The organism is Pseudomonas putida (assembly GCF_028682175.1).
Lineage (GTDB): Bacteria > Pseudomonadota > Gammaproteobacteria > Pseudomonadales > Pseudomonadaceae > Aquipseudomonas > Aquipseudomonas putida_AD.
In genome coordinates, this window is sequence record NZ_JANHKS010000009.1 from 1 (window position 1) to 54,473 (window position 54,473).

Here is a 54,473-nt window from a genome sequence, read left to right on the forward strand (position 1 = left end):
GGGGCTACAAACTCTCCAGACACCCCGCCAGGTCATCAGCCAGCTTGTTCAACAGCTGCTCATAGCCTTGCGCAGTGGCAGGCGTATAACCGCCCAACCCATCCAGCTCGGCCAGCTTCACCGGCAAGCCCGCGCTCAGGGTGTCGGCCAGTTTCGGACGCAGGGGCGGCTCGCTGAACACGCAGGTCTTGCCGTACTCGGTCAGGCGCGCACGCATCGCAGCGACGTGTTGGGCACCGGGCTGGACTTCATGGCTGACCGCGAACACGCCCGCATGCTGGATGCCATAGGCCTCTTCGAAATAGTCGAAAGCCTCATGAAACACGAAGTATTTCTTGTCAGCGATGCCCGCAACACGCTGTTTGATTTTCGCGTCCAGCGCGTCCATCCGCTCATCGAACGCCTTGACGTTGCTCTCGTAGCGCGCAGCATTGGCCGGATCCGCCTGGCTCAGGTCAGCGGCCATTTTCGCGGCGATGACGCGAGCGTTGACGGTGGACAGCCACAAATGCGCATCGACGCTGCCAGGGCGGTGATCGTGGTCATGCTCGTCGTCATCCCCGTCATCGTGATGCTCGCTGCCGGCAACGAAATGACGCAAATGCATCCCCGGCAGGGTCTGCACGGCCACCGACGCCTTGGTGCGACCACTTAACACGCGAGGCAGGAAGGTTTCCATGTCAGGGCCGATCCAGTACAGCAGGTCGACCTCCTGAACCCGCCGTACGTCGGATGGGCGCAGTGCATAGTTATGCGGCGATGCACCCGGGGGCAGCAGCACTTCAGGCACCGCGACACCATCCTGTACGGCCGCTGCAATCAGCTGCAACGGCTTGATGCTGGTCAGCACCCGAACATCGGCCTGAGCCGTGGAAATTGCGGAAAAACCGGTGATGAACACGACAAAAATTAAAAAAATTCGGGACACGATGACCACTCATGGGGGCAGGAACGGGTAACATAATAACGTCTCTCTCAAAAGTCGTCGCCGCCCATGTCCAAAACTCCACTGGCCAGCCGCCCCCACGATCACTCCCATTGCGTGCACAGTGCACTCGCGCAAGCCGACGCCCTGTGCGCCGGAAAAGGCCTGCGCCTGACAGCGCTGCGCCGTCGCGTGCTGGAGCTGGTCTGGCAGAGCCACAAGCCGCTGGGCGCCTATGACATCCTCGCCGTCTTGAGCGAAGAGGACGGCCGCCGCGCCGCGCCACCCACGGTGTACCGCGCGCTGGACTTCCTGCTTGAACACGGCCTGGTTCACCGCATCGCGTCGTTGAACGCCTTCGCCGGCTGCAATCATCCCACTCACGCCCATCAGGGCCAGTTCCTGATCTGCCGCGAATGCCATGCCGCCATCGAGCTGCAACATGGCGCCATCAGCTCGGCCATTGTCAGCGCGGCCAACGAAGTCGGCTTTGCGGTGGAAACCCAGACCGTCGAAGTGGTCGGGGTATGCGCTGGCTGCAAGGCCGCCTGATGAGCGACGCACTGATTCGCCTGAACGCCGTCAGCGTGACCCGTTCGGGCCAAAGCGTGCTGGACAACATCCAGCTCAGCGTCCGTCCCGGCGAGATCGTCACCCTCATCGGCCCCAATGGCGCGGGCAAGACCACCCTGGTTCGTGCCGTCCTGGGTCTGCTCAAGCCCGATTCGGGCGAGGTGTGGCGCAAGCCGAAGCTGCGTGTGGGCTACATGCCACAGAAACTGCACGTGGACGCCACGCTGCCGCTTTCGGTACTGCGTTTTCTGCGCCTGGTGCCGGGCGTCGATCGGGAAACCGCGCTGGCTGCGCTGGTTGAAGTCGGGGCTGAAAAAGTCATCGACAGCCCGCTGCAAGGCATTTCCGGCGGCGAGATGCAGCGCGTCTTGCTGGCCCGCGCGCTGCTGCGTGAACCCGAACTGCTGGTGCTCGACGAGCCCGTGCAAGGGGTGGACGTCGCCGGGCAAGCCGAGCTGTACGCGCTGATTACCCAACTGCGCGACCGCCATCAGTGCGGCGTGCTGATGGTGTCCCATGACCTGCACCTGGTGATGAGCACCACCGATCAGGTGGTCTGCCTGAACCGTCATGTCTGCTGCTCCGGCCACCCCGAGCAGGTCAGCAACGACCCGGCCTTCGTCGAGCTGTTCGGTCAGAACGCGCCGAGCCTGGCGATCTATCACCACCACCACGATCACGCCCACGATCTGCATGGCGAAGTGTGCCAGCCGGCACCGGCGGCCGATCACGCCCACCCTCACAACCATACTCATGACCACGGGGACAGCTGCAAGCATGGCTGACTTTCTACTCTATGCCTTGCTCGCAGGCCTCGCGCTGGCCGTGGTGGCCGGCCCTCTGGGTTCGTTCGTGGTCTGGCGGCGCATGGCCTATTTCGGCGACACCCTGTCCCACGCGGCGCTGCTGGGCGTTGCCCTGGGCTTTCTGCTGGACATCAGCCCGACCATCGCCGTGACCGTCGGCTGCCTGTTGCTGGCGATCCTGCTGGTGACCCTGCAACAGCGCCAGCCGCTGGCTTCCGACACGCTGCTGGGGATCCTCGCGCCGAGCACGCTGTCGTTGGGCCTTGTGGTACTGAGCTTCATGCGCGATGTGCGCATCGACCTGATGGGTTACCTGTTCGGCGACCTGCTGGCGATCAGCCCGACCGATCTTTCCTGGATTCTGGGTGGCAGCGCCGCGGTGCTGGTATTGATCTGCGCGCTGTGGCGGCCATTGCTGGCGATCACCGTGCATGAAGAACTGGCGACCGTCGAAGGCTTGCCCGTGGCCACGCTGCGCATGACGCTGATGCTGCTGATCGCCGTGGTCATCGCAGTGGCGATGAAAATCGTGGGTGTGTTGCTGATCACGTCCCTGCTGATTATCCCGGCCGCTGCGGCACAACGTCACGCTCGCTCGCCTGAGCAAATGGCGCTAGGGGCGAGCGTCATCGGCATCCTGGCGGTGTGCGGCGGGCTGGCGCTTTCCTGGTTCAAGGACACCCCCGCAGGCCCGTCTATTGTGGTCTCTGCCGCAGCCCTGTTTCTGCTGAGCTTCGTTTTGCCCAAGCGGTAGAACCTTGTGCTGGAACAACAGTCATACTCGGCAATAATTGAATGGCGGCAATATGCAATGACCCACTGCAGGCCGCCGATGTCGATCAGTTATTTTCGGTGCAAGGCACTTTTGTGTAGACTTGCTCGTTTTTTGCGCAAATAGAGAATCGCAGGAATGAAGCCGTTCCCATCCCGTTATCTGCTGCTTGCTGCATTTTCCATCGTATTGACCGCCTGCCAGAGCAAGCCTGTCGAGCCGCCCGCAGCCGTTGCGGCGCCTGATGCCTACCAGCAGCTGGAGCAGAACATCGCCAGCAGTGAACTGGCCACCGCCGAAGACCAGCTCGCCGCGCTGCAAGCCAAGGACCCTGACGATCCTCGCCTGGAGCAACTTCAGCGCGAACTGGCCGAGGCCTACCTGAGCCGCAGCCAGATCGTTCTGCAAAAGGGTGATGTCAACGCTGCCGCCACCGCACTGAGCCGCGCCCGCGCGCTGATGCCCAAGGCACCGGCGCTGACCAGCGGCGTCAACGGCGCCATCGCCCACGCCCGCAAGGCCGAGCTGGACAAGGCCGAAGCCGAGCTGCGCGCCGCCGAGGCCAAGCGCACGGCCAAGATCATCGACCCGACCGTCGAGAGCACCACGATCAGGCTGAAGATCGACGATTCGAAACAGATGCGCCGCCAATTGAACGACATCGCCGCCGATATCACCGCGTTCAACTGCGAAGTGACGGTTCAGGTCCCGCGCACCGACGACTATCCGTGGCTGGCCACCTTGCTGACCAAGCGGGTGAGCAAGATCAATCCGGACTTCGAGCTGCAGATCCAGCGCGAGATTGAGAAGACCGAGCCTGCGCAGATCATCCTGAAGCCTGCGAAGCTTTGATTGTTTTTTGAGCAAAACAAAGGCGTTGCCCTCACAGGCAACGCCTTTTTTATTGCTCAAACATTGGCCCTGTAGGAGTGAGCTTGCTCGCGATTGCGGACACTCAGGCAACACCGCTTTGCCTGATCTGACGCCATCGCGAGCAAGCTCACTCCTACAGGTTTCTCATCGTCCGGCTCGGCGGATTATCACGCCGGAATCGCCTTGGCCTTCGGCTCCCGCGCCCACACCCGGTGCTGCTGGATGGCGTCGAAGAACGCCTTGAACGACTTCTCATCCGACACGGCCAGCAACCCCGCATCCGCCTCAAGACGCAGCAAGTCGATCAAATCCTGCGCATCTCCTGCATAGGCAATCGCCTTCAGGTGCTTATAGGCCTCCAGCACGAAGTGCAGTGCCACGCCATTGCCGCTCAATGCCTTCACCGACGCCCCGCCCGGGATGAACACCGCATCGAAGATGACCGACGGCATCCCTTCCATCGACGCATCCACCGCCAGGGTCTTGCCGCCTGCGGTCTTCACCGGTGCGGAGGTCGGGCCGAGAACCTTGGCGTGGGCCGACTGGGCTTCCAGAGCAGCCTTCATGGTCGCCACGGCCTTATCGTCCACGCCGTCGGCCACGAGAATGGCCACTTTGCGCGAGGCGATGTCGCCGGCCAGCAGATTGACCTGACTGAGCAGCGGCGACGTGTCCACCGTCGGTTTGCCGGTCTTCTGCGGTTTCACGGTCGCACCCTTGGGCGCAGGCAGGCCGAGGTTTTCCGCGACTCGCTTGGCCAGAGTCAGGTCGATGTTGGCCAGGATCTCGTTCACCTGGCGCGCGCGAATGTGTTCACGCTCAACCTTGCCCAGCTCGAAGCTGTAGGCAGCGATGATGTGTTCCTTTTCGTGCTCGCTCATGCTGTTGAAGAACAGCGTGGCCTGGGAGAAGTGATCGCCGAACGACGGGCTGCGCTCGCGTACCTTGTGCGCTTCGATGCGTTCCTGATACGTCTCGAAGCCGCCATCCTGCGGTGCTGCCGGGGTTTCCTTCGGCCAGCCGCCGTCAATGGAGTTGGGCTCGTAGGACGCGCGGCCCTTGTCGATGGTCATGCGGTGCTGGGCATCGCGCTGGCCACTGTGGTTCGGCGCAACCGGGCGGTTGATCGGGATCTCGTGAAAGTTCGGCCCGCCCAGTCGGCTGATCTGCGTATCGGTGTAGGAAAACAGCCGGCCCTGGAGCAGCGGGTCATTGGAGAAGTCGATGCCTGGCACGATATGGCCCGGGCAGAACGCTACCTGCTCGGTCTCGGCGAAATAGTTGTCAGGGTTACGGTTGAGCACCATCTTGCCCAGCGGCGTCACCGGCACCATCTCTTCGGGGATGATCTTGGTGGGGTCCAGCAGGTCGAAATCGAACTTGTGCTCGTCCTCTTCAGCGACGATCTGCACGCCCAGTTCCCACTCAGGGTAATCGCCGGACTCGATGGACTCCCACAGGTCACGACGGTGGTAGTCGGTGTCCTTGCCCGCCAGCTTCTGCGCTTCGTCCCACAGCAGCGAGCAGGTGCCGTACTTGGGCTTCCAGTGGAATTTCACGAACGAGGCCTTGCCCTCGGTATTGATCATGCGGAAGGTGTGAATGCCAAAGCCCTGCATGCTGCGCAGATTTTTCGGGATGGCCCGGTCGGACATGGCCCACAACACCATGTGCGCCGACTCCGGCACCAGCGAGACGAAATCCCAGAAGGTGTCGTGGGCCGAGCCGCCGGTAGGAATCTCGTTGTGAGGCTCGGGCTTCACGGCGTGGACGAAGTCAGGAAACTTGATCGCATCCTGGATGAAGAACACTGGCATGTTGTTGCCCACCAGGTCGTAGTTGCCTTCACCCGTGTAGAACTTCACGGCAAACCCGCGCACGTCGCGTACGGTATCGCCCGATCCGCGCGGCCCCTGCACCGTGGAAAACCGCACGAATACCGGGGTCTTCTTCCCCGGATCGCGCAGGAATTCAGCCTTGCTCAGCGCAGAATGGTTCTCGTAGGTCTGAAAGTAACCGTGAGCAGCCGTGCCGCGAGCGTGAACGATGCGTTCTGGAATACGTTCATGGTCAAAATGCGTGATCTTCTCGCGCATGATGAAGTCTTCAAGCAGCGACGGCCCGCGATTGCCGACCTTCAGCGAGTTCTGGTTATCCGAAACCTTCACCCCGTGGTTGGTGCGCAGGGCCTGACCAGTGGCGTCGGAGCGGAACTGTTCGAGGCTTTGCAGCTTCTCGTTGGTGTTGCCACGGTCCAGTGTGTCGGTACCTGCCAACTCGCTCTTCGGTGTATCGCTAACAGGGGTCGTTTTCTTGGTAGCCATCAGACAGAAACTCCTCGGTTCAGGCGGCTCTCACTCACCCCTGCGTAGGCAAGGGCGGTTCAAGCTCGGTAAGCAGGGATTTCCCTGACAAAGCACAGGGAGAAATCGCGGCGCTTACTTAATGACTGAGGAGAAAAATGGCCGTTCCGTGTTTTTTCCGACCTTTGGTCTAACGTTGCTTGGGCCATCAACACCGGTTGTTATGACCGTTGGGCAGGTCATCTGCCAAATAAATACTAAGAATGCTGGGCCCAAGCCCGGCCTGACAGGCTAAAATGCGCGCCCGGTTTATCCAGCCGAGGCGATAAATGGCCGAAATGGCATCGCCCCAGCAGTTCGCCCGCGCTCAAAGTGCCTTCAAGATTGCGAACTGAATTTCCAACGCGCCCCCACAAGGTTCGCTACGTGATCGAGTTTCATAACGTCCATAAAACCTATCGGGTTGCCGACAGGGAAATTCCCGCGCTGCATCCCACCAGCCTGCAGGTCCAAGCCGGCCAGGTGTTTGGCCTGATTGGCCACTCCGGCGCAGGCAAAAGCACCATGCTGCGTCTGATCAACCGTCTTGAAGCGCCAAGCGGCGGCAAGATCCTGGTCGATGGCGTGGATGTCACCGCCCTTGATGCGGATGGCTTGCGCGGCTTCCGGCGTCAGGTCGGGATGATCTTCCAGCACTTCAACCTGCTGTCGTCCAAGACCGTGGCCGACAACGTCGCCATGCCGCTGACCCTGGCCGGGGACATGTCCCGTGCGCAGATCGATCAGCGTGTGGCCGAGTTGCTGGCGCGGGTCGGGCTGTCCGACCACGCGAAGAAGTACCCGGCGCAGTTGTCCGGCGGCCAGAAACAGCGCGTCGGCATCGCCCGCGCCCTGGCGACCAAGCCCAAGATCCTGCTGTGCGACGAGGCCACCAGTGCCCTGGACCCGCAGACCACGGCGTCGGTGCTGCAGCTGCTGGCGGAGATCAACCGCGAGCTGAAACTGACCATCGTACTGATCACCCACGAGATGGACGTCATTCGTCGCGTCTGCGATCAGGTGGCGGTGATGGATGCCGGGGTGATCGTCGAGCAGGGCGCGGTGGCCGATGTGTTCCTGCACCCCAAGCACCCGACCACCCGCCGTTTCGTCCAGGAAGACGAGCAGGTCGACGAGAACGAGCAGAATTCGGACTTCGCCCACGTGCAGGGCCGCATCGTGCGTCTGACGTTCCAGGGCGAAGCGACCTACGCACCGCTGCTGGGTACCGTCGCCCGGGAAACCGGCGTGGACTACAGCATCCTGGCCGGTCGTATCGACCGCATCAAGGACACTCCCTACGGGCAACTGACGCTGGCCATCACTGGCGGCGACATGGAGGCCGCGTTCGCGCGCTTCACCGCCGCTGACGTTCACATGGAGATCCTGCGCTGATGGAAACCCTGCTCAATCTGTTTTCCAACGTCGACTGGTACGAAATCTGGGTCGCGACCGGCGACACGCTGATCATGCTTGGCGTATCCCTGGCGTTCACCGTGCTGCTGGGCCTGCCCCTGGGCGTGCTGATGTTCCTCACCTCGCCGCGCCAGTTGCTTGAAAACAAGCCGGTCTACGCCACTGTCGGTTTGATCGTAAACATGCTGCGGGCCTTGCCATTCATCATCCTGCTGATCGTGATGATGCCGCTGACCGAAGTCATCACCGGCACTTCGCTGGGTATTCTCGGCACCTTGCCGCCCTTGATCGCTGGCGCCACGCCGTTCTTCGCGCGCCTGGTGGAAACCGCGCTGCGTGAAGTGGATCGCGGCATCATCGAGGCCATTCAGGCGATGGGCGCCACCACCCGGCAGATCATCGTCAAGGCGCTGCTGCCCGAGGCGCGGCCGGGCATCCTGGCGGCGATCACCGTCACGGCCATTGCCCTGGTGTCGTTCACGGCCATGGCCGGTGCGGTCGGTGCGGGCGGGCTGGGTGACCTCGCGATTCGCTACGGCTACCAGCGCTTCCAGAACGATGTGATGTTCGTGACGGTCGTATTGCTGCTGGTGCTGGTGCAGATTCTGCAAACCGTGGGCGACAAGCTGGTCGCGCACTTTTCACACCGTTAATTGAATTGGCCGGTTTCAACTGGCAGATGCGTGTCACTGGGCACGCATTTCAAGGAGTAAGAGATATGAAGAAGCTGTTGGCCGTTTTCGCCGCCGTCACCGCGCTGTCCGCCCACGCCGATGAAACCTTGACCGTCGCGGCGACCGCCGTGCCCCACGCCGAGATCCTGGAGTTCGTCAAACCTGCGCTGGCCAAAGAGGGCGTGACCCTGAACGTGAAGGTCTTCAACGACTATGTGCAGCCGAACGTGCAGGTCGACCAGAAGCGCATGGACGCCAACTTCTTCCAGCACCAGCCGTACCTGGACGAGTTCAACAAGGGCAAGGGCACTCACCTGGTGAGCGTGGCCAAGGTTCACGTCGAACCGTTCGGCGCGTATTCGGACAAGATCAAGAACCTGGCCGACCTGCCCGACGGCGCCACCGTTGCCCTGCCCAATGACGCGACCAACGAAGGCCGTGCGTTCCTGCTGCTGGTCAAGGCCGGTCTGATCACCCTGAAGGATCCGACCAGCATCACCGCCAAGCCAAGCGATGTGCAGCAGAACCCTAAAGCGCTGAAATTCCGTGAGCTGGAAGCCGCGACCCTGCCGCGAGTGTTGACCCAGGTCGATCTGGCGCTGATCAACACCAACTACGCGCTGACCGCCAAGCTCGATCCGACCAAGGATGCGCTGATCATCGAAGGTCAGGAATCGCCGTACGCCAACATCCTGGTAACCCGCGAAGACAACAAGGACGCGCCGGCCATCCAGAAGCTGGTCGCAGCCTTGCACAGCCCCGAAACCCGCGAGTTCATCCAGACCAAATACAAAGGCGCCGTGGTTCCGGCGTTCTGATCCAGAGCTTTAAAGCCCACCCGTAGCAGTACGGCTTGCCGGCGGTAGCGATCTCAAGGACGCCCCCGCCGGCAAGCCGTGCTGCTACGGTTACGGGTAGGTCGCAAAACAAGTGATCGCCTCAAGCCTCGTAGCAGCCGGGCTTGCCCGCGGGAGCGATCTCAAGGCCGCCCCCATCCGCAAGCCGACCATTACCCTTATTTCCTCTCAACCAACCCCGGCAACTGCGCCACCAGCTTCTGGTTGTTCAGCGGCGCGCGGATGAAGCCGCGTTGGGTGCCGTCCGGGCCCAGCAGGGCGAGGTTGCCGCTGTGGTCCACCGTGTAGTTCGGCTTGCTGGTATCGGCCGGAATGAAAGGAATACTCACCGCGTTGGCCAGTTTCTGAATGCTGTCCACCGGCGCCGTCAGCCCCACGAACTGCTTGTCGAAGTAACCCAGGTAGGTTTTCAACTGCGCAGGCGTGTCCCGGTTGGGGTCAACGCTGACCAGCACGATGCGCAACTTGTCCACCGCCTCCTTGGGCAGCTCGCTCTTGATCTGGCGCAGTTGGGCCAGGGTGGTCGGGCAGATGTCCGGGCAGAAGGTGTAGCCGAAAAACAGCAGCGTCCACTTGTCTTTCAGGCTGTCCAGCGCCACCGGCTGGCCGTCCTGGTCGGTCATCTTCAGGTCCGGCACATTGCGCGCCTGGGGCAGCAGGATCACACCGGCGTCGATCAGCGCGGTCTGGTCGCCCTGGCCTTTGCCCGAGAGCACACGGTTGACGGTCAGGCCCAGCACCAGCGCCACGATGGCCACGAGAATGAAGACGGTCTTTTGGGTTCGGGTCATAAATTCAACAGTAAGTAGTGATCTACGAGCAGCGCGATGAACAGCCACAGCAAGTACCAGATCGAGTACTTGAAGGTGTTGATCGCAGCGTGCGGCTGGCTGCCACGGTACAACACCAGAGCCCAATGCAGAAAGCGAATCCCCAGCGCACTGGCGCAGATCAGGTACAGCAAGCCGCTCATCTTGATCACGTAGGGCATCAGGCTCACGGCGAGCATCACGCAGGTGTAGAGCACGATGTGCAACTTGGTGTAACGCTCGCCGTGGGTCACCGGCAACATCGGGATATCGGCCCGGGCATATTCCTCTTTGCGGTGGATGGCCAGCGCCCAGAAGTGCGGCGGGGTCCAGGCGAAGATGATGAGGGTCAGCAACAATGGCTCGGCGCTCAGATGCCCGGTGACCGCCACCCAGCCCAGCATCGGCGGCGCGGCACCGGCCAGGCCGCCGATGACGATGTTCTGCGGCGTCGCGCGCTTGAGAAAGCCGGTGTAGATCACCGCGTAGCCGAGCAACGAGGCCAGCGTCAGCCAGGCGGCGAGGGCATTGGTGAAGGTCAGCAGCAGCGCCTGCCCGCCAATGGCCAGCAGCGCGGCGAAGGTGAGGGCGGCCACGGGCGACACCCGGCCTTCGGCGATGGGCCGCTTGTGGGTGCGGGCCATCAAGGCGTCGATGCGCCGGTCCACCACATGATTGACCACCGCAGCGCCGCCGGCGCACAGGGTGATGCCCAGATTGCCGAACAACAGCACCGCCCACGGCACGCCCGCGCGGGTGGCGAGGAACATGCCCACCAGCGAGGTGATGAGCATCAGCACCAGGACCTTGGGCTTGGTCAGCTCCAGGTAATCGCGCCACAGCGCCTGGCGATGCCGAACGCCGGTGGTGGTTGTCATGAAATTCCTCCGTCTAACGAACTGTAGGAGCGCGCTTGCCCACGACCGCGGTGTGTCAGACCCATCTTTTGCGATTGACACACCGCCGTCGTCCGAATGCGGCCCAGACCAAGCGCGCTCCTACAGGGTTCGGTTACCGATGCGGGCCCAGATGCAGTAGCACATGAGCGTGTTGCCAGATGCTCGGCGCGTGTCTTCTGGCCACCACAAACACCGGCCGGACCCGGTAGTTGATGAGCGTCATGGTCAGCATCAACGCCGCGCCGCCTGCGTTGTGAGCCACCGCCACGTCCAGCGGCAAGTGAAACAGCACATTGCTGATGCCCAATGACACCTGCACCCCCAGCGCCAGCACCAACAACCCCGCCAGCCCCTTGAGCCCTGCGCGGTTAAGCTGCCAAGCCAGCGCCAGCAACGAAATCGTCACCAGCAAGGCGCCGATGCGATGGGTCAGATGAATCGCCGTGCGCGCCTCGCTGTCGAGTTTGCCGCCCAGATAATTGGGGCCGATGTGCTGGGTCAGGTGAAAGCCGTTGGCAAAATCGGCGTCCGGCCACCATTGGCCCTGGCAGGTCGGCAGGTCAATACAAGCCATAGCCGCGTAGTTGGAACTGACCCAGCCCCCCAACGCAATCTGCAAGGCGACCAAGCCGAGCCCGACCGCTGCCAGGCGCCGCAAACGCGGTTCGATCTGCGGCATCGGTGCAAACTTGCCGCTCAAACGCACAGTCAGCAGGAACAACAGGCTCAACGTCGTGATGCCGCCCAACAGATGCGCCGTGACCACCTGGGGCCAGAGCTTGAGCGTCACCGTCCACATGCCGAACGCCGCTTGCGCGAACACCACGCCCACCAGCGCCAGAGGCAATCCCACCGGCTGGCCGGCAATGTGCCGCCGATGCCAGGCCTGCACGCCGAGCATCATGATGGCCAGCGCCAGCCCGCCGGCAAAATAGCGGTGCACCATCTCGTTGCGACCCTTGTGCTCTATGACAGGCGCGTCCGGGTAGTGCAGTTCGGCGTGGGCCAGTTGCGCCTCGGTCTTGGGCACGCTGATGAAGCCATAGCAGCCGGGCCAGTCCGGGCAGCCTAGGCCCGCGTGGGTCAATCGGGTGTAGGCGCCCAGCAAAACCACCACCAGGGCGAGCAGGATTGCAAACAGTGCGAGACGAAATCCGGGCCTGGTCATCATGACCCCCTTAGCCGATGTTCGACAGTTTCAGCAGTTGGCGCAGGTCGTTGAGCAGATCCTTGCCATTGACCTCGGCGCCGTAGCGCAGCACGAGATTGCCGTGGGGATCGACGATCCACAGCTGCGGCAGGTCGACTCCGGGCGCGGTGCGCTGGTAACGCTTGATGTCCAATGGGTAGCGCTGCAACTGTGGGTACTCGCGGGCCAGCTTGGCGTCATAGGCCGGATCCAGCGGCTCGGTGGTGGTCAGTGCGTGGCTGGCACGCGTGGCATCGCGGCCCAGACCGATCTGAATCTGCCGCGCCAGGTACACCAGTTGCTGGCAATCGGCTTCGCAGGGCCCGGGCGCGGTCACCAGCAACTGCCACCGCGTCTCGTCGGACTGTACGCCAAGCTCGGTGCGGGTTTCGCCGGTGGCGATCAGGTCCCCGTGATAGTTACGGCTGTCCGGCACCCAGAATTTGAACTTGTACATACTGGTGGCCAGAATCATCGGGCCGATTGCCACCAACAACACCGCAATCAGTTGCAGGCGCCCGCGACGCCGGCTTTTCGCTGGCCGGCGCTCAGACGTGCTGGCTGGACTCATCGCTGTTCCCATGGGCGTTCTCCTTGTTTTTATTGTTCTTTGCGGGGCGGCGCGGGCTGAAACCCAGGAACAGGTAGAGCCCGACCAGCGCGGTGGACATCGCGAACCACTGCACCGCATACCCCAGATGTTTCTCGGGCCCCATGGCGACCACCGGCCAGTCGGTGCGGTAGGCGGCGGGACCGGCTTCCAGGCGCAGTTCGTGGGCGAAACCTTCACGGTTCATCTCAGGCCACACCTTGGCCGGATCGATGGCCGTGAGCAGTTTCGGCCAGCTCGCGCCTTGCGCATCGGGATGCAACTGGAAGGTCGCCCCCGGCGACACATACACCCAGGCATCCAGATTCATCGCCTCGGCAGGTGTTTCGAAAGCCGGCGGTGTGCGCCGGTCGGGCCACGGCAGCCAGCCACGATTGACCATCAGCCACAACCCGCTGGACTGGTCATGAAACGGCTGGATCAGCTCGACCCCGGCCTTGCCGTCGCGCACGCTGTTGTCCAGCAACAGGCTGTGCTGGGAATCGAAGCTGCCGCGCAGTTGCACCCGGCGGTATGCGGGGTCGGCGGTGGTTGGCAACAATTCGGCGGACATCGGCGGCGCGGCACGGCGTTCGGCGTAGGTATCGAGCAGGAGGCGCTTTTCCTCACCGCGCCCCAGTTGCCAGAAGCCAAGGGAAACCAGCACCGGCAGCACGACGAGCACCACCAGCGTGGGCGCAATGCCAGGCCGGAAGCGTCGCATCACGCGGCCCTCACTCGCATGCCCGCCACACCTATACTGGTTTGCATAACCTTCGCTCCCGGAGTGACCCGATGCTCAAAGTGGCCATAGTCGTGATGCTCATCGCCACCATCGTCAGCCTTTTCAGCGGGCTGTTCTTCCTGGTCAAGGACGACGCTTCATCGACCCGCCTGCTCAAGGCCCTGACCGTCCGTGTGCTCTGCGCCGCCATTACCCTGACGTTGATTGCCTATGGCTATTTCAGCGGGCAGCTGGTCTACCACACCCCTTGGTAATTCCCCCATCCCTGTAGGAGTGAGCTTGCTCGCGATCGCGGTGTATCAGGTTGCACATTCATAGCCGACATACCGCCATCGCGAGCAAGCTCACTCCTACAGGTCAGTGGTGGGTCACAAAACCCAGGGGTGGTCATAGGACGTACACAAATACGAACAACCCCACCCAAACCACATCCACGAAGTGCCAATACCAGCTCGCCGCCTCGAATCCGAACTGCTGCTCGGCGTTGAAATGCCCGCGCATGATCCGCATCAGCATCACGAGCAGAATGATGGTGCCGATGGTCACGTGGGCGCCGTGAAAGCCGGTGAGCATGAAGAAAGTCGCGCCATAGATGCCTGAACCCAGGGTCAGGCCCAGCTCGGTGTAGGCCTCGTGGTATTCGAACGCCTGCAGCGTCAGGAACGCGAGGCCCAGCAGGATGGTCAGCGCCAGCCACAGTTTCAGCGCCCCGCGATGGCCCTTCTTCAGCGCGTGGTGGGCGATGGTCACCGTGACGCTGGAACTGACCAGCAAGGCGGTGTTGATCAGCGGCAGATGCCACGGATCGATGACCTCCTTGGGCGGAGGAAAGAGTTTCGGGTCAGGCGTATGCAGCAGCGGCCAGACATTCTCGAAGCTCGGCCAGAGCATGTGGGCGATGCCCTTGGGACCGTCACCGGCCAGCGCTGGCAAGGTGATGTGGCGCACGTAGAACAATGCCCCGAAGAACGCCACGAAAAACATCACTTCCGAGAAGATGAACCAGCTCATGCCCCAGCGAAACGAGCGATCCATCTGCGCGCTGTACAAGCCCGCCCGGCCTTCCTTGATGACCGTGCCGAACCAGCCGAACATCATGTACGCGACCATCAGCGCGCCGACGCAGAAGATCAGGGCGCCGTGGGTGTCGCGGCCGGCCTTCAGGCCAATCAGCCAGGTGCCCAGGCCGTACATGGTGACGAACATGCCCAGCGTGGCGATGATCGGCCATTTGCTCTGTGCCGGAACGTAATAATGCTCATGGGATGCCATCTTCAGAATCTCCTCAGGCCCTGGGCCTAACCGCCATTGGCCGCCACGGGGCGGACCACGGGCGGCATGCGAGCGGTGATATCGAACAGCGTGTAAGCGAGCGTCAGGTGTTTCACATTCTTGGGCAGGTCGCGGTCGACGATGAAGCGCACCGGCATTTCGATGCGCTCGCCCGGTTGCAGCATTTGCTGGGTGAAGCAGAAGCATTCGGTCTTGTGGAAATACATCGCAGCGGTGCTCGGCGAAATGCTCGGGATCGCCTGGGCGGTCATCGCCTTGCTGGTCGGGTTCTGCGCCACGAACAGCATCTCGCTCACTGCACCCGGGTGCACCACGATTTCCTGAGCCTCGGGATAGAAGCCCCATGTCATGTCGGCATTGTTGGTGGCCAGAAACTGCACCCGCACCTGACGGCTGTCGTCCACCTGCTGGGTCTGGGAGTACTGGCCTCCCGTCTTGCCGTTGATGCCCAGCGCCTTGCACATCACGTCATAGATCGGCACCAGCGCAAAACCGAAGGCGAACATCAGCACCACCAGGATCAGCAGGCGGGTGACCAGTCGCCGGGCTGTGCGCTCGGTAGTGGCCATCTCAATGGTCTCTGTCACTGATGTCCGGCGGCGTCACGAAGGTGTGATACGGCGCAGGCGAGGGCACGGTCCACTCAAGGCCATCGGCCCCATCCCAGGGCTTGGCGGGCGCAGGCGGGCCGCCACGGATGGTCTTGATGACGATGAACAGGAAGAAGATCTGCGTGGCGCCAAAGGTGAACGCACCGATGGACGAGACCATGTTGAAGTCGGCGAATTGCAGGTTGTAGTCAGGCACGCGACGCGGCATGCCTGCCAGCCCCACGAAGTGCATCGGGAAGAAGGCCATGTTCATGCCGATGAAGGACAGCCAGAAATGCAGCTTGCCCAGGGTTTCGTCGTACATGTGGCCGGTCCATTTCGGCAGCCAGTAGTAGGCCGACGCGAAGATGCCAAAGATCGCACCCGGCACCAGCACGTAGTGGAAATGCGCGACCACGAAGTAGGTGTCCTGGTACTGGAAGTCCGCCGGGGCAATCGCCAGCATCAAGCCGGAGAAGCCGCCGATGGTGAACAGGATCACGAACGCCACGGCAAACAGCATCGGCGTCTCGAAGGTCAGTTCGCCCTGCCACATGGTGCTGACCCAGTTGAACACCTTCACCCCGGTCGGCACGGCGATCAGCATCGTGGCGTACATGAAGAACAGCTCGCCCACCAGCGGGATGCCGACCACGAACATGTGGTGCGCCCAGACGATGAACGACAGGAACGCGATGCTCGCCGTGGCGTAGACCATCGAGGTGTAGCCGAACAGCGGCTTGCGCGAAAACGCCGGGATGATCGAACTGACCGCGCCGAAAGCCGGCAGGATCATGATGTACACCTCGGGATGGCCGAAGAACCAGAACACATGCTGGAACAGCACCGGATCACCGCCACCCGCCGCGCTGAAGAAACTGGTGTGGAAATGGATATCCATCAGCATCATGGTCACGCAACCTGCCAGCACTGGCATTACCGCAATCAGCAGGAAGGCGGTAATCAGCCAGGTCCAGACGAACAGCGGCATTTTCATCAACGTCATGCCGGGGGCGCGCAGGTTGAGAATGGTGGCGATGACGTTGATCGCACCCATGATCGAGCTGATGCCCATCAAGTGTATGGCGAAGATGAAATAGGTGACGCTTTCCGGCGCGTAGGTGGTGGACAGCGGCGCGTAGAAGGTCCAGCCGAAGTTCGGCCCGCCGCCGGGGGTGAACAGCGTCGAAACCAGCAGCAGGAACGCGGCGGGCAACAGCCAGAAGCTGAAGTTGTTCATCCTCGGCAAGGCCATGTCCGGCGCGCCGATCATCAGCGGGATCATCCAGTTGGCCAGGCCGACGAACGCCGGCATCACCGCACCGAACACCATCACCAGCCCGTGCATGGTGGTCATCTGGTTGAAGAACGCCGGCTCCACGATCTGCAGGCCTGGCTGAAACAGCTCGGCACGGATCACCATGGCGAACGAGCCGCCGAGCAGGAACATGCAGAAGCTGAACCACAGGTACAGCGTGCCGATGTCCTTGTGGTTGGTAGTCAGCACCCAGCGCATCAGGCCCTTGGCGGGGCCATGGGCATGGCCTTCGTGGCCATGGTCGTCAATCACTGCACTCATGTCCTGTCTCCTGCGAAACACTGACGGATCGGCATTGCTGTTGTCGCCGCTTTGTAGGAGCGCGCTTGCCCGCGACGGCGTCGTGTCAGGCGGTAAATCCGCTTCAGACACGCCCCGGTCGCGGGCAAGCGCGCTCCTACAGCGATCTCTGCGAGGCTATTCATTTCGCAGCCGCCTGTTTAAGCGCCAGCACGTCTTTTGGCGTGACCATGTCGCCTTTGTTGTTGCCCCACGCATTGCGTTCGTACGTCACGACCGCGGCGATATCGACTTCCGACAACTGCTTGCCGAACGCCGCCATCGCGGTGCCGGGGCGGCCGTTGAACACGGTCGCCAGGTGCTCTTCTTTCGGCCCGAGTACGGTTTTCGAGCCCTTGAGCGCGGGGAACATCGGCGGCAGGCCCTGGCCTTCAGCCTGGTGACAGGCCGCGCAGGTGGTGTGATAGACCTTGTCACCCTGGGCCACCAGTTCCTCAAGCGTCCAGTCCTTGCTGGTCAACTCTTTTAGCTTGGCGGCTTCTTGCTTGCGCCCGGCGAGCCAGGTGTCGTAGTCGGCCTGGGTCTTGGCTTCGACCACAATCGGCATGAAGCCGTGATCCTTGCCGCACAGCTCGGCGCACTGGCCGCGGTAGATGCCGGGCTTCTCGATGCGGGTCCAGGCCTCATTGACGAAGCCGGGAATGGCATCGCGCTTGACCGCGAACGCGGGCACCCACCAGGAATGGATGACGTCAGCGGAAGTCACCAGAAAGCGGATCTTCACCCCGACTGGCACCACCAGCGGCTGATCCACCTCAAGCAGGTAGTGCTCGCCCTTGGCTTCCTTGTTGTGGATCTGGTCCTGGGGAGTGGCCAGATTGCTGAAGAACTCGACGTCCTGGCCCAGGTACTTGTAGTTCCACTTCCACTGGTAACCGGTGACCTGGATATCCAGGCCCGATTCCGTGTTGTCGTACATTTGAATGAGGGTCTTGGTGGCGGGGATCGCCATGACCACCAGAATCACCAGCGGCACGACGGTCCAGAGGATCTCTACCGTAGTGCTTTCATGGAATTTGGCGGCAACCTGCCCGGTTGACCGTCTGTGAACGATCATCGACCAGAACATCGCGCCGAACACGATGATCCCGATCACCACACAGATCCAGAAGATGGTCATGTGCAGGTCGAAGACTTCGTGACTTACCTCGGTCGCTCCAGGTGCCATATTCGTCGTCCAGGCGGCGTGCACCGGACTGAATATCGACCACAACAGGAGGCCCATCCAGACGTGTGGATGTCGCATCATTGCGCTTTCCCCTCTTGTTCTTCTTATAGCCAGCAGTCACTTGCGGGCGAGGGAGCGGTCGATTAAGTCGCTAAGGGGACCGGGGCCTGGCCTGCACTTCCAGTTCAGACATCATCAGCATCTACTCACAGACCCGAGTATAGACACGCCGCCATCACGCGCACGCAGTGGAGAATCTGCAAATCCGAGCTATACGCACGCGCATTTACTGAGAAAAAACGACGAAATCGGGGAGAAAGTGGCCTTTTAATAGCCAATGCACATAACCATGAAACTGTTATGACAATTACGTCTTAGCGACGTTGCCAAGCAAGCTAACGTATGACTTCCCTATAATGACAGCCTGGTTTTTCGCCCCATGGAGCATTCATGAACACCGCCGCATTGCGCGAGCAGATCACCCAAGCACAAGAACACGAGACAAGGACCGGCGGGCTGCTCCGCCAACTCGAGTTACAACTTCCCCATCTGCACCCTGCCATCCATCTGCCCGATGTCGATGCCAGAGGGGTGTTGACGCGTTTCGTCATCGCCTACATCGAACAAGTCCCGGACCTGCTGGACGCCGCCCACGAAGTGGCGCGCCAGGCCGGGATCGAAAGCCAGATCAAGCCGGTGCTGAAAATCGCCGAGCAGTTTTTCAGCGCGCCACCGGCCATCATGGAAGGCCATGAGGGTCTGGACGGGCTGCTGGACGAGGCCTACCTGGCCCATCGTCTGGTGGAAGAAGTGAACGATTTGTACATCACCCACCTGCGCCAGCCACTGATCCCGGTCAATACCACCGTGGCCAGCGTCATCGCCCACCAATTGATCGGCGAAGAATTCGCCAACCAGCTCGATGAAGTGGTGCACCACGCCATCGACCAGTTGCTCAACGAGGACAGCTTCTCGCTGGAGTCGGTCGAGGCCTACCGCGAAAAGCTCGCCAGCCCCGACACGGAAGCGGCGTGGAAACGCTGGCCAAGCCTGTCACGCCAGTTGGGTGTGGGGCTTGAGATGGAATGCGCGAAGGATTGATGATCCTTCCTGCCCCTTTCTGAATGTGAAACCCGTAGCAGCACGGCTTGCCGGCGGGGGCGTCGTGTCAGGCAATGCAGAGTTGACTGACAAACCGCTCCCGCCGGCAAGCCGTGCTGCTACGGACTTAATGCATCGCAGCGCCACCAATCGACGTACGCATCCGCCCTTCGACCCTGCGCTTGAGCAACCGCTGCTCCAGCAACAGGCGCGAGCCTTGCGCCGCATTGGCGCGGCCCCAGTCTTCCAGCAACTCCAGGCAGGAATGGTCGATGTAGCTCAGGTTACCCAACGGCACGTGCAGCGTGGTGCCTGGCGGTACTGCGCCCAGCGCCTGGGTCAGTGCCGGCACCTTGAGAAAAGTCGCAGCCCCCGTGAGGCGCAACTCCATCTCGCCCTCGGTTTCGAGATCCACCAGATTGATCTTCAACCGCGATGCGTTCAGCGCCAGTTGCACCAGTGTCAGGCCGAAGCCGATCAACACGCCGGTCAACAGGTCGGTGAAGATGATCGTGCCCGCAGTCGCCGCGTAGATGAACATCGGCATGCGGCCGTAACGGCCCAGGCCACGCAGCGCCTTGAAGTCCACCAGCTTCACACCGGTGTACACCAGTACACCCGCCAGGCTCGCCACCGGAATGCTTTGCAGCACGCTGGACAGCAACAGCACGAACGCCAGCAACCAGAAGCCATGGAAAATCGACGACAGGCGCGTCTTCGCCCCGGCCTGCACGTTGGCCGAGCTGCGCACTATCACGCCGGTCATCGGCAGCGCGCCCACCAGGCCGCAGAGCATGTTGCCGACGCCCTGGGCGCTGAGTTCCTTGTCGAAGTCAGAACGCTGGCCGCTGTGCATGCGGTCAACAGCGGCAGCGGAGAGCAGGGTTTCGGCGCTGGCAATGAACGCCACCGCGATGGCCGCGATCAGGATTGAAGGGTCCGCCAGGTTCAACAGATCCGCCGGGCGCAGCCAGTCAATGGCTTCGCTGAGGTTGGCGGGCACCTCGACGCGGTTGACGTCCAGGCTCATCAGCAGGCTGACAACCGTGGCGATGCCCACACCCAGCAGCGCACCCGGCACAAACCGCAGCGCCTGTGGCCGGCGCTTTTCCCACAGCCACATCACCGCAATCGTACCCAGGCCCAGAAGCCCCGCCTGCATGGCGCTGCCCGGGCCCATGGCGCCAAACAGCGTCTGCGGAAAGGCGATCAGGTTATCCAGCCCCGATGGCTTGGGCCCGCTGTCGAACATCACATGGGCCTGGGACAAGACGATCAGCACGCCAATCCCGGCCAGCATGCCGTAGACCACCGCAGGCGCGGTGACCCGAAACCAGCAGCCGAGCTTGAGGCGACCGGCGAGCAACTGCAGCACACCGGCCAGCAACAGAATCGGGCCGAGCATCGCCATGCCGTGCTCGCGCACCAGTTCGAATACCAGTACGGCAAGGCCTGCCGCAGGGCCGCTGACCTGCAACGGAGACCCCGCAAGCCAGCCGACCACGATGCCACCGATGATGCCGGTTACCAGGCCCTTGGCGGGCGGCATGCCCGAGGCAATGGCGATACCCATGCACAGCGGCAGCGCCACCAGAAAAACCACCACCGAAGCCAGCAGCTCCCGTGGCAATAAAGCTTTCAGATCCGTAGTTGCCATGGGGCTCTCCGCATAATCTTCAGACGTGACAATGCCCCGCAGCACGCACGATGCGCGGCCGCCAAGAGCTTGAATGAGGTTGGAACCGGGTAGCAGTCCGGCTTGCCGGCGGGGCGGATCAGAGGGCGCCGACGCCGGCATGCCGGACTGCTACGGTCGGTGATTGCCTTTCACCGACGCAGGCTCACAAGACGCGAGCCTGCGTGCAACGGGCGATCAGTAACGCGAGCGAGGCGTCGCTGTCGGGATGGCGTGATCACCATCAAGAGGCAGGAAGGCCCCCTGCTTGGAGTCGTAGGCGCGGATTTCGCTGGTCTCGATGTTGTAGACCCAGCCGTGGATGAACAACTGACCGCTGGCCAGTTTCGACGCCACCGATGGGTGGGTGCGCAAATGCTGAAGCTGGGCGATGACGTTCTCTTCGGTGAGTACGTGCATGGTTTCATGCTCGCCAGTGCAGTTGCAGTTGTCCTGGACCACGGTCTTGGCGACCTCGGCATGACGCAGCCAGGCCTTGACCGTCGGCATCTTTTCCAGGGAGTCAGGGTTGAGCACCGCACGCATCGCGCCGCAGTCGGAGTGGCCGCAGACGATGATGTGCTGCACGCCCAGGGCCATGACCGCGTATTCGATGGCTGTCGAAACGCCGCCGTTCATGGGGCCGTACGGCGGAACCACGTTGCCGACGTTACGGGTGACGAACAGGTCGCCCGGCGAGCTCTGGGTAATCAGTTCAGGGACGATGCGCGAGTCGGCGCAGGTAATGAACATGGCCCGTGGGTGCTGGGCAGTGGCCAGCTTCTTGAACAGTTCTTCCTGCTGCGGGAAGACGTCATGGCGAAAATGTTTGAAGCCATCGACGATGTGTTGCAGCGCCGCGTCGGCGGATTCGGCATGGCTCGCAGCACCTGTCGTGGCGGCCTGAGGTGTTTTATCCCTGTTGCTCATGTCTCATCCTCTCTAAAAACGGATTGAAGTGGATTTTCCGGTAATTCCCGTGGGCTACCCACCTTTTCAGGCATGACGGACAATTTCATCGATATGCGACCCGCTGGTCACTTGTGAAACACCCTACCGGCCAAAACTTAATTGAAACTGAATGCACCGCTCTAACTCGCGGGTCTGGCTTAAGAAAATCTTAATCCCCGCATGTTTCCACCCCTCGTAGCAGCACGGCTTGCCGGCGGGAGCGGTGGTTCAGTTAATGATACGTTGGCTGACACACCGCCCCGCCGGCAAGCCGTGCTGCTACGGGGGCAATTGCTGACAGTTAAGACGCCACACGAGTCACAACAGTGACATCTGACCACCCGGTGGGCAGAACGCCTCACAATCGAGCCTGAAACTGTCGCGCCGGTTCAGCTCCAGCTTGCGCATTGCAATACTGTAGCGCTGTGCGAGCAGCTCGGCGAACACCCCTTCGCCGCGCATCCGTGAACCGAAGCGGCTGTCGTACACCTGCCCGCCACGGCTCTGGCGCACCAGGCTCATCACGTGCTCGGCCCGTTGCGGGTAGTGCGCCTGCAGCCACTCCTCGAACAGCGGCGCGACTTCCAGCGGCAGGCGCAGCATCACGTAGCTGGCACTCAGCGCGCCGGCGGCCTTGGCCTCGCTCATCATTCGCTCAAGCTCCATGTCGTTGATCATGGGGATGATCGGCGCCAGCAACACGCCGACCGGCACGCCCGCATCGCGCAGCACCCGGATCGCCCGCAGCCTGGCCTTGGGCGCCACAGCGCGGGGCTCAAGGATGCGTTTGAGTTCGTCGTCCAGTGACGTCAGGCTGATGAACACCGACACCAGCCGCAGCTTTGCAAGCTCGGCCAGCAGGTCCAGGTCCCGCAGAATCAACGACCCCTTGGTGATGATCGTCACCGGATGCCGATAGCGCAGCAGCACTTCGAGGATGGCCCGTGTGAGTTTGTGTTCGCGCTCGATGGGCTGATACGGGTCGGTGTTGGCACCCAGGGTAATGGGCGCCACGCTGTAACCCGGCTTGGACAATTGCTGCTCAAGCAAAGCGGCCGCGTTGGTCTTGGCGATCAGCCTGGTCTCGAAATCCAGCCCCGGCGACATGTCCCAATAGGCGTGGCTGGGCCGGGCATAGCAATAGATGCAGCCATGCTCGCACCCCCGGTAGGGGTTGATGGAGCGATCGAACGGGATGTCCGGCGAGGAATTGCGCGCAATGATGCTCTTGGCCGTTTCCAGGGTAACGGTGGTGCCTTGGGTCAGCGGCACTTCCTGATACCAGCCATCGTCCTCGACCACCGAGCGATTGGGCGCGAAACGGTTGTGGGGATTGGTCGCGGTGCCGCGGCCGCGCGGGGGCAGGGAAATGGACATGCGCGCCTCTGGATAACTGTTCATATATACAGTATCGCGAAACGCCCCGTCTCTCCACGGGCAGCCGACAAAAATCCCCAAGGCACCGATCAATGGCAATCAACACGGCTTTGACATTTACCCGACATCGTCTTGACCGGCGGCGGCACAGACTCGCTGCACTTCTTCCGCCACCGGCCATTCACCATGCTTCCTCGTTTGCCCGCCATGCTGTTCGCCACTCTGCTGGCTGTTTCGACTGCGTCGTTGGCGCAGGCCAGTGACACGACGGCGCCCACGCCTGCATCCCGCCCTGCGCAGTGGGCGCAGCCGATCAACACCGGTTATAACCTGTATCGGATCACGCCCACGCTGTACCGCAGCCGCCAGCCGGACGCCGATGCGCAGCCCTTGCTCAAACAGCTTGGCGTCATGACCGTGGTGAACTTCATCAAGGAGAGCGACAGCAAATGGCTGTCAGACCCGGCCGTTACCCAGGTTCAGATTCCGCTGCAAACCGTGCACATCGACGATGCCGACGTGATTAAAAGCCTCCACGCGATTGAGACGGCGCAGCAGCGCGGTCCGGTGCTGATGCACTGCAAACACGGCCAGGACCGTACCGGGCTGATTGCCGCGATGTATCGAATCGTGGTGCAGGGCTGGACCAAGGAACAGGCGGTAGAGGAGATGACCCACGGCGGGTATGGCGATGAAGACAATCTCAAGCGGGGAATTGCCTACATCGACAAGGTGGATGTTCAGGCATTGAAGACGGCTTACCAAAGCGGGGCGTGCAGCACCAGCGCGCTGGCGAGCTGCGCGATCAAGGGCTGGTTTCAGAAAACCGACGTGGCGGGCGTACCCACAATCTTGTGGCGGTTGTAACGCATGCCCCTGTAGGAGTGAGCTTGCTCGCGATGGCGGCGTGTCATTCAACATCAATGTCTCAGACAGGCCGCAATCGCGAGCAAGCTCACTCCTACAGGATTCAGGTCATGCCCCGATGACGAGGCGCGGCCAGGTTATCAGCTCGGATCAACCGGCTTCTTCAACTTCGGATTAGGGAAGAACTGCACGCCCTGCACCTTCGGATCGGCTGGTTTCACCGGCGCCTTGTTGACCCGCGTACCCAACTCCTTGGGCACTGACTGGCCCTGGGCGTTGAGCGTGTCCGCGTAGCCGCAATGCACGCATTCGCGATGCGGAACGTCGTCTTCGTTCCACATCATCAGCTTGTCAGACTCGCTGCACGCCGGGCAGACAGCCCCGGCGATGAAGCGCTTCTTGGTCACCACACGAGGTGTGTCGCTCATGCTGCAGCGTCCTCGCTCAGGCCGGAATGACGCAACAGCGCGTCAATCGAAGGCTCACGCCCGCGGAAGTCGACGAACAGCACCATCGGCGCCTGCGAGCCACCACGGGCCAGGATCGCCTCGCGGAACGCGCGGCCGGTTTCGGCATTGAGCACGCCGTCTTCTTCGAACTTGGAGAAGGCATCGGCCGACAGCACTTCAGCCCACTTGTAGCTGTAATAGCCCGCCGCATAACCGCCGGCGAAGATGTGCGCAAAGCTGTTCGGGAAGCGGTTGTACGCCGGTGGACGCATGACCGACACCTCGTCGCGCACGCCTTCGAGCACTTGCAGCGTGGTGCGGCCGTCGCCGTGAGTGGCGTGCAGTTCGAAGTCGAACAGCGAGAATTCCAGCTGACGAACCATCATCAGGCCGGACTGGAAGTTCTTCGCTGCCAGCATTTTTTCCAGCAAATCCTGAGGCAGCGGCTCGCCGGTCTCATAGTGGCCGGAGATCAGCGCCAGGCCTTCGGGCTCCCAGCACCAGTTTTCCATGAACTGGCTAGGCAGCTCGACCGCATCCCACGCCACGCCGTTGATGCCCGAAGCGCCGGCGTGCTCGACGCGGGTCAGCAGGTGGTGCAGGCCATGACCGAATTCGTGGAACAGGGTGGTGACTTCATCGTGGGTCAGCAGGGCAGGTTTGCCCGAGTCTGCCGGAGTGAAGTTGCACACCAGGTTGGCCACCGGGCTCTGCAGCGAGCCTGCCGAGGTGCGGCGGCGATCGCGGGCACCGTCCATCCACGCACCGCCACGCTTGTTGGCGCGGGCGTAGAGGTCGAAGAAGAAGCGGCCGACGTGCTGGCCGTTTTCCTTGATTTCGAACAGGCGAACGTCCGGGTGCCAGGTGTCGAAACCTTTCTGCTCGGTGATTTCGATGCCGTACAGTTTTTGCACGATGGCGAACAGACCGCCCAGCACCTTGTCGATCGGGAAGTAGGCGCGCAGGGCCTCCTGGGAAACGCTGTAGCGCTGCTCGCGCAGCTTCTCGCCGTAGAAACCGCTGTCCCAGCTTTGCAGATCCGGGCAGCCTTGCTCGGCGGCGTAAGCCTTCAACTGCACCAGGTCCTGTGCGGCGAACGGCTTGCTGCGCTTGGCCAGGTCACGCAGGAAACTCAGTACCTGATCGCTGGATTCAGCCATCTTGGTTGCCAGGCTCAGTTCCGAGAAGCTGGCGAAACCCAGCAGTTTGGCCAGTTCCTGGCGCAAATCGAGGATCTGCTCCATCACCGGGCCGTTGTCGTTCTTGCCGGCGTTCGGGCCTTGGTCGGAGGCGCGGGTGCAGTACGCGGCGTAGACTTCCTCGCGTAACCCACGGTCCTGGGCGTAGGTCATCACCGCGTAGTAGCTCGGGAATTCCAGAGTGATGAGGTAGCCTTCCAGACCTTTGGCCTGGGCGGCAGCGGCCATTTGTGCCTTGGCCGAATCAGTCAGGCCGGCGAGCGCCGCTTCGTCGGTGACGTGCTTGGTCCAGGCTTGGGTGGCGTCGAGCAACTGGTTGGAGAACTGGCTGCCCAGCTCCGACAGTTTGCTCTGCACTTCGGCGTAACGTTTCTGCTGCTCGGGCGGCAGATCGATGCCCGACAGGCGGAAGTCACGCAGCGAGTGCTCCAGAATGGTCTTCTGGGCGACGTCGAAACCGGCGGCTTCCGGGCTGTTGGCCAGGGCTTCGAAGGCCTGGAACAGCTCACGGTTCTGGCCCATTTCGGTCGAATAGGCGCTCAAGCCAGGCAGGCAGGATTCATAGGCTTCGCGCAATTCGGCGCTGTTGCACACGGCGTTCAGGTGGCTGACCGGGCTCCAGGCAGCGCCCAGGCGGTCATTCAACTCGTCCATCGCCAGCACCAGGCCAGCCCATGTAGGCTGCGTGCCTTGCTTGGCGAGGATGTCGGCAATCGCGGCGCGGTTGTCGGCGAGAATCTGGTCAATGGCAGGTTTTACGTGCTCGGCGCGGATCGCCGAGAAAGGTGGCAGGTCGTAGGATTGCAAAAGAGGGTTGTTCGCGCTCACGGTTTGGCACCTTGGCTGGAAGAAACACCTGAGCATCTTAATTACAATCGGCGCTGACCGCAGCTATCAGCATCAGAGAAGGAGCCTATTGTGGCGATCCGAAAATTCCAGAATCACACGCCGGCCGTTGGCGAGCGGGCTTTCGTCGACCATTCGGCAATTGTTATCGGTGATGTCGAAATCGGCGCCGACAGCTCCGTCTGGCCGCTGACGGTGATTCGCGGCGACATGCACCGCATCCGTATCGGCGCGCGCACCAGCGTGCAGGACGGCAGCGTGTTGCACATCACCCACGCAGGCCCGTTCAACCCGGACGGCTTCCCGCTGCTGATCGGCGATGAGGTGACCATCGGCCACAAGGTCATGCTGCACGGCTGCACCATCGGCAGCCGCATCCTGATCGGCATGGGCAGCACGATCATGGACGGCGCCGTGGTCGAGGACGAAGTCATCATCGGCGCCGGCAGCCTGGTGCCACCGGGCAAGCGCCTGGAAAGCGGCTTTCTGTACGTGGGCCGCCCGGTGAAACAGGCGCGCCCGCTGACCGAGAAGGAAATTGCCTTCTTCCCCTACAGCGCCACCAATTACGTGAAATTGAAAGATCAGCACCTGGCCGAAGGCTTCGACAAGCCCTGCTGATCCCCGGCCGCAAACGAGAGACGACATGCATTACCAGAATATCCTGTTCGATCTGGACGGCACCCTGACCGATCCTCGCGAAGGCATCACCCGTTCGATCCAGTTCGCCCTGAGCAATCTGGGCATCGACGAACCCGACATCACCCAGCTTGAACACTTCATCGGCCCGCCGCTGTTGCAGCAATTCATGCGCACCTATGACTTCGACGAAGCCCGCGCCTGGGAAGCGGTGGGTTTCTACCGCGAGCGTTTCAAAGTGACCGGGCTGTATGAAAACCTGGTGTTCGACGGAATTTTCGAACTGCTCGACCTGCTGTCCGATCAAGGTCGCACGCTGTTCATCGCGACCTCCAAGCCTTGGGTGTTCGCCCATGAAATCGCCCGGCATTTCGACTTCGCCCGGCATTTCAAGCTGATCTACGGCAGTGAACTGGACGGTACGCGGACCGACAAGGTCGAGCTGATCCGGCATCTGCTGGACGAGGAAAAGCTCGATCCCAAACAGACGCTGATGATCGGCGACCGCAAACATGACCTGATCGGCGGCAAGCGGAACGGGCTGGATGTGGCGGCGGTGGGGTACGGGTTTGGCAGCCGCGAGGAGCTGGAAGCCGAGGCGCCGACCTATCATTTCGAGTCGGTGAAGGCACTGCGTGAGGCGTTCCTCAAGCCCTGAGGACATTTGTAGGAGCGCGCTTGCCCGCGACCGCGGTGTGTCTGTAACGCGTTCATCGTCTGACACACCGCTCCCGCCGGCAAGCCGTGCTGCTACGAGGAAATTAGCCGCTCCAACGCCGCCTTGCGCTGATCCTTGGGCAAAGCGCCCATCTTCTCCACGGCTGCGAAAAATGCAGGCCAGTCGCCGCCAACCTCCTTGAACAGCGCCGCGAACGCGGGCGTCCATTGGTCATACAGGCCGATGGGCAGTAGCCGGGCGTTGTTCATCGGCGCGTAGACCCAAGTGTCAAAGCGCTTGTCGCCGCCCCACTGGCTGTCGCGCATCGTCCGGTATTCGCTGCGCAGCCGCTCGAACTCAGCGGCCTTGCGCTGGCGCATCACTTCCGGGCTCAGTGGCTCGGCGTACAGCGCCTTGAGCCGGTCCCGCGTGGCGAGCACCAGTGTGGTCAGTTGATCCCTGCGCTGGCTTTCGGATGACGCGCCTTCAGCCGGCAGGCCCCGGGCAGCGCGCCATTGCCGCGTGCCCTCCTGCTCGACGAAGGTGGCGTAGGACTCGTTGAACTCACTGTCGTCCTGCACGTAGAAGCGCTGGTGCGCCAGCTCGTGGAAGATCAGGGTCGCCAGGCGCTCGTCGCCCCAGTTCATCATCGAGCTGATGATCGGATCATCGAACCAGCCCAGCGTCGAATAGGCCTCCACGCCACTGACGTAGACATCCTTGCCGTCAAGCTTCTGCAACGCCGCCTCGCCCCGCGCCGCGCCCTGGCTGTAATAGCCGCGATACGCCACGCAGCCGGCAATGGGGAAACAGTGGGTGACCGGGTCCAGCGAGAACTCTCCCGTGGCGAAGACATTCCAGACCACATACTGGCGGTGGATGTCGGCGTACAGCCGGTAACTCTGGTTGTCCGGCAGATGCAGGTGCTGGCTCGCGAACTCACGAGCCTGTTGCGCCTTGCGCAGGTGCTCGCGCAGTTTGGGGTCGCGCTGGGGGTCGGCAATCACATCTGCCACAGGTTCACGGGCGCGCAGCAGGTCAAGCTGGCCTTCGGCCAATTGCGTGTAATAGGAAAGACTGGAACAGCCGCTGAGGAGTAAAATCGCCAGCATGGACAGGCCGCGCAGCAGCCACTGCTTTTTGTTTCGAATCATGCGGCGGCCTTACCGTCGAAATACATGAGGGGTATAAAGCCCCAGCGTTATGCCGCAGACCCGGCCCCTGACGCAACCATCCCCGTCATCTGCCTAATGCGGAGTCTGTCATGCGCCTGCCCCTGTCGATCATCGCCCTGAGCCTTCTGGCTGGCTGTGCAGGGCCGCTCCCCGCCGTTGACCCGCAACAAGCCTGGGTCGATCTGCACACCTACACCGGCAAGACGCTGATGGCCGACAAGCTCGACGGCAAGCGCACCGAAGACGGCCGCTTCTTTCAGGTATCGCCGGGCAAACACAAGCTCGAAGTGCGTTATGACTATGAATACGCACCCGGCGGCCTGGGCCTGTCGATGGACATCTACAACGAGCTGACCTGCTACGTCACGGTCAACTACGACCATTTCGAAGCGGGCCATCGTTATCGCCTGGATGTGCGCCACGTCGCCAACAGCATCGACGCGCAACTGCGTGACGAACAGCGCAAGGTGCTGGCCGAAGAGGGTGAGATCTTCTGCATTCCCTAGCTCAGGGTTTGCAGGTTACCGATCATTCTTCTGGTAGATGATCTTTTTGGTGCCGTTTTCGCACGAACCCACGACCATATTCTGATCGTGAACCTCTTCGTTGCTGACGATCTCGAGGGTGTAGGAACTGACGTTCTGCGCCTGGATCTTGGCTTCGATCTCGGCCTTGAGTTCTTCGCAGGGCTTGGGCGCGGCGAAGGCACTGGTGGCCAAGGCGCTGACGATCAGGGTTAACACAATACGTTTCATGTGGGGCTCCTAAAGCCGTGCGCTGCGCAGCGGCATTGCATCAGACCTTGCCGTGCCCGGCCGGTTCTACCGGTCCCATAACGACAATGACCCGCAATTGCGGGCCATCGAGGTTGCTACAGGGCAGCTATCAGCTGACCAGTGTGGCGTCCAGAGTGATCTTGGCGTTCAGCACCTTGGAGACCGGACAGCCTTCTTTCGCGGCTTGGGTCAGGCGCTCGAACTGCTCCTGGGTCGCGCCCGGCACCTTGGCCTTGAGGGTCAGGTGAACCGCGGTGATCGCGAAGCCGCCATCGACCTGGTCCAGGGTGACGTCGGCAGTGGTGTCGATGCTGTCGGCCTTCAGGTTCTCGCCACCGAGGATCATCGACAGTGCCATCGAGAAGCAGCCTGCGTGCGCCGCGCCGATCAGTTCTTCAGGGTTGGTGCCCTTGCCGCCTTCGAAACGGGCCTTGAAGCCGTAAGGCGCTTCACGCAGCACGCCGGTTTCAGTGGAGATGCTGCCGATGCCTGACTTCAGATCACCTTCCCAGTGGGCGGATGCTTTCTTGACGATGCTCATGGTGTCTCCTCGTGAAATAGGTGCGAAGGGCTCGCACATGGACAAAAGTCAGAGGAGTGTAGGCGCCACTTGGTTCAACCGTTGTGACGCCTGTGCTTTTTTAACGAAAGGTTTTTCCTGAATGACCAGGCATATTTCCGACCAAATCAGTAGGGATTTTCTCGCTACCCATTGCAACCTGAGAATCCGGCCTTATCCTATGGCTTAACGCAAATATTTAGTCTTAATGTGGGTATCGCTTTCGCGCCGGCCGTTTATTCGGCGCAGGGCCCGGCCCCAAGAGGATCAACCGCAGCCTATGAAACGTTTAGCTGATGTGAAGATTTCCATGCTCGATCTGGTTCCGGTGCGCGAGGACAAAGGCCCGGCCGTCTCCCTGCACAACTCGCTGGATCTGGCGCAACACGCCGAGAAATGGGGTTACAACCGCTTCTGGGTGGCCGAACACCACAACATGGACGGCATCGCCAGCTCCGCGACTTCCGTGTTGCTGGCGTACTTGGCGGGCGGGACTTCGAGCATCCGCGTAGGCTCCGGCGGTGTGATGCTGCCCAACCATGCGCCGCTGGTCATCGCCGAACAGTTCGGCACCCTGGCAAGCCTGTTTCCCGGTCGCATCGACCTGGGCCTGGGCCGTGCGCCTGGCTCCGACCAGATGACCGCCCGCGCCCTGCGCCGCGAACGCTCCGGCAGCGCCGATGATTTTCCGGACGACGTCGCGGAGCTGATGAGCTATCTGGGCCCGCGCCAGCCGCATCAACGGGTGATCGCTGTGCCTGGCAGCAACACCAACGTGCCGATCTGGCTGCTGGGCTCAAGCCTGTTCAGCGCGCAACTGGCCGGCCAGCGCGGTTTGCCCTACGCCTTCGCATCGCATTTCGCGCCGCGCTACATGCACGAGGCGATTCGCGTCTATCGCAATCACTTCCAGCCTTCCGAGGTGCTGGACAAGCCTTACGTGATGCTGGGCGTGCCGCTGGCGGCCGCCGATACCGACGAGCAGGCCGACTACCTGGTGACTTCGGTGTACCAGCGCATCCTCAACCTGATGCGAGGCCAGAGCCTGATGCAAAAGCCGCCCGTGGACAGCATGAACGGCCTGTGGCTGCCCCACGAGCGCGAGGCGGTGATGGATTTCCTGGGCCTTGCGATGGTCGGCGGCCCCGAGAAGATCCGCGCCAAGCTGGAGGTGCTGCTTGAGCAGACCGATGCCGATGAGCTGATCTTTACCTGCGACATGTACGAACACGCCGACCGGCTGCGTTCGTATGAAATCCTGGCGCAAGTCGCCAGGGGCTGAGGCGACTCTGCCCTCGTAGCAGCACGGCTTGCCGGCGGGAGCGGTGTATCTGTAACAAATGCGTCGTCTGACACACCGCTCCCGCCGGCAAGCCGTGCTGCTACGGGGTGTCGTTGGATTCCGAATATCGGGCAATAAAAAACCGACGCAGTGGCGTCGGTTTTTTTGTACAACGGGCCGAAATCAGCCGCGCTTGTAGACAATCTCCTTGCTGCCGCCGTCGCAGGTGCCGACAACCTTCCCACCCGCCGCGCTGCCTTTGTCCACCGCCTCCAACGTGTAGGACGACACGCCCTTGGCCTTGATCTTCGCGTCGATCCCGGCCTTCACGTCATCGCAGGATTTCCCGGCTGCCATGGTGGTGCCCGCAATACTCAACAACCCTACCGCCAAAAGAATCTTCTTCATCGGTCACACTCCATCGTCAGGCGCTTTTCAAGCGAAAGAGGCCGCCCGAAAAGGGCGGCCCGATACATGAAACACGCGTCCGAATTCACGAACGGCGGGTTATGTATAGTGAAGGTTGTGGCATTCGGCCAGTTCGAAAGTTCAGTGTTTTCAGCTGTTATCGATGCGGAAGCCCACTTTGAGCGTCACCTGGAAGTGCGCCACCTTGCCATCCTCGATGTGGCCACGGGTCTCGATAACTTCGAACCACTCCAGCAGCTTCACCGTCTTGGCGGCCTGGGCGATCGCGTTCTGGATGGCGTCGTCGGTGCTGGTGGTCGATGAGCCGACCAGTTCGAGGATTTTGTAGGTGCGATGATCGGACATGGCAGTTCTCCTAATAGGGTCTTTTGCAGCGTAGCAGCGAATTCAATCCCTAACTCTGGCGGGAGAAACGCCCGGAAAGTTCACAAAAATCACCCTTGGGCAAACCCGCGACCAACCTTCACTGCACTTTCTGAAAACCCTGTAGTCGGAATCTTCACACGCCACTCATCACTGCAGGAGAGTCACAATCATGGCATTCACCTCATCCCGTAAAGCGTCGCTGCAAAGCATGGAAGCCGAGATCGAAAGTCTGCTCAAGTCGTTGGAGAGCTTGAAGTCGGACGCTTCGGACGAGTCGCGCAAAACCCTGAAGACTCTGAAAGCCAACGCTGAAAGCGCGCTGAGCCATTCGCGCAGCCTGCTGAGCGATGTCTACGAAGACGTCAAAGTGAAAACCCGCGAAACCGGCGTGGCTACCCGCGATTACGCCCAGGAACACCCTTGGACTACAGCCGGTGTGGCTGTTGGTGCAATCGGTCTGCTGGCAGCGTATTTGCTGTGCAAGCGCGGTAACTGACCGGAACATGCAGGGTCCCGTTACGCCGGGCCTGAACGCGCCAGCTCTTGCCCCAGCCACTGGGCCAATTGCCGGGCGCGCCCGTCGGCGGCACGTTTAGGCACCCACAACGCCAGTTGCGCCGGGGTTTCACTGAAGCCCCATGGCGCAGCGAGGCGACCTGCCTTCAGGTCATCGGCTACCAGCTGTTCAGGTGCGATGGCGATCCCCAGGCCTGAAACAGCGGCCTCCAGCAAGTAATACAGATGCTCGAAACCCTGGCCGTAATGCAGCGCGTCGGGATTGATACCGTTGTGTTTCGCCCAGCTAGGCCAGGCCTGCAAGCGCGACATGGTTTGCAGCAACGGCTCGTTCAACAGCGCAGTGGCAGGCGCCGCGCGCAGCGACTCGAAACGCGCAAACCGCGGGCTCATGACCGGGCCGATCCGCTCGCTGGCAAGCTCGAACACCTGCATGTCGGCAGGCCAGGGCGGCTCTGCGAATACCAGCAATGCGTCCAGGCCGGGGCGGCGTGGATCGAGATCGCCTTCGCCGGCCGACAGATGCAGGCGCAAATCCGGCAAATCTGCGTTCAATCGCCCAAGCCTGGGGATGAACCAGCGCGCCAGCAGGCTACCCGAGCAGCCCAACACGAAAGGCGCATCGGCACTGCCCTGGCTCAACTCGGCACAAACGCTGCGCAGCCGGTCGAAAGCTTCGCCGCTGGCATCACGCAGACGAATACCGGCATCTGTGAGTTTAAGGCCGCGCCCGTCCTTGCTGAACAGGCTCACGCCCAGATGTTCTTCCAGCACCTTCAACTGCCGGCTGACCGCGCCGTGGGTGACATGCAGTTGTTCGGCGGCCTGACTGACGCTGTTCAGGCGGGCAGTGGCTTCGAAGGCGCGCAGGGCGTTCAGCGGGGGAAGATCACGGCTCATGATATCTGTGAGTTTTCCTGACAGGTTGTAGCGATCTTATCGGTTTTCACCGGCCTGCGCGCTGGTTAAAGTGTTTTCACTGCCTCAACGGCTCACCTTATTTGTCACTCGGCACTAGTCAATTGGAGCTCCTCATGTCCCAGACTCAGACCCAATATCGCAATGGCCCGGACGATCGCGGCATGTTCGGCGCGTTTGGCGGCCGTTACGTCGCTGAAACCCTGATGCCCCTGATCCTCGACCTGAACCGCGAATACGAAGCGGCGAAGGAGGATCCTGCGTTCCTCAAGGAACTGGCCTACTTTCAGCGCGACTATGTGGGCCGTCCAAGCCCGCTGTATTTCGCCGAACGCCTGACCGAACACTGCGGCGGCGCCAAGATCTACCTCAAGCGCGAAGAGCTGAACCACACCGGCGCGCACAAGATCAACAACTGCATCGGCCAGATCCTGCTGGCGCGGCGCATGGGCAAGAAACGCATCATCGCCGAGACTGGCGCGGGCATGCACGGCGTGGCAACGGCCACCGTGGCTGCACGTTTCGGCCTGGAATGCGTGATCTACATGGGCACCACCGACATCGAGCGCCAGCAGGCGAACGTGTTCCGCATGAAGCTGCTGGGCGCCACCGTGATCCCGGTTGTCGCCGGCACCGGCACCCTGAAAGATGCGATGAACGAGGCGCTGCGTGACTGGGTGACCAACGTCGACAGCACCTTCTACCTGATCGGCACCGTTGCAGGTCCGCACCCGTATCCTGCGATGGTTCGCGACTTCCAGGCCGTGATCGGCAAGGAAACCCGCGAGCAGCTGCAAGAACAGGAAGGCCGCCTGCCGGACAGCCTGGTCGCCTGCATCGGCGGCGGTTCCAATGCCATGGGCCTGTTCCACCCGTTCCTGGATGACACCACCGTGCGCATCATCGGCGTCGAAGCGGCCGGCCACGGCATCGAGACCGGCAAGCACGCAGCCAGCCTGAACGGCGGCGTGCCGGGCGTACTGCACGGCAACCGCACCTTCCTGCTGCAGGACGACGACGGCCAGATCATCGACGCCCACTCGATTTCCGCAGGCCTGGACTATCCCGGCATCGGCCCTGAACACGCCTGGTTGCATGACATCGGTCGCGTCGAATACACCTCGATCACCGACGACGAAGCCCTGGCCGCGTTCCACCAGTGCTGCCGCCTGGAAGGCATCATCCCGGCGCTGGAAAGTGCCCATGCCCTGGCCGAAGTGTTCAAGCGCGCACCAACGCTGCCAAAAGATCACCTGATGGTGGTCAACCTGTCCGGTCGCGGTGACAAGGACATGCAAACCGTCATGCATCATCTGGATCTGTCCCAGCAGGAGAAACACTGATGAGCCGCCTGCAAAGCCGTTTTGCCGAGCTGAAAGAACAAAACCGCGCCGCCCTGGTGACCTTTATCACCGCAGGCGACCCGTCTTATGACACCTCGCTGGCAATCCTCAAAGGCCTGCCAAAAGCCGGTGCCGACGTGATCGAGCTGGGCATGCCCTTCACCGATCCGATGGCCGACGGCCCGGCGATCCAGCTGGCGAACATTCGTGCGCTGGATGCCAGACAGAACCTGGCGAAAACCCTGCAGATGGTTCGCGAGTTCCGTACTGAAGACAGCAACACGCCACTGGTGCTGATGGGCTACTACAACCCGATCCACAACTACGGCGTCGAACGCTTCATTGCCGAAGCCCATGAATCCGGAGTCGATGGCCTGATCGTTGTCGACCTGCCGCCAGAGCACAACAACGAGTTGTGCGACCCTGCGCAGGATGCCGGTCTGGACTTCATCCGCCTGACCACGCCGACCACCGACGACAAGCGTCTGCCGACCGTTCTGAACGGCAGCTCGGGCTTCGTTTACTACGTCTCGGTTGCAGGCGTGACCGGTGCAGGCTCGGCGACCATCGAGCACGTCAAGGAAGCCGTTGCGCGTCTGCGCCGTCACTCGGACCTGCCGATCAGCGTCGGATTCGGGATTCGCACCCCGGATCAGGCAGCAGCCATTGCCCGCGTCGCAGACGGCGTGGTGGTGGGTTCTGCGCTGATCGACCAGATCGCCAGTGCCCAGTCGCCGGAGCAAGCGGTCAGCGGCGTGTTGAAGCTGTGTTCGGACTTGTCCGAAGGCGTGCGTAAGGCCCGTGTAGCCTGAAGGTAAAGTTCCTGATACAGAGGAATCTGCGGCTTCGTTAGCAGACTAAGTAGTACAGCAAAGGGGTTCGGAACCTGATTCTGAACCCCTTTTTGCTGACTCGAATTTGCTCAGGAGCGCGCTACATGAAAGTCTCGAATCGTCTGATCGCAAGGTTGGGTGTGTTGATGGTCAGCGCCAGCGCGCTGGTCCACGCAGCGCCGCCGGATCAACGTGACGGCCACGATGATCACGGCCAGGGTCAACAGCACCAGGACCGCGGCCCGCAAGGTGGTCCTCAAGAGCAGCGAGGCAATGAACATCGTGACGACCACCGCCCGGACAATCGCGGCGACGACCATCGTGGCGGCCGTCCACCCGCTGACTTTGGCGACGTTCGCCGCACGATCTCCGAGCATCGCGAAGTCATCGGTCGCGGCCAGCCGCTGCCGCCCGGCGTGCACATCGTGAAGGGCCACCCGCTGCCAAGGGGCTACGGCCGTCGTCTGGACGACCGCTCGCTGCAATACCTGCCGCGTTACGAAGGCTACGAATGGCGCCGCCTCGGCCCGGATATCGTGCTGATCGCGGTGGGCAGCGGGATTGTGTATGAGATTCTGGAGGGTGTGCTGAACTGACCGCCGCCTTCCGCCTGCCGCCTAAATGATCGTTCCCACGCTCTGCGTGGGAACGCCGTTCAGGCCGCTTCGCGGCCGGTGCGACGCGGAGCGTCGCCAGATGCATGCCCACGCGGAGCGTGGGCACGATCATAGTGGCTTTCGTTATCTGAACATCCCCACATTCAACTCGCGGATTCCGCCCATCCAGATAGCATGTTCGGTGTGGTCGGCCAGATCATCACCGGTCGAAGGGTGGATGAAGATCACCAGCCCATTGCGATTCAGCGCCAGGTACAGCATCACATCGGCGAACTGCGCGTGGGAAAACGCCAACTGGCAGCTCCAGTCCGGATGCGGTCCTACAGGGCGCTCATGCACACGGCCCATGCGAATGTCGAATTTCGCCGCAACGGTTTCGCACAAGGCCCGGGCCTGCTCGATTGTCTGGGCGTCGAAGTAAACGTGGGCGTGGTAGCCCTCAATGGGTGACATGTTCAATCCCTCAATCTTGAATTCATTCATCGTCATCAAACACGACAAAAAACCTGTAGGAGTGAGCTTGCTCGCGATAGCGGTCCGTCAAATGACACATTCATAACAGACCCACCGCCATCGCCAGCAAGCTCACTCCTACAGAGAGCATCGCCAACACTCACACCGCGATGGACGGCATCGGCTTGCCGGTCAACAAATCCCCGCTCAACGCCTGCTCACTTTTCAACCAGTCGACAAACCGCTGAACAATCTGCACCCGGCGTTTGCGCTGTGGCAGAACAATGTAATACCCATACGCCGAAATCGCCGCACTCTCGACCGGGCGGCACAACAGGCCTTGCTCCAGCAAATCATCCACCAGATGCCGCCAGCCAATGGCCACGCCCTGCCCACCGATGGCAGCCTGAATCAGCAGGGTGTAATTGTCGAACCGCAACTGGCCGGGCGCTGGCGCCTGGGCGATGTTCAGGGCACGAAACACACCGGCCCAATCAAACCAGTTATTGCCGCCTTCGCCGCGCAAATGCAACAAAGGATAATCGCGCAGCGCTTCGTTGGGCATCGGCAGGGCGCGGCCCGCCAGTAGCTGCGGGCTGCATACCGGGAACACTTCTTCGCTGAACAACCAGTGGCTTTCCCCCTGTTTGAAGCGCCCATCGCCGAACAGCACGGCCACATCGATGTCGGCGCGCAGCATGCTGTGGCTGCGCTCACTGGTCACCAGGCTCACATCGACATCGGGGTTCTGCTTGTGAAAGCGATGCAGGCGCGGCATCAGCCAGTACGCGGCAAAAGCGAAGTCAGTCGCAACCTGCAACACCTCGTGCTGATGCTGCTCAGTAATCAGGCTCAGCCCCGCGTCCATCGACTGCAAGCCGGCCTGCACGTGGTTGAACAAGATTTCTCCGGCGTCGGTCAGCTCAATCCCACGATAGATGCGATCAAACAGGCGCGTTGCCAGTTGTTCTTCTAACCTTTTGATTTGCTGGCTAATGGCCGGTTGGGTGGTGCCCAGTTCGATGGCGGCAGCCGTGAAACTGCGCAAACGGGCAGCGGCTTCAAAACCGCGAAGCAGGTCCAACGACATGTCACCGAGGGATTCAAACATAAGCGTGGCTTATCCTAGGCATTGCGTTTTATGGGCTTTACCGCTGATCCCATGGGTCTCATTCTCTGGAACAGCAATTTCGCATAAATATTCACTATGGAATGCCGCGAAGACATGAAGCGCAAGAACATTCTTTTCATCATGGCCGATCAGATGGCCGCGCCGATGTTGCCGATTTACGCCTCATCTCCAATCAAGATGCCGAATTTGAGCCGCCTCGCCGCCGAAGGCGTGGTGTTCGACGCCGCTTATTGCAACAGCCCGCTGTGCGCGCCGTCGCGTTTCACCCTGGTCAGCGGCCAGTTGCCGAGCAAGATCGGCGCCTACGACAACGCTGCCGATTTCCCTGCCGATGTCCCGACCTACGCTCACTACCTGCGCCGGCTGGGCTATCGCACCGCGCTGTCGGGCAAGATGCACTTCTGCGGCCCGGATCAACTGCACGGCTATGAAGAGCGCCTGACCAGCGACATTTATCCCGCCGACTACGGCTGGGCGGTGAACTGGGACGAGCCGGATGTGCGCCCGACCTGGTATCACAACATGTCGTCGGTGCTGCAAGCCGGTCCGTGCGTGCGCACCAACCAGCTCGATTTCGACGAAGAAGTGGTGTTCAAGGCCCAGCAGTACCTGTTCGACCATGTGCGCGAAGACGGCGACCAGCCGTTCTGCCTGACGGTGTCGATGACCCATCCGCATGACCCGTACACCATCCCCAAGGAGTACTGGAACCTCTACAGGGACGACGAGATTCCGATGCCGCCTGCGCCACCAGTCCAGGCCGATCAGGACCCGCACTCCCAGCGCCTGCTCAAGGTCTATGACCTGTGGGACAAGCCGCTGCCCGAGCACAAGATCCGCGATGCCCGCCGTGCGTATTTCGGTGCGTGCAGCTACATCGACGACAACGTCGGCAAACTGCTGAAGACCCTGGAAGACACGGGCCTTGCCGAAGACACCATCATCGTGTTCTCGGGCGACCACGGTGACATGCTTGGCGAGCGCGGCCTCTGGTACAAGATGCACTGGTTTGAAATGTCTGCCCGCGTGCCGCTGCTGGTCTACGCTCCGGGGCAGTTCAAGGCTGGCCGCGTGAAAGCTGCCGTGTCCACCGCCGACCTGCTGCCGACTTTCGTCGCCCTGGCTCAAGGCGAGCTGGAAAGCGGCCTGCCACTGGACGGCCGTTCGTTGCTGCCGCACCTGCAAGGCGAGGGCGGGCACGACGAAGTGTTCGGCGAGTACATGGCCGAAGGCACCAATAGCCCGCTGATGATGATCCGTCGCGGTGCCTACAAATTCATCTATTCGGAAAAGGACCCATGTCTGCTGTATGACGTGTACAACGATCCGAAGGAACAGGAAGAGTTGAGCCAGTCTTCGGCCTATCGCGACCTGTTCAACGCGTTCCTGGCAGAAGCACGGGCCAAATGGGACATCAAGGCGATACACCACCAGGTGCTCGCCAGCCAGCGTCGTCGGCGTTTCGTTGCCGAATCGCTGGCCCTCGGCAAGCTGAAGAGTTGGGATCACCAGCCGCTGGTAGACGCCAGTCAGCAATACATGCGCAACCATATCGATCTCGACGATCTGGAGCGCAAGGCCCGTTATCCACAACCTTGAACCCTGCCACCACCTAGAAAACCAAAAAGGGGCACACCATGAAGAAGTTGTTCACAACGCTGGCGGTTGCGGTGATGAGCTTGAGCAGCGTCGTTACATACGCCGCTGACGCAAGCTGCAGTACGGTCAAGATGGCTGATCCGGGTTGGAGCGATATCGCTGCAACCAATGCCACCGCGGGCTTTCTGCTCGACGGCATGGGTTACAAGACCAAGGTCGATACGCTGGCAGTGCCGATTGCCTATGGTGGTCTCAAAGACGGTCAGATGGACGTTTTCCTGGGCAACTGGATGCCTGCGCAGCAGGGCTTCTACGACAAGTTCATCGCCACCGGCGATGTCACGCAATACGCCAAGAACCTGGAAGGCACCGAGTTCACCCTCGCGGTGCCTGACTACGTCTACGACGCGGGTGTGCATAACTTCGCCGACCTGAACAAGTTCGCTGACAAGTTCCACAAGAAAATCTACGGCATCGGCTCGGGGGCTCCGGCCAACGCATCGATTCAGGAGATCATCAAGAAGAACGAGTTCGAGCTGGGTGACTGGAAGCTGGTCGAGTCGAGCGAACAGGCCATGCTGGCCGAAGTGCAGCGCAACGTGAAGAAGAAGGACTTCGTGGTGTTTCTGGGCTGGACGCCGCACCCGATGAACGTGCAGATCAAGGGGATGAAATACCTCAAGGGTGGCGAGAAGTACTTCGGTGACACCGGCAGCGTCTACACCGTAACCCGCAAGGGCTACGCCGACGCCTGCCCGAACGTGGCCAAGCTGTTCTCCAACCTGACGTTCACCCAGGACATGGAAAACACCATCATGAAGAACGTGGTGGACAACAAGGTCAGCAACACCGATGCGGTCAAGGCCTGGATCAAGGAAAACCCGGCCGTGCTGGAGAAGTGGCTCAACGGGGTGAAAACCGTTGATGACAAGGATGCGCTGCCTGCGGTGAAAGCAAAGCTTTAAAGCTGAAAGGCATCGCGAGCAAGCTCACTCCTACAGGTCTGCGCAAACCCTGTAGGAGTGAGCTTGCTCGCGATGGCGTCGTTTCAGACCCCATTTATCATCGCAGCCACTCTGATCAGGTATTGGCCATCAACCGCCGCAACTCGGCCAGCACCGGCTTCGAATCCGGGCGTACGCCGCGCCACAGGTAGAACGCTTCGCCCGCCTGCTCAACCAGCATCCCCAACCCATCCACCGCCTGCCCGGCCTTGTGCTCCTTGGCCCAGCGGCAGAATGCGGTTGGCTCCTTGGCGTACATCATGTCGTAGCAGAAGGTTTCGCCAGGCTGGATCAGGCTCGGCGCAATCGGCGGCAGCTCACCGGACAGGCTCGCCGACGTCGCGTTGATGATGATGTCCACCGGCTCTTCCAGCCAGTCATAACCGGCCGCCAGGATCGGCCCCAGCTCGGCGAATTCCTGCGCCAGCTTCTCGGCCTTTTCCACCGTACGGTTCGCCACCACCAACGCCTGTGGCTCCTGCGCCAGTAACGGCTCCAGCGCGCCACGCACCGCGCCGCCGGCTCCCAGCAACAGGATGCGTTTGTCCTTGAGGGTGATGCCGTGGTTGACCTTCAGGTCCCGCACCAGGCCAGCGCCATCGGTGTTGTCGCCCAGCAACGTGCCGTCGGGCTGACGGGCGAGGGTGTTGACCGCGCCCGCACGACGCCCGCGCTCGGTCAACTGGTCGGCCATGCGATAGGCCTCTTCCTTGAACGGCACGGTGACATTGGCACCAAGCCCGGTTTCAAAGAAGTGCCGGGCGAAGGCGGTGAAGCCATCCAGCGGCGCCAGGGAGGTCTGGTAATTCAGCGACTCGCCGGTCTGCTCGGCGAACAGGGCATGAATCAGCGGCGATTTACTGTGGGCGATGGGGTTGCCGAACACTACGTATTGGTCAGTCATTATCGGGCGTCCTCGGCCAGCCAGTCGCGGTCTTGCAGGAAGTAGTCAGTCAGGCGAGCCTCCTCGCTGCCAGGTTCGGCTTTCCAGTCGTAGCCCCAGCGCACCTGAGGCGGCAGCGACATGAGGATCGACTCGGTACGCCCGCCCGATTGCAGGCCGAACAGGGTGCCGCGGTCGTATACCAGGTTGAATTCCACATAACGCCCACGGCGGAATTCCTGGAATTCACGCTGCTGCGCCGTGTAAGGCGTGGCCTTGCGGCGCTGGACGATGGGCAGGTACGCATCGACGAACGCGTCACCAATGGCGCGCAGGAAGGCGAAGCTGGTGTCGAAGTCCCACTCGTTCAGGTCATCGAAGAACAGGCCGCCCACCCCCCGTGGCTCGTTGCGATGCTTGATGTGGAAATAGCGGTCGCACCAGGCCTTGTAGCGCGGATAGACGTCCGCCCCGAACGGCGCGCAGGCCTGCTCGGCCACGCGGTGCCAGTGAATGCAGTCTTCCTCTACGCCGTAGTAGGGCGTGAGGTCAAAGCCGCCACCGAACCACCAGACCGGCTCTTCGCCTTCTTTTTCCGCGATGAAGAAACGCACGTTGGCGTGGGAGGTCGGAACATGTGGATTGTGCGGGTGCATGACCAGCGACACGCCCAGGGCCTCGAAGCCACGTCCGGCCAGTTCCGGACGGTGAGCGCTGGCTGAAGGTGGCAGCCCCGAACCGAATACATGGGAGAAATTGACCCCACCCTTTTCGATGACGTCACCGTTCTCGATCACACGGGTACGCCCGCCACCGCCGGCCGGGCGCTCCCAGGCGTCTTCGACGAAGCGGGCCTTGCCGTCTTCGTGCTCAAGAGCGGCGCAGATCCGGTCTTGCAGATCGAGCAGGTAGGCTTTGACGGCATCGGTGCGAAAGGACATGGCAGTACCTTGAGTAACCTGAAACGGGTTTTTGAGTGCCGTCTTCGCTGGCGCGGGCAGCGTCAGTCGGAACGTGCGGCTCGAAATTGGCGCGTAGCATATCACCCGCCAGACCCGCGCCGCAGTTGACGAAGACCAAACGAAGGAGTCCGATAGAACCCTTTCGCGCATATAGTTGATCCACGCAGTTTCGATCCATGACGGAGAAAGCAAATGGCAAAGCGTATCCAGTTCCGCGCTCACGGCGGCCCTGAAGTACTCGAGTATGTCGACTTCGAACCAGGCACCCCGGGGCCGAATGAAGTACTCGTGCGCAACAAAGCGATTGGCGTCAATTTCATCGAAACCTATTTCCGTACCGGCCTGTACCCGGTTGCCAATTTCCCTTCGGGGCTGGGCAACGAAGGCGCAGGCGTGATCGAGGCGGTCGGCGCAGAAGTCACCCACGTGAAGGTCGGCGACCGCGTGGGCTACGGCACCGGCCCGCTGGGCAGCTATGCCGAGGTGCATCGCACCCCAGCGGCCAACGTGGTCAAGCTGCCGGACAACATCACTTTCGAACAGGCCGCCGCCGTCATGCTCAAGGGCCTGACCGTGCAGTACCTGTTCCGTCAGACGTACGAAATCCGTCCCGAAGAAACCATTCTGTTCCACGCGGCGGCCGGTGGCGTGGGCTCGATTGCCTGCCAGTGGGCCAATGCCGTGGGCGTGAAGCTGATCGGCACCGTCAGTTCGCCCGAGAAGGCCGCTCACGCCAAGGCCAACGGCGCCTGGGCGGTGATCGACTACAGCAAGGAAGACGTGGCCAAGCGCGTGCTTGAATTGACCGATGGCAAGAAAGTGCCGGTGGTCTACGACGGCGTGGGCAAGGACACTTGGGAAACCTCGCTGGACTGCCTGGAACTGCGCGGCCTGCTGGTCAGCTTCGGCAACGCCTCGGGCGCGGTATCGGGCGTGAACCTGGGCGTACTGGCGCAGAAAGGCTCGCTCTACGTCACCCGCCCGACGCTGGGCTCCTACGCCAACACCCCGGAAGCCTTGCAGGCTATGGCCGATGAAGTGTTCGCGATGGTCAGCAGCGGCAAGGTCAAGGTCGACGACATCCAGACCTTCGCGCTCAAGGATGCGGGCAAGGCCCACACCGAGTTGTCGGCGCGCCGTACCACCGGGTCGATGATTCTCAAGCCGTAACAACCAACGTAGGTGCGCGCTTGCTCTGGGCCGCATTCGGACGACGGCGGTGTGTCAGATGTGAATTTGTCACAGACACGCCGCGGTCGCGGGCAAGCGCGCTCCTACAGGGGGCGTTATCCCGCCCGCACGACCTCGGCGGTCACCAGATCGCGGATCACGCTTGGATTGCGCCGCCCACCCAGACTCCCGCCCAGCACCATGTCCAGCTGACCATGAAAGTACTGCTCGATGCGCAGCCGTGACTTGGCCGCCGGGCGTCCGGTCGGGTTGGCCGACGTGGACACCAGCGGGCCAGTCAGCGCGCACAGTTCGCGCACCAGCGGGTGATCGCTCACGCGCAACGCCACGGTGTCACGCCCACCGGTGATCCAGTCTGGCAGCAAGCCCTGATGCGGCACCAGCCAGGTGTTCGGACCCGGCCAGGTACTGGCCATGCGATCGATCCACAGCTCCGGGAAATCCTCGAACAGAAAGTCGAACTGCCGGATGTTGTCGGCGATCAGGATCAGGCCTTTTTCCACAGGCCGCGACTTGATCGCCAGCAGACGGTAGACCGCCTCCACGTCCCACGGGTCGCAGCCCAGTCCCCATACCGCCTCGGTTGGATAGGCAATGACCGCTCCGGCCCGGATCTCTCGTGCGGCTTGTTGCACACGCCAACTGCTGACCATCGTTCGCTCTCCGAATGTACGCTGGCCAGCAGTTTAACCTCAGGGCGCGCGGGCAAACCATCGTCCGGCTTCACAAGCCACGCTGCTGTCCAGCTCAAGCTCCGTCAATGCCGCCAGCACCTTGGGCAACGGCCAGCCGCTGGACAACGCGAGCGCCTCACTGGAGTGCGGCGCCGCATGCAGCAAGGCCAGCAGCGGATGAACAGGTTCGGCGCGGCGCGCAGGTGGGCCGTTATCCACAGGCAGGTTCTTCCAGCCCTGCAGGGCTTCGAGGATGTGCTCGACAGTTTCCACCAGCACCGCCCCATCGCGAATCAACTGGTGGCAGCCCTTGGCGCCGGGGTGATGGATCGATCCAGGAATCGCGTAGACCTCGCGCCCCTGTTCTGCCGCCAGCCGCGCAGTGATGAGCGAGCCGCTGGCCATGCTGGCCTCGACAACCAGCACGCCCAGGGACAGCCCGCTGATGATCCGGTTGCGCTTGGGGAAGTTGGTCGAGTGGGGCGGCTCATCCAGGGGCAGCTCGGAAATCACCGTGCCCCCTTGCGCCAACATGCGCGCCGCGAGTTGACGGTGCCGCTGTGGATAAAAATTTTCGATCCCCGTTCCCAGCACTCCGATCGTGCCGCCTTTTACGTCCAGAGCACCCTGGTGCGCGGCGCCGTCAATGCCCAGGGCAAGACCGCTGGTCACGACAAATCCGGCACTCGCCAAGCTGCGCGCGAAGGCGGCGGCAGTGTCCAGGCCGGGCCTCGAAGCTCGCCTGCTGCCGACCATTCCCAACTGCGGACGATCGAGCAACGTGCGGTTTCCGGCGACGAAAAGCAGGGGTGGCGGGTCGGGAATTTCGGCAAGCAGGGCGGGATAGTCTGCATCGTCCCACATCAGCAAATGCTGGTCCGAACCCTCTAGCCAGCGCAATGCAGCGCTGGCGCCGTCGCGGACCTCGGTGCTTCTGCGAGCCTCGGCGCTGGCGGCTGGAAGGCCCAGCGAGCTCCAGGCAGATGCGGGGGCACTCAGGGCTGGCGAGGCATTTCCAAAAGCATCCATGAGCTTTCTGAAACGCCTGGGGGTGATTCCGGGCAATCGATGGAGCCGCAGACGCGCCTCCAGTTCGGCAGGCGACTGCCCGTCTTTTTCAAACATCGGCATGCACGCTTCCTTGATCCAGGACCCACTTCGGGAAGTGGGCAAGCCTGTGGATAAGTCTGTTGACAACACTTAGATAAGTGAAGCATGCCGGTGGAAAAAAGTGATTCAGACCTGATACATAGGATTACGGATTGCGCACCTTGTCATTGACCGCCAAAGATCGGGTAGCGTGCAGGACCATCGCATAGCTCAGGCGATTGTAGGTGCGGAAAACCATCAGCATCCCGGAGCGCTCGTCAGGAATTTTCACCTGATCGCCAGTGATCCGGTCGCGAACGGTTTCGCCGGTCTTGTAGATCGCCAGGACGTTGCCCTCGGCCAGCCCGTCGAGGCGACCGCGATCGAGGGTCACCACGTCGAATTCACCGATCTGGGTCACGCCACGCGGAACGTCGATGATCACGCCTCGCACTTCCCGCTGTGGCTCGCTGGGCACGAAGTTGGAGTTGATCGCGCGCTCTTCGCTGACGAACAGGCGGTCACCCAGACGCACTTCCTGGGTCGAACGCTGCATCTGCAGGGTCGCGACGTCACCCTCGCTGGCCACCAGATCACCACTGCCGATGTCGTCGGCGTTCACGCCCAACGGTTCGTTGGTGTCCGGATCCACGTAGATCTTGCCCTTGCGGAAGATCCCGTAGGACACGTGGCTTGGGTCGAAATAACCCCGCGCATAGATGCGGTCACCCGCCCCGCTGAGCACCCGCTCGCCGTTACCCGCCACGATATAAGGCGCGTCCTCGAACTGCTCCGCGGTGTCCATGATCCGGTTGTTCAGCAGGAAGGCGTTGATCGCCCCCAGCGGAATGGTCGGGATGGCTTCGGCGATGGGCGTGCTGCGCACACGCGGTGACAATTTGATCGTGCCGCGGGATTCACCACGGTTGACCACGATGCGCGGCTGGCCATCGACGTAGATGAGGTTGAGGGTATCGCCGGGGTAGATCAGGTCCGGATCGTGGACCTGTGGGTTGGCCCTCCAGATCTGCGGCCATTTCCACGGCTGGCTCAGGAATTTTCCGGAAATGTCCCAAAGTGTGTCACCGGCGACAACGGTGTAGCTCTGTGGATGACCTTCCTTGAGCTGTACTTGCGCCTGAACAAGGCCTGTCGCGGCCAACAGCAGCAGGGCGAGTAGTGATTTCCTCATGCGGTGAATCCCTTTATCATGTTGGCTTCGCGTGAAACATGGAATTTTGCGAGACTTCGGTTTGCCAAGGCTGCCTGCGTTTGACGTCCACAGCCTAGCAGCCCCATTCGACTTTACCTTACAAGTGCAGCTCTTACGTATATGGCCATTTTAAACATTCTCGAATTTCCCGATTCGCGCCTGCGCACCATCGCCAAGCCGGTGGCTGCCGTGGACGACGGTATTCGCCAGTTGGTCGACGACATGTTTGAAACCATGTACGAAGCGCCTGGCATCGGCCTTGCCGCAACGCAGGTTAACGTACACAAACGCGTCGTGGTCATGGACCTTTCCGAAGATCGCAGCGAGCCGCGGGTTTTCATCAACCCGCAGCTTGAGCCGCTGACCGAGGAGATGGACCAGTACCAGGAAGGCTGCCTGTCCGTTCCCGGCTTCTACGAGAACGTCGACCGCCCGCAGAAGGTCAAGGTCAAGGCGCTGGATCGCGACGGCAAGCCTTATGAGCTCATCGCCGAAGGCTTGCTCGCGGTGTGCATCCAGCACGAATGCGATCACCTGAACGGCAAGCTGTTCGTTGACTACCTGTCTACGCTCAAGCGTGACCGGATCAAGAAAAAGCTGGAAAAACAGCACAAGCAGAACGCCTGATCCCCCCTTATCCGTAGGAGCGCGCTTGCCCGCGAAAGCGCTGTGTCAGAGACATCTACCTTGCCTGACGCAACGCTGTCGCGGGCAAGCGCGCTCCTACAGTCATCTTCACCAACGAGAAGCCCATGACTGAGCCACTGCGCATCGTCTTCGCCGGCACCCCGGAATTCGCCGCCGAACACCTCAAAGCCCTGCTCGACAGCCCTCATGAGGTGATTGCGGTCTACACCCAGCCTGATCGCCCGGCCGGACGTGGGCAAAAGCTGATGCCAAGCCCGGTCAAGCAACTGGCCTTGCAGCACGATATCCCGGTGCTCCAGCCGCCAACCCTGCGTGCCCCCGAGGCTCAGGCCGAACTGGCTGCGCTCGCGCCGGACCTGATGGTGGTGGTCGCCTATGGCCTGATCCTGCCGCAGGTGGTGCTGGATATCCCGCGCCTGGGCTGCATCAACAGTCATGCCTCGTTGCTGCCACGCTGGCGCGGCGCAGCGCCGATCCAGCGTGCCGTGCAGGCCGGTGATGCCGAAAGCGGCGTGACCGTGATGCGCATGGAAGCAGGCCTGGACACCGGCCCCATGCTACTCAAGGCCGTCACCCCGATCAGCCCCGAGGACACTGGCGGCACGCTGCATGACCGTCTGGCCGAACTGGGCCCGGTCGCCGTAGTGCAGGCCATCGCCGGCCTGGCCGATGGTTCGCTGGTGGGCGAGGTGCAGGATGACGCGCTGGCCAACTACGCGCACAAGCTGAACAAGGATGAAGCGCGCATCGACTGGACCCGCCCGGCCGATGAGCTGGAGCGTCTGGTACGTGCTTTCAACCCTTGGCCGATCTGCCACAGCACGCTCAACGGTGAAGCGCTGAAAGTGCTGGCCGCGCAGGTAGCTGCGGGGCAGGGCGAGCCGGGCATGATCCTCGAAGCGAGCAAAGACGGTCTGACCGTTGCCTGTGGACAAAACGCACTGCGCCTCACTCGCCTGCAGTTGCCGGGCGGCAAGCCGCTGAACTTCACTGACCTGTTCAACAGCCGCCGCGAGAAGTTCGCAGTGGGCACGGTGCTGGGCCAAGTGGTGGATAACCAATGAACCCGCGTCTGGCCGCAGCCCGCGCCCTGGCTGCCGTACTGAGCGGCAAGGCGTCGCTCAACAGTTCTCTGCCAGCCCAGCTGGACAAGGTCGACGACCGTGATCGTGGCCTGACCCAGGATCTGGCATTCGGCACTGCCCGCTGGGAGCCGCGTTTGTCCGCACTTGCGGCCAGGCTGCTGCAGAAGCCGTTCAAGGCAGCCGATACCGACATCCAGGCGCTGCTGCTGGTCGGCCTGTACCAGTTGTTCTATTCGCGCATCCCCGCTCACGCCGCCATCGGCGAGACGGTCGGCTGCGCGGACAAACTCAAGAAGCCTTGGGCCAAGGCGCTGCTCAACGCGGTGTTGCGTCGCGCCCAGCGTGAGGGTGAAGCGCTGTTGACCGAGCTTGAGCACGATCCGGTGGTGCGCACCGCTCACCCGCGCTGGTTGCAAAAAGCCCTGAAAGCCGCGTGGCCCGAGCATTGGGAAGCCATCTGCGCTGCAAATAACGCCCACCCTCCGATGATTCTGCGGGTCAATCGCCGTCACAAGACCCGCGATCAGTACCTGCAATTGCTGGCCGACGCAGGCATTGCTGCGGCCGCCAGCGGCTTCAGCCAGGACGGCATTGTCCTCACCGAACCGGGCGATGTCCGCGGCTTGCCGGGTTTCGCCGAGGGCTGGATCAGCGTGCAGGACGAAGCCGCGCAACTGGCCGCCGATCTGCTGGAGCTGGCGCCGGGCCAACGGGTGCTCGACGCCTGCTGTGCACCGGGTGGCAAGACCTGCCATCTGCTGGAAGTGCAACCGGGCTTGTCGGGCGTGGTGGCGGTGGATCTGGAAGCCAAGCGCATGGTGCGGGTCAAGGAGAACCTCGACCGCCTGGGCCTGAGCGCCGAACTGATCGCCGCCGACGCCCGCGCCACCGATCAGTGGTGGGACGGCAAGCCTTTCCAGCGCATCCTGCTCGATGCGCCGTGTTCGGCCACCGGCGTGATTCGCCGCCATCCCGACATCAAGCTGACCCGCCAGGCCGATGACATTCCTGCCCTGGCCACCTTGCAGGGCGAGCTGCTCGACGCGTTGTGGCCGACGCTGCAAGTGGGCGGCATGTTGCTGTACGCCACCTGCTCGACGCTGCCGACCGAGAACACCGAGGTGATCGAGGCGTTCCTCGCACGCACGCCGGGGGCGCGAGAGCTGGACATCGCCGGCCAGAACGGCAACCCGCCGCCGGGGCTCAAGCAGCCTCACGGTCGCCAGTTGCTGGCTCAGGAAGGCGGGCATGACGGGTTCTATTACGCCAAGCTCATCAAGATTTCCGCAGCTTGAGATACCTGTAGGAGTGAGCTTGCTCGCGATAGCGGTGTGCCAGGCAGCAAATCTGTGACAGGCATACCGCAATCGCGAGCAAGCTCACTCCTACAGGACTTTGCAGAATTCCTAAGGAGAAGCTGATTGAAGATCATCATTCTCGGCGCAGGCCAGGTCGGCGGTACGCTGGCGGAACATCTGGCCAGCGAAGCCAATGACATCACCGTGGTGGACACCGACGCCGACCGTTTGCGCGCATTGGGTGACCGGCTCGACATTCGCACCATCCAGGGAAAAGGCTCGTTTCCCACCGTGTTGCGCCAGGCCGGTGCCGACGACGCCGACATGCTGGTGGCCGTAACCAGCAGCGACGAGACCAACATGGTCGCCTGTCAGGTCGCCTACACGCTGTTTCACACCCCGACCAAGATCGCCCGGGTGCGTGAATCCGCCTACCTGACCCGCGCCGGCCTGTTCGACAACGAAGCGATTCCGGTCGATGTGCTCATCAGCCCCGAGCAGGTGGTCACCAACTACATCAAGCGTCTGATCGAATACCCCAGCGCCCTGCAGGTGATCGACTTCGCCGAAGGCAAGGTCCAGTTGGTGGCCGTGAAGGCTTACTACGGCGGCCCTCTGGTGGGCCAGCAATTGCGTCAGTTGCGGGCGCACATGCCGAACGTGGACACGCGGGTCGCAGCCATTTTCCGTCGTGACCGTCCGATCAGTCCGCAAGGCGATACCGTGATCGAAGCCGATGACGAAGTCTTCTTCATTGCCGCCAAGGCGGACATTCGCGCCGTGATGGGCGAAATGCGCCGGCTGGACGAGAGCTACAAGCGCATCGTCATCGCCGGTGGCGGGCAGATCGGCGAGCGCTTGGCCGAAGCCATCGAAAACCGTTACCAGGTGAAGATCATCGAGATGAACCCGGCCCGTTGCCGTCATCTCTCGGACACCCTGGACAACACGGTGATTCTGCAAGGCAGCTCCTCGGATCGCGACCTGCTGATGGAAGAGAACATCGACAACGCCGACCTGTTCCTGGCGCTGACCAACGACGACGAGGCCAATATCATGTCCTCGCTGCTGGCCAAGCGGCTGGGGGCGAAGAAGGTCATGACCATCATCAACAACCCGGCCTATGTGGATCTGGTTCAGGGCGGGGAGATCGACATCGCGGTCAGCCCGCAACTGGCGACCATCGGCACCCTGCTGGCTCACGTGCGGCGCGGCGATATCGTCAGCGTGCACTCGTTGCGGCGCGGTGCAGCAGAGGCCATCGAGATCGTCGCCCACGGCGATGCGCGGTCGAGCAAGGTCATCGGCAAGGCAATCAAGCACATCAACCTGCCGCCGGGCACGACCATCGGCGCCATCACCCGGGATGAACAGGTGCTCATCGCCCACGACAGCACGGTGATCGAGTCCGGCGACCACGTGATCATGTTCCTTGTGGATAAAAAGCATATCCGCGACGTGGAGCGGCTGTTTCAGGTGGGTTTGAGTTTTTTCTAAAGGAGAAGCCGCATGCTCGAATCACTGGAAAAAATGCTCGCCAAGGGCATGGACAATGCCTTGTTGCGGTTCGGCCTGGGCAAGGGGTATCTGGACGCAGGCGATCACCTCAAGGCAGTGGAGCACCTGCAGCGCTGCGTCGAATTCGATCCCAAGTACTCGGCGGCGTGGAAGCTGCTGGGCAAGGCGTGGCTGGCTTCAGGGGATAGCGATCAGGCGCGTCAGGCGTGGGCGCAGGGCATCGCGGCGGCGGTCGGCCATGGCGACAAGCAGGCCGAGAAGGAGATGACGGTGTTTGTGAAGAAGCTGGATCGTACGACCAAACTTCCGTAGGAGCGCGCTTGCCCGCGACCGCGGTGCGTCTGAAACATCGATTTGACTGACACTCCGCTGTCGCGGGCAAGCGCGCTCCTACAGGTTTTTGCGCGGAGTTCAGGTTTTGCGCGGGTTTCGGGGTGCGCGCGGGGTTCGGGTTTTGCGTTGGTCAATACCAGCGCGCCTCGCCCTCAGGCCGCTTCTTGAAGCGTTTCATGGTCCACATGTACTGGCTCGGATACGCCCGCACATACTTTTCCACCACCTTGCTCATCGCCGCTGCCGAGGTTTCGGCGTCGGTGCTGTACATCTCGTCCGGCGCGGCTTCCAGCACCACCTTGTAGCCCGAACCATCTTCCAGGCGCATCGCGTGCAGGAACACCCCCACCGCCTTGCCACCGGCCAGCATGTTCGGCACGAACTTGCTGGTCAGCGCCACCGTCCCACAGAACGGCACGAAAATTCCCGCAGACTCTGCCGGCTCAGGGTCAGCCGGAATGCCCACCGAGCCCCCTTTGCGCACTTCCTTGATGACGCTCAGAATCCCTTCCTTCGTCGAGGCCGCCACACGGTTGCCCAGTTGCACGCGCTGCTTGCGCAGCAATTCGTCCACCGCCTTGAGCTTGGGCGGGCGGTAGAAAATGATCGGTTTGCACTGGCTGCAATAGAAGTGGTTGAGCACTTCCCAGTTGCCCAGGTGGCTGGTGATGCCGACCACACCTTTGCCAGACGCCAGCGCGTCCTTGAGGATGTGCAGGCCTTCGACTTCGCGCACCAGATTGATCGATTTTTGAGCAGGCCAGATCCAGGCGCAGGCGCTTTCGGTCAGGGTCTTGCCGATGTCCATCAGGCTGCGGCCCACCAGCGCTTCGAGTTCGGTGGGGCTCAGCTCCGGGAAACACTTGGAAAGGTTGATCCGCGCCACCTCACGGGAACGGTTGGGCAGCTTCCACATCAGCCAGCCGATGGCGGTGCCGACCCATTGCACGGCGCGCCACGGCAACAGGGCAAACAACCGCAATGCCCCGACCATCAAGGCGCCTTTGAACTTATCCACAGATCACTCCTGAATCGATGAGGCGGGCATTGTAACCATTACTGGCGACGACGCGGACCCGTAGCAGCACGGCTTGCCGGCGGGAGCGGTGGATCAGTTGAAAGATGTTCGTCTGTCACACCGCTCCCGCCGGCAAGCCGTGCTGCTACGTGGGCCGTGTTTCACCCCGCCAACTGCGCATACCGATCACAATCGGTCGTATGGTCCATCACCATCCCCGTCGCCTGCATATAGGCGTAGCAAATGGTCGGGCCGACGAAGGTGAAGCCCGCTTTCTTCAACGCCTTGCTCATGGCCTCGGCCTCGGGCGTGATGTCCGGGACTTCGCTGCGGTCCTTGAAGTGATTCACTTTGGGTTGGCCGCCCACAAAGGACCAGACAAACGTCACCGGGTCTTCAAGGCGCAGCCAGGCCTGGGCGTTCTTGCGCGCGCCGTTGAGTTTCAGGCGATTGCGAACGATGCCGGGTTCAAGCATCAGGGCTTCGATCTCGGCGTCGGTCATGGCGGCGATCCGGTTGACGTCGAAGTTGAACATCACTTCGCGGTAGCGGGCGCGCTTCTTCAAAATCGTGATCCATGACAGGCCCGCCTGGAACCCTTCGAGCAACAGGAACTCGAACAGCATCTGCGCGTCGCGCAACGGCACACCCCACTCTTGATCGTGGTAGTCCATGTAAAGCGGATCTTCGTTGCACCAAAAGCAGCGTGGCATAGGGCTCCCAAGGGTGGAGGCGGCGCCGAATCGGGTATACTCCCGCTCTTTAAATCGCAGCCCCCCAGTACAGGTGAATTTCGTGAGCCAGCCTACGCCAGCCGTGCGTACCTTCCAAGACTTGATCCTCGCCCTCCAGCAATACTGGGCCGAGCAAGGTTGTGTGGTACTTCAGCCCTACGATATGGAAGTGGGCGCCGGCACTTTCCACACTGCAACGTTTCTGCGCGCCGTCGGCCCGGAAACCTGGAACGCCGCCTACGTCCAGCCGAGCCGTCGTCCTACCGATGGCCGTTATGGCGAAAACCCAAACCGCCTGCAGCACTACTACCAGTTCCAGGTGGTCTTGAAGCCTAACCCGGACAACTTCCAGGAACTGTACCTGGGCTCGCTGAAGCACGTTGGCCTGGACCCGCTGGTCCACGACGTACGCTTCGTCGAAGACAACTGGGAATCGCCGACCCTGGGCGCCTGGGGCCTGGGCTGGGAAATCTGGCTCAACGGCATGGAAGTCTCGCAGTTCACCTACTTCCAGCAAGTGGGCGGCATCGAGTGCTACCCGGTGACCGGCGAAATCACCTACGGCCTGGAACGCCTGGCGATGTACCTGCAAGGCGTCGATTCGGTCTACGACCTGGTCTGGACTGACGGCCCGTTCGGCAAAGTCACCTACGGCGATGTGTTCCACCAGAACGAAGTGGAGCAATCGACCTACAACTTCGAACACGCCAACGTCGACAAACTGTTCGAACTGTTCGATTTCTACGAAAGCGAAGCGATGCGCCTGATCGCAGCCGAGCTGCCGCTGCCGAGCTATGAAATGGTCCTCAAGGCCTCGCACACCTTCAACCTGCTCGATGCCCGCCGCGCGATTTCCGTGACTGCGCGTCAGCAGTACATCCTGCGCGTACGCACCCTGGCCCGCTCCGTGGCCCAGGCGTACCTG

58 protein-coding genes (1 of these 58 running past the window's edge) are annotated in these 54,473 nt (G+C 61.8%); 27 read left to right on the forward strand and 31 right to left on the reverse strand.

The genetic code is table 11. The features are described 5' to 3' along the window. Positions 1-4: 4 nt before the first annotated feature. On the reverse strand, positions 5-928 hold the full coding sequence (gene znuA, locus NPS29_RS08610; RefSeq protein ID WP_274132001.1) for a zinc ABC transporter substrate-binding protein ZnuA: 924 nt from the start codon (positions 926-928) through the stop codon (positions 5-7). A 66-nt stretch (positions 929-994) separates the two neighbouring features. On the opposite strand from znuA, the gene NPS29_RS08615 reads away from it, so the two are divergent. The 4 genes from NPS29_RS08615 to NPS29_RS08630 all read left to right on the forward strand — a co-directional run bounded on the left by NPS29_RS08615 (position 995) and on the right by NPS29_RS08630 (position 3,928). Continuing rightward, positions 995-1,477, forward strand: coding sequence for a Fur family transcriptional regulator (locus NPS29_RS08615; protein ID WP_274132002.1), 483 nt, complete (start codon positions 995-997; stop codon positions 1,475-1,477). Then, positions 1,477-2,283: a zinc ABC transporter ATP-binding protein ZnuC gene (gene znuC / locus NPS29_RS08620; RefSeq protein WP_274132166.1), complete on the forward strand. Its 807-nt coding sequence runs from the start codon at positions 1,477-1,479 to the stop codon at positions 2,281-2,283. Before NPS29_RS08615 ends, znuC begins: the two co-directional genes overlap by 1 nt. Further along, the gene (gene znuB / locus NPS29_RS08625) at positions 2,276-3,058 is read left to right on the forward strand and encodes a zinc ABC transporter permease subunit ZnuB (RefSeq protein WP_274132004.1); all 783 of its coding nucleotides are present in this window, start codon (positions 2,276-2,278) and stop codon (positions 3,056-3,058) included. Before znuC ends, znuB begins: the two co-directional genes overlap by 8 nt. Before the next feature lie 156 nt (positions 3,059-3,214). Then, the gene (locus NPS29_RS08630) at positions 3,215-3,928 is read left to right on the forward strand and encodes a PA5502 family lipoprotein (protein ID WP_274132006.1); all 714 of its coding nucleotides are present in this window, start codon (positions 3,215-3,217) and stop codon (positions 3,926-3,928) included. 188 nt (positions 3,929-4,116) lie between these two features. Here the strand turns inward: NPS29_RS08630 and katE are convergent, their stop codons facing one another. Next, complete coding sequence (gene katE, locus NPS29_RS08635; RefSeq protein ID WP_274132008.1) at positions 4,117-6,273, reverse strand: catalase HPII; 2,157 nt, start codon at positions 6,271-6,273, stop codon at positions 4,117-4,119. Between the two features lie 405 nt (positions 6,274-6,678). Here katE and NPS29_RS08640 point away from each other — a divergent pair, with 405 nt between their 5' ends. The 3 genes from NPS29_RS08640 (at position 6,679) to NPS29_RS08650 (ending at position 9,199) form a co-directional block, all read left to right on the forward strand. After that, a complete protein-coding gene (locus NPS29_RS08640; RefSeq protein WP_274132010.1) occupies positions 6,679-7,686 on the forward strand; it encodes a methionine ABC transporter ATP-binding protein in 1,008 nt (335 codons plus the stop codon). Beyond that, positions 7,686-8,360, forward strand: a complete 675-nt coding sequence (locus NPS29_RS08645) for a methionine ABC transporter permease (protein WP_274132012.1) — start codon at positions 7,686-7,688, stop codon at positions 8,358-8,360. The genes NPS29_RS08640 and NPS29_RS08645 overlap by 1 nt, the downstream gene beginning before the upstream one ends. Positions 8,361-8,425: 65 nt before the next feature. Beyond that, positions 8,426-9,199, forward strand: a complete 774-nt coding sequence (locus tag NPS29_RS08650) for a MetQ/NlpA family ABC transporter substrate-binding protein (RefSeq protein WP_274132014.1) — start codon at positions 8,426-8,428, stop codon at positions 9,197-9,199. Between the two features lie 197 nt (positions 9,200-9,396). On the opposite strand, the gene NPS29_RS08655 is transcribed toward NPS29_RS08650, so the two are convergent. From NPS29_RS08655 to NPS29_RS08675, 5 genes are all read right to left on the reverse strand, one after another. Further along, on the reverse strand, positions 9,397-10,029 hold the full coding sequence (locus NPS29_RS08655; protein WP_274132015.1) for an SCO family protein: 633 nt from the start codon (positions 10,027-10,029) through the stop codon (positions 9,397-9,399). After that, positions 10,026-10,925, reverse strand: a complete 900-nt coding sequence (gene cyoE, locus NPS29_RS08660) for a heme o synthase (RefSeq protein WP_274132016.1) — start codon at positions 10,923-10,925, stop codon at positions 10,026-10,028. Before cyoE ends, NPS29_RS08655 begins: the two co-directional genes overlap by 4 nt. A 133-nt stretch (positions 10,926-11,058) precedes the next feature. Next, complete coding sequence (locus NPS29_RS08665; RefSeq protein WP_274132017.1) at positions 11,059-12,114, reverse strand: COX15/CtaA family protein; 1,056 nt, start codon at positions 12,112-12,114, stop codon at positions 11,059-11,061. 10 nt (positions 12,115-12,124) lie between these two features. Beyond that, a complete protein-coding gene (locus NPS29_RS08670) occupies positions 12,125-12,718 on the reverse strand; it encodes a hypothetical protein (RefSeq protein WP_274132018.1) in 594 nt (197 codons plus the stop codon). Continuing rightward, complete coding sequence (locus NPS29_RS08675; RefSeq protein ID WP_274132167.1) at positions 12,684-13,448, reverse strand: SURF1 family protein; 765 nt, start codon at positions 13,446-13,448, stop codon at positions 12,684-12,686. The genes NPS29_RS08670 and NPS29_RS08675 overlap by 35 nt, the downstream gene beginning before the upstream one ends. 71 nt (positions 13,449-13,519) lie before the next feature. Between NPS29_RS08675 and NPS29_RS08680 the strand changes: the two genes are divergently transcribed. Continuing rightward, a complete protein-coding gene (locus tag NPS29_RS08680) occupies positions 13,520-13,723 on the forward strand; it encodes a twin transmembrane helix small protein (protein ID WP_274132020.1) in 204 nt (67 codons plus the stop codon). Positions 13,724-13,856: 133 nt separating this feature from the next. On the opposite strand, the gene NPS29_RS08685 is transcribed toward NPS29_RS08680, so the two are convergent. The 4 genes from NPS29_RS08685 to coxB form a co-directional block, all read right to left on the reverse strand. Then, on the reverse strand, positions 13,857-14,741 hold the full coding sequence (locus tag NPS29_RS08685) for a cytochrome c oxidase subunit 3 (protein WP_274132022.1): 885 nt from the start codon (positions 14,739-14,741) through the stop codon (positions 13,857-13,859). Between the two features lie 26 nt (positions 14,742-14,767). Continuing rightward, on the reverse strand, positions 14,768-15,331 hold the full coding sequence (locus NPS29_RS08690) for a cytochrome c oxidase assembly protein (RefSeq protein WP_274132023.1): 564 nt from the start codon (positions 15,329-15,331) through the stop codon (positions 14,768-14,770). Position 15,332: 1 nt separating this feature from the next. Then, complete coding sequence (gene ctaD, locus NPS29_RS08695) at positions 15,333-16,931, reverse strand: cytochrome c oxidase subunit I (RefSeq protein WP_274132024.1); 1,599 nt, start codon at positions 16,929-16,931, stop codon at positions 15,333-15,335. Between the two features lie 160 nt (positions 16,932-17,091). Then, positions 17,092-18,219, reverse strand: coding sequence for a cytochrome c oxidase subunit II (gene coxB, locus NPS29_RS08700; protein ID WP_274132026.1), 1,128 nt, complete (start codon positions 18,217-18,219; stop codon positions 17,092-17,094). Positions 18,220-18,588: 369 nt separating this feature from the next. Between coxB and NPS29_RS08705 the strand changes: the two genes are divergently transcribed. Further along, a complete protein-coding gene (locus tag NPS29_RS08705) occupies positions 18,589-19,239 on the forward strand; it encodes a hypothetical protein (RefSeq protein WP_274132028.1) in 651 nt (216 codons plus the stop codon). A 127-nt stretch (positions 19,240-19,366) separates the two neighbouring features. Here NPS29_RS08705 and NPS29_RS08710 read toward each other — a convergent pair whose 3' ends face one another. The 3 genes from NPS29_RS08710 to NPS29_RS08720 all read right to left on the reverse strand — a co-directional run bounded on the left by NPS29_RS08710 (position 19,367) and on the right by NPS29_RS08720 (position 23,242). Continuing rightward, complete coding sequence (locus tag NPS29_RS08710) at positions 19,367-20,896, reverse strand: SulP family inorganic anion transporter (RefSeq protein WP_274132029.1); 1,530 nt, start codon at positions 20,894-20,896, stop codon at positions 19,367-19,369. Between the two features lie 216 nt (positions 20,897-21,112). Beyond that, the gene (locus NPS29_RS08715) at positions 21,113-21,844 is read right to left on the reverse strand and encodes a carbonic anhydrase (protein WP_274132031.1); all 732 of its coding nucleotides are present in this window, start codon (positions 21,842-21,844) and stop codon (positions 21,113-21,115) included. 339 nt (positions 21,845-22,183) lie between these two features. Beyond that, positions 22,184-23,242 (reverse strand): PA0069 family radical SAM protein, encoded by a 1,059-nt coding sequence (locus NPS29_RS08720; RefSeq protein ID WP_274132033.1) that lies wholly within the window; start codon positions 23,240-23,242, stop codon positions 22,184-22,186. Between the two features lie 186 nt (positions 23,243-23,428). On the opposite strand from NPS29_RS08720, the gene NPS29_RS08725 reads away from it, so the two are divergent. After that, complete coding sequence (locus tag NPS29_RS08725) at positions 23,429-24,109, forward strand: dual specificity protein phosphatase family protein (RefSeq protein WP_274132035.1); 681 nt, start codon at positions 23,429-23,431, stop codon at positions 24,107-24,109. Positions 24,110-24,249: 140 nt separating this feature from the next. Here the strand turns inward: NPS29_RS08725 and NPS29_RS08730 are convergent, their stop codons facing one another. Then, positions 24,250-24,537, reverse strand: a complete 288-nt coding sequence (locus tag NPS29_RS08730) for a YheV family putative zinc ribbon protein (protein ID WP_274132037.1) — start codon at positions 24,535-24,537, stop codon at positions 24,250-24,252. Next, a complete protein-coding gene (gene prlC, locus NPS29_RS08735) occupies positions 24,534-26,585 on the reverse strand; it encodes an oligopeptidase A (RefSeq protein WP_274132038.1) in 2,052 nt (683 codons plus the stop codon). Before prlC ends, NPS29_RS08730 begins: the two co-directional genes overlap by 4 nt. Positions 26,586-26,675: 90 nt before the next feature. On the opposite strand from prlC, the gene NPS29_RS08740 reads away from it, so the two are divergent. Both NPS29_RS08740 and NPS29_RS08745 read left to right on the forward strand, forming a co-directional pair. Continuing rightward, on the forward strand, positions 26,676-27,224 hold the full coding sequence (locus tag NPS29_RS08740) for a gamma carbonic anhydrase family protein (RefSeq protein WP_274132039.1): 549 nt from the start codon (positions 26,676-26,678) through the stop codon (positions 27,222-27,224). Between the two features lie 25 nt (positions 27,225-27,249). Continuing rightward, positions 27,250-27,900, forward strand: a complete 651-nt coding sequence (locus NPS29_RS08745; protein WP_274132040.1) for an HAD family hydrolase — start codon at positions 27,250-27,252, stop codon at positions 27,898-27,900. 92 nt (positions 27,901-27,992) lie between these two features. Here NPS29_RS08745 and NPS29_RS08750 read toward each other — a convergent pair whose 3' ends face one another. Continuing rightward, positions 27,993-29,054 (reverse strand): aminopeptidase, encoded by a 1,062-nt coding sequence (locus tag NPS29_RS08750; protein ID WP_274132041.1) that lies wholly within the window; start codon positions 29,052-29,054, stop codon positions 27,993-27,995. A gap of 110 nt (positions 29,055-29,164) precedes the next feature. Here NPS29_RS08750 and NPS29_RS08755 point away from each other — a divergent pair, with 110 nt between their 5' ends. Next, a complete protein-coding gene (locus NPS29_RS08755) occupies positions 29,165-29,581 on the forward strand; it encodes a hypothetical protein (protein WP_274132042.1) in 417 nt (138 codons plus the stop codon). A 15-nt stretch (positions 29,582-29,596) separates the two neighbouring features. Here NPS29_RS08755 and NPS29_RS08760 read toward each other — a convergent pair whose 3' ends face one another. Beyond that, a complete protein-coding gene (locus tag NPS29_RS08760; RefSeq protein WP_274132043.1) occupies positions 29,597-29,830 on the reverse strand; it encodes a DUF1161 domain-containing protein in 234 nt (77 codons plus the stop codon). Between the two features lie 130 nt (positions 29,831-29,960). After that, entirely contained in the window at positions 29,961-30,392 is a 432-nt protein-coding gene (locus tag NPS29_RS08765) for an OsmC family protein (RefSeq protein WP_274132044.1), read from the reverse strand. Between the two features lie 298 nt (positions 30,393-30,690). On the opposite strand from NPS29_RS08765, the gene NPS29_RS08770 reads away from it, so the two are divergent. Then, on the forward strand, positions 30,691-31,692 hold the full coding sequence (locus NPS29_RS08770; RefSeq protein WP_274132045.1) for an LLM class flavin-dependent oxidoreductase: 1,002 nt from the start codon (positions 30,691-30,693) through the stop codon (positions 31,690-31,692). Positions 31,693-31,875: 183 nt separating this feature from the next. Here the strand turns inward: NPS29_RS08770 and NPS29_RS08775 are convergent, their stop codons facing one another. Further along, positions 31,876-32,100 (reverse strand): DUF1161 domain-containing protein, encoded by a 225-nt coding sequence (locus tag NPS29_RS08775; RefSeq protein WP_274132046.1) that lies wholly within the window; start codon positions 32,098-32,100, stop codon positions 31,876-31,878. 150 nt (positions 32,101-32,250) lie between these two features. Next, positions 32,251-32,466 carry a dodecin gene (locus NPS29_RS08780; RefSeq protein ID WP_274132047.1) on the reverse strand — a complete coding sequence of 72 codons (216 nt, stop codon included), beginning with the start codon at positions 32,464-32,466 and terminating at the stop codon, positions 32,251-32,253. Between the two features lie 190 nt (positions 32,467-32,656). Here NPS29_RS08780 and NPS29_RS08785 point away from each other — a divergent pair, with 190 nt between their 5' ends. Beyond that, complete coding sequence (locus NPS29_RS08785; RefSeq protein WP_120128247.1) at positions 32,657-32,983, forward strand: DUF883 family protein; 327 nt, start codon at positions 32,657-32,659, stop codon at positions 32,981-32,983. Positions 32,984-33,003: 20 nt separating this feature from the next. Here the strand turns inward: NPS29_RS08785 and NPS29_RS08790 are convergent, their stop codons facing one another. Beyond that, on the reverse strand, positions 33,004-33,903 hold the full coding sequence (locus NPS29_RS08790) for a LysR family transcriptional regulator (RefSeq protein WP_274132050.1): 900 nt from the start codon (positions 33,901-33,903) through the stop codon (positions 33,004-33,006). 134 nt (positions 33,904-34,037) lie between these two features. On the opposite strand from NPS29_RS08790, the gene trpB reads away from it, so the two are divergent. The 3 genes from trpB to NPS29_RS08805 all read left to right on the forward strand — a co-directional run bounded on the left by trpB (position 34,038) and on the right by NPS29_RS08805 (position 36,693). After that, positions 34,038-35,264, forward strand: a complete 1,227-nt coding sequence (gene trpB, locus NPS29_RS08795) for a tryptophan synthase subunit beta (protein ID WP_274132051.1) — start codon at positions 34,038-34,040, stop codon at positions 35,262-35,264. Next, positions 35,264-36,076, forward strand: a complete 813-nt coding sequence (trpA, locus tag NPS29_RS08800) for a tryptophan synthase subunit alpha (protein WP_274132053.1) — start codon at positions 35,264-35,266, stop codon at positions 36,074-36,076. Before trpB ends, trpA begins: the two co-directional genes overlap by 1 nt. Positions 36,077-36,201: 125 nt before the next feature. Continuing rightward, a complete protein-coding gene (locus NPS29_RS08805; protein ID WP_274132055.1) occupies positions 36,202-36,693 on the forward strand; it encodes an anti-virulence regulator CigR family protein in 492 nt (163 codons plus the stop codon). Between the two features lie 144 nt (positions 36,694-36,837). Here NPS29_RS08805 and NPS29_RS08810 read toward each other — a convergent pair whose 3' ends face one another. Together NPS29_RS08810 and NPS29_RS08815 are read right to left on the reverse strand one after the other, a co-directional pair. Then, positions 36,838-37,167 (reverse strand): DOPA 4,5-dioxygenase family protein, encoded by a 330-nt coding sequence (locus tag NPS29_RS08810; protein WP_274132057.1) that lies wholly within the window; start codon positions 37,165-37,167, stop codon positions 36,838-36,840. Between the two features lie 160 nt (positions 37,168-37,327). Beyond that, positions 37,328-38,278, reverse strand: coding sequence for a choline sulfate utilization transcriptional regulator (locus NPS29_RS08815; protein ID WP_274132058.1), 951 nt, complete (start codon positions 38,276-38,278; stop codon positions 37,328-37,330). Between the two features lie 114 nt (positions 38,279-38,392). On the opposite strand from NPS29_RS08815, the gene betC reads away from it, so the two are divergent. Both betC and choX read left to right on the forward strand, forming a co-directional pair. Beyond that, complete coding sequence (gene betC / locus NPS29_RS08820; protein WP_274132059.1) at positions 38,393-39,898, forward strand: choline-sulfatase; 1,506 nt, start codon at positions 38,393-38,395, stop codon at positions 39,896-39,898. A 38-nt stretch (positions 39,899-39,936) separates the two neighbouring features. Next, a complete protein-coding gene (gene choX, locus NPS29_RS08825) occupies positions 39,937-40,863 on the forward strand; it encodes a choline ABC transporter substrate-binding protein (RefSeq protein WP_274132060.1) in 927 nt (308 codons plus the stop codon). Between the two features lie 115 nt (positions 40,864-40,978). Here the strand turns inward: choX and aroE are convergent, their stop codons facing one another. Both aroE and hemF read right to left on the reverse strand, forming a co-directional pair. Then, entirely contained in the window at positions 40,979-41,806 is an 828-nt protein-coding gene (aroE, locus tag NPS29_RS08830; RefSeq protein WP_274132061.1) for a shikimate dehydrogenase, read from the reverse strand. After that, the gene (gene hemF, locus NPS29_RS08835; RefSeq protein WP_274132062.1) at positions 41,806-42,726 is read right to left on the reverse strand and encodes an oxygen-dependent coproporphyrinogen oxidase; all 921 of its coding nucleotides are present in this window, start codon (positions 42,724-42,726) and stop codon (positions 41,806-41,808) included. The genes aroE and hemF overlap by 1 nt, the downstream gene beginning before the upstream one ends. Before the next feature lie 213 nt (positions 42,727-42,939). On the opposite strand from hemF, the gene NPS29_RS08840 reads away from it, so the two are divergent. Continuing rightward, entirely contained in the window at positions 42,940-43,917 is a 978-nt protein-coding gene (locus NPS29_RS08840; protein WP_274132063.1) for an NADPH:quinone reductase, read from the forward strand. A gap of 116 nt (positions 43,918-44,033) precedes the next feature. On the opposite strand, the gene NPS29_RS08845 is transcribed toward NPS29_RS08840, so the two are convergent. The 3 genes from NPS29_RS08845 to NPS29_RS08855 form a co-directional block, all read right to left on the reverse strand. Continuing rightward, complete coding sequence (locus NPS29_RS08845) at positions 44,034-44,591, reverse strand: L-threonylcarbamoyladenylate synthase (protein WP_274132064.1); 558 nt, start codon at positions 44,589-44,591, stop codon at positions 44,034-44,036. Positions 44,592-44,630: 39 nt separating this feature from the next. After that, complete coding sequence (dprA, locus tag NPS29_RS08850; protein WP_274132065.1) at positions 44,631-45,743, reverse strand: DNA-processing protein DprA; 1,113 nt, start codon at positions 45,741-45,743, stop codon at positions 44,631-44,633. Positions 45,744-45,867: 124 nt separating this feature from the next. Continuing rightward, positions 45,868-46,893, reverse strand: coding sequence for a LysM peptidoglycan-binding domain-containing protein (locus tag NPS29_RS08855; protein ID WP_274132067.1), 1,026 nt, complete (start codon positions 46,891-46,893; stop codon positions 45,868-45,870). 141 nt (positions 46,894-47,034) lie between these two features. On the opposite strand from NPS29_RS08855, the gene def reads away from it, so the two are divergent. The 5 genes from def (at position 47,035) to NPS29_RS08880 (ending at position 51,775) form a co-directional block, all read left to right on the forward strand. After that, positions 47,035-47,541, forward strand: a complete 507-nt coding sequence (def, locus tag NPS29_RS08860; protein WP_274132068.1) for a peptide deformylase — start codon at positions 47,035-47,037, stop codon at positions 47,539-47,541. Between the two features lie 125 nt (positions 47,542-47,666). Further along, a complete protein-coding gene (gene fmt, locus NPS29_RS08865) occupies positions 47,667-48,626 on the forward strand; it encodes a methionyl-tRNA formyltransferase (protein WP_274132069.1) in 960 nt (319 codons plus the stop codon). Beyond that, positions 48,623-49,942, forward strand: coding sequence for a 16S rRNA (cytosine(967)-C(5))-methyltransferase RsmB (rsmB, locus tag NPS29_RS08870; RefSeq protein WP_274132070.1), 1,320 nt, complete (start codon positions 48,623-48,625; stop codon positions 49,940-49,942). The genes fmt and rsmB overlap by 4 nt, the downstream gene beginning before the upstream one ends. Before the next feature lie 126 nt (positions 49,943-50,068). Continuing rightward, positions 50,069-51,442 (forward strand): Trk system potassium transporter TrkA, encoded by a 1,374-nt coding sequence (gene trkA / locus NPS29_RS08875; RefSeq protein WP_274132071.1) that lies wholly within the window; start codon positions 50,069-50,071, stop codon positions 51,440-51,442. Positions 51,443-51,454: 12 nt separating this feature from the next. Then, positions 51,455-51,775: a tetratricopeptide repeat protein gene (locus tag NPS29_RS08880; protein WP_274132072.1), complete on the forward strand. Its 321-nt coding sequence runs from the start codon at positions 51,455-51,457 to the stop codon at positions 51,773-51,775. Positions 51,776-51,926: 151 nt separating this feature from the next. On the opposite strand, the gene NPS29_RS08885 is transcribed toward NPS29_RS08880, so the two are convergent. Both NPS29_RS08885 and NPS29_RS08890 read right to left on the reverse strand, forming a co-directional pair. Beyond that, positions 51,927-52,814, reverse strand: coding sequence for a lysophospholipid acyltransferase (locus tag NPS29_RS08885; RefSeq protein ID WP_274132073.1), 888 nt, complete (start codon positions 52,812-52,814; stop codon positions 51,927-51,929). 161 nt (positions 52,815-52,975) lie between these two features. Further along, the gene (locus NPS29_RS08890) at positions 52,976-53,527 is read right to left on the reverse strand and encodes a DNA-3-methyladenine glycosylase I (RefSeq protein ID WP_274132074.1); all 552 of its coding nucleotides are present in this window, start codon (positions 53,525-53,527) and stop codon (positions 52,976-52,978) included. Positions 53,528-53,609: 82 nt separating this feature from the next. On the opposite strand from NPS29_RS08890, the gene glyQ reads away from it, so the two are divergent. Further along, positions 53,610-54,473: the 5' portion of a glycine--tRNA ligase subunit alpha gene (glyQ, locus tag NPS29_RS08895; RefSeq protein WP_274132075.1), read on the forward strand. 84 nt of this gene lie beyond the right edge of the window; 864 of the gene's 948 nt are visible here — the first part of the coding sequence; it begins with the start codon at positions 53,610-53,612; its stop codon lies beyond the right edge, outside the window.

Bases quoted from the DNA above. Each gene is read 5' to 3' on its own strand.
- NPS29_RS08730 (WP_274132037.1), bottom strand. From the start codon at position 24,537: ATGAGCGACACACCTCGTGTGGTGACCAAGAAGCGCTTCATCGCCGGG.
- NPS29_RS08615 (WP_274132002.1), top strand. From the start codon at position 995: ATGTCCAAAACTCCACTGGCCAGCCGCCCCCACGATCACTCCCATTGC.
- NPS29_RS08790 (WP_274132050.1), bottom strand. From the start codon at position 33,903: ATGAGCCGTGATCTTCCCCCGCTGAACGCCCTGCGCGCCTTCGAAGCC.
- NPS29_RS08810 (WP_274132057.1), bottom strand. From the start codon at position 37,167: ATGTCACCCATTGAGGGCTACCACGCCCACGTTTACTTCGACGCCCAG.
- aroE (WP_274132061.1), bottom strand. From the start codon at position 41,806: ATGACTGACCAATACGTAGTGTTCGGCAACCCCATCGCCCACAGTAAA.
- znuC (WP_274132166.1), top strand. From the start codon at position 1,477: ATGAGCGACGCACTGATTCGCCTGAACGCCGTCAGCGTGACCCGTTCG.
- NPS29_RS08665 (WP_274132017.1), bottom strand. From the start codon at position 12,114: ATGACCAGGCCCGGATTTCGTCTCGCACTGTTTGCAATCCTGCTCGCC.
- NPS29_RS08750 (WP_274132041.1), bottom strand. From the start codon at position 29,054: ATGATTCGAAACAAAAAGCAGTGGCTGCTGCGCGGCCTGTCCATGCTG.
- trpB (WP_274132051.1), top strand. From the start codon at position 34,038: ATGTCCCAGACTCAGACCCAATATCGCAATGGCCCGGACGATCGCGGC.
- def (WP_274132068.1), top strand. From the start codon at position 47,035: ATGGCCATTTTAAACATTCTCGAATTTCCCGATTCGCGCCTGCGCACC.
- NPS29_RS08770 (WP_274132045.1), top strand. From the start codon at position 30,691: ATGAAACGTTTAGCTGATGTGAAGATTTCCATGCTCGATCTGGTTCCG.
- choX (WP_274132060.1), top strand. From the start codon at position 39,937: ATGAAGAAGTTGTTCACAACGCTGGCGGTTGCGGTGATGAGCTTGAGC.
- NPS29_RS08655 (WP_274132015.1), bottom strand. From the start codon at position 10,029: ATGACCCGAACCCAAAAGACCGTCTTCATTCTCGTGGCCATCGTGGCG.
- NPS29_RS08675 (WP_274132167.1), bottom strand. From the start codon at position 13,448: ATGCGACGCTTCCGGCCTGGCATTGCGCCCACGCTGGTGGTGCTCGTC.
- NPS29_RS08670 (WP_274132018.1), bottom strand. From the start codon at position 12,718: ATGGGAACAGCGATGAGTCCAGCCAGCACGTCTGAGCGCCGGCCAGCG.
- betC (WP_274132059.1), top strand. From the start codon at position 38,393: ATGAAGCGCAAGAACATTCTTTTCATCATGGCCGATCAGATGGCCGCG.
- NPS29_RS08890 (WP_274132074.1), bottom strand. From the start codon at position 53,527: ATGCCACGCTGCTTTTGGTGCAACGAAGATCCGCTTTACATGGACTAC.
- NPS29_RS08705 (WP_274132028.1), top strand. From the start codon at position 18,589: ATGAACACCGCCGCATTGCGCGAGCAGATCACCCAAGCACAAGAACAC.
- rsmB (WP_274132070.1), top strand. From the start codon at position 48,623: ATGAACCCGCGTCTGGCCGCAGCCCGCGCCCTGGCTGCCGTACTGAGC.
- NPS29_RS08645 (WP_274132012.1), top strand. From the start codon at position 7,686: ATGGAAACCCTGCTCAATCTGTTTTCCAACGTCGACTGGTACGAAATC.
- NPS29_RS08755 (WP_274132042.1), top strand. From the start codon at position 29,165: ATGCGCCTGCCCCTGTCGATCATCGCCCTGAGCCTTCTGGCTGGCTGT.
- hemF (WP_274132062.1), bottom strand. From the start codon at position 42,726: ATGTCCTTTCGCACCGATGCCGTCAAAGCCTACCTGCTCGATCTGCAA.
- NPS29_RS08650 (WP_274132014.1), top strand. From the start codon at position 8,426: ATGAAGAAGCTGTTGGCCGTTTTCGCCGCCGTCACCGCGCTGTCCGCC.
- fmt (WP_274132069.1), top strand. From the start codon at position 47,667: ATGACTGAGCCACTGCGCATCGTCTTCGCCGGCACCCCGGAATTCGCC.
- NPS29_RS08630 (WP_274132006.1), top strand. From the start codon at position 3,215: ATGAAGCCGTTCCCATCCCGTTATCTGCTGCTTGCTGCATTTTCCATC.
- NPS29_RS08780 (WP_274132047.1), bottom strand. From the start codon at position 32,466: ATGTCCGATCATCGCACCTACAAAATCCTCGAACTGGTCGGCTCATCG.
- katE (WP_274132008.1), bottom strand. From the start codon at position 6,273: ATGGCTACCAAGAAAACGACCCCTGTTAGCGATACACCGAAGAGCGAG.
- NPS29_RS08805 (WP_274132055.1), top strand. From the start codon at position 36,202: ATGAAAGTCTCGAATCGTCTGATCGCAAGGTTGGGTGTGTTGATGGTC.
- ctaD (WP_274132024.1), bottom strand. From the start codon at position 16,931: ATGAGTGCAGTGATTGACGACCATGGCCACGAAGGCCATGCCCATGGC.
- NPS29_RS08725 (WP_274132035.1), top strand. From the start codon at position 23,429: ATGCTTCCTCGTTTGCCCGCCATGCTGTTCGCCACTCTGCTGGCTGTT.
- NPS29_RS08715 (WP_274132031.1), bottom strand. From the start codon at position 21,844: ATGAGCAACAGGGATAAAACACCTCAGGCCGCCACGACAGGTGCTGCG.
- NPS29_RS08760 (WP_274132043.1), bottom strand. From the start codon at position 29,830: ATGAAACGTATTGTGTTAACCCTGATCGTCAGCGCCTTGGCCACCAGT.
- NPS29_RS08690 (WP_274132023.1), bottom strand. From the start codon at position 15,331: ATGGCCACTACCGAGCGCACAGCCCGGCGACTGGTCACCCGCCTGCTG.
- NPS29_RS08680 (WP_274132020.1), top strand. From the start codon at position 13,520: ATGCTCAAAGTGGCCATAGTCGTGATGCTCATCGCCACCATCGTCAGC.
- dprA (WP_274132065.1), bottom strand. From the start codon at position 45,743: ATGCCGATGTTTGAAAAAGACGGGCAGTCGCCTGCCGAACTGGAGGCG.
- NPS29_RS08855 (WP_274132067.1), bottom strand. From the start codon at position 46,893: ATGAGGAAATCACTACTCGCCCTGCTGCTGTTGGCCGCGACAGGCCTT.
- NPS29_RS08815 (WP_274132058.1), bottom strand. From the start codon at position 38,278: ATGTTTGAATCCCTCGGTGACATGTCGTTGGACCTGCTTCGCGGTTTT.
- NPS29_RS08765 (WP_274132044.1), bottom strand. From the start codon at position 30,392: ATGAGCATCGTCAAGAAAGCATCCGCCCACTGGGAAGGTGATCTGAAG.
- NPS29_RS08710 (WP_274132029.1), bottom strand. From the start codon at position 20,896: ATGGCAACTACGGATCTGAAAGCTTTATTGCCACGGGAGCTGCTGGCT.
- trpA (WP_274132053.1), top strand. From the start codon at position 35,264: ATGAGCCGCCTGCAAAGCCGTTTTGCCGAGCTGAAAGAACAAAACCGC.
- NPS29_RS08720 (WP_274132033.1), bottom strand. From the start codon at position 23,242: ATGTCCATTTCCCTGCCCCCGCGCGGCCGCGGCACCGCGACCAATCCC.
- znuB (WP_274132004.1), top strand. From the start codon at position 2,276: ATGGCTGACTTTCTACTCTATGCCTTGCTCGCAGGCCTCGCGCTGGCC.
- NPS29_RS08785 (WP_120128247.1), top strand. From the start codon at position 32,657: ATGGCATTCACCTCATCCCGTAAAGCGTCGCTGCAAAGCATGGAAGCC.
- NPS29_RS08845 (WP_274132064.1), bottom strand. From the start codon at position 44,591: ATGGTCAGCAGTTGGCGTGTGCAACAAGCCGCACGAGAGATCCGGGCC.
- cyoE (WP_274132016.1), bottom strand. From the start codon at position 10,925: ATGACAACCACCACCGGCGTTCGGCATCGCCAGGCGCTGTGGCGCGAT.
- NPS29_RS08745 (WP_274132040.1), top strand. From the start codon at position 27,250: ATGCATTACCAGAATATCCTGTTCGATCTGGACGGCACCCTGACCGAT.
- NPS29_RS08840 (WP_274132063.1), top strand. From the start codon at position 42,940: ATGGCAAAGCGTATCCAGTTCCGCGCTCACGGCGGCCCTGAAGTACTC.
- NPS29_RS08775 (WP_274132046.1), bottom strand. From the start codon at position 32,100: ATGAAGAAGATTCTTTTGGCGGTAGGGTTGTTGAGTATTGCGGGCACC.
- NPS29_RS08685 (WP_274132022.1), bottom strand. From the start codon at position 14,741: ATGGCATCCCATGAGCATTATTACGTTCCGGCACAGAGCAAATGGCCG.
- NPS29_RS08880 (WP_274132072.1), top strand. From the start codon at position 51,455: ATGCTCGAATCACTGGAAAAAATGCTCGCCAAGGGCATGGACAATGCC.
- coxB (WP_274132026.1), bottom strand. From the start codon at position 18,219: ATGATGCGACATCCACACGTCTGGATGGGCCTCCTGTTGTGGTCGATA.